The 57,671-nt window shown below is 45.9% G+C and carries 41 protein-coding genes (2 of these 41 cut by a window edge); 34 read left to right on the forward strand and 7 right to left on the reverse strand.

What is annotated here, in order from left to right:
* From atpD to FO447_RS02950, 9 genes are all read left to right on the forward strand, one after another.
* Positions 1-233, forward strand: partial view of a F0F1 ATP synthase subunit beta gene (atpD, locus tag FO447_RS02910; RefSeq protein ID WP_006846855.1) — the final stretch only. Its footprint begins 1,294 nt before the window's first position; the window shows 233 of its 1,527 coding nt (coding positions 1,295-1,527); the start codon falls outside the window, past its left edge; its stop codon occupies positions 231-233.
* A gap of 18 nt (positions 234-251) precedes the next feature.
* Positions 252-491 carry an ATP synthase F1 subunit epsilon gene (atpC, locus tag FO447_RS02915; protein ID WP_118151860.1) on the forward strand — a complete coding sequence of 80 codons (240 nt, stop codon included), beginning with the start codon at positions 252-254 and terminating at the stop codon, positions 489-491.
* A gap of 54 nt (positions 492-545) precedes the next feature.
* A complete protein-coding gene (locus FO447_RS02920) occupies positions 546-989 on the forward strand; it encodes a hypothetical protein (RefSeq protein ID WP_117692825.1) in 444 nt (147 codons plus the stop codon).
* A 48-nt stretch (positions 990-1,037) separates the two neighbouring features.
* Positions 1,038-2,147: a F0F1 ATP synthase subunit A gene (atpB, locus tag FO447_RS02925; protein WP_117692827.1), complete on the forward strand. Its 1,110-nt coding sequence runs from the start codon at positions 1,038-1,040 to the stop codon at positions 2,145-2,147.
* 100 nt (positions 2,148-2,247) lie between these two features.
* Positions 2,248-2,490: an ATP synthase F0 subunit C gene (gene atpE / locus FO447_RS02930; protein ID WP_022253225.1), complete on the forward strand. Its 243-nt coding sequence runs from the start codon at positions 2,248-2,250 to the stop codon at positions 2,488-2,490.
* A 133-nt stretch (positions 2,491-2,623) separates the two neighbouring features.
* On the forward strand, positions 2,624-3,124 hold the full coding sequence (gene atpF / locus FO447_RS02935) for a F0F1 ATP synthase subunit B (RefSeq protein ID WP_117692829.1): 501 nt from the start codon (positions 2,624-2,626) through the stop codon (positions 3,122-3,124).
* An 8-nt stretch (positions 3,125-3,132) separates the two neighbouring features.
* Positions 3,133-3,669 carry a F0F1 ATP synthase subunit delta gene (locus FO447_RS02940; RefSeq protein WP_022121944.1) on the forward strand — a complete coding sequence of 179 codons (537 nt, stop codon included), beginning with the start codon at positions 3,133-3,135 and terminating at the stop codon, positions 3,667-3,669.
* Between the two features lie 182 nt (positions 3,670-3,851).
* Positions 3,852-5,438, forward strand: a complete 1,587-nt coding sequence (gene atpA, locus FO447_RS02945; protein ID WP_117692831.1) for a F0F1 ATP synthase subunit alpha — start codon at positions 3,852-3,854, stop codon at positions 5,436-5,438.
* Positions 5,439-5,444: 6 nt separating this feature from the next.
* Positions 5,445-6,419 (forward strand): F0F1 ATP synthase subunit gamma, encoded by a 975-nt coding sequence (locus FO447_RS02950; RefSeq protein WP_022121946.1) that lies wholly within the window; start codon positions 5,445-5,447, stop codon positions 6,417-6,419.
* 249 nt (positions 6,420-6,668) lie between these two features.
* Here the strand turns inward: FO447_RS02950 and recQ are convergent, their stop codons facing one another.
* Positions 6,669-8,531, reverse strand: a complete 1,863-nt coding sequence (recQ, locus tag FO447_RS02955) for a DNA helicase RecQ (RefSeq protein WP_118066554.1) — start codon at positions 8,529-8,531, stop codon at positions 6,669-6,671.
* Between the two features lie 207 nt (positions 8,532-8,738).
* Between recQ and FO447_RS02960 the strand changes: the two genes are divergently transcribed.
* Positions 8,739-10,745, forward strand: a complete 2,007-nt coding sequence (locus FO447_RS02960) for a dipeptidyl-peptidase 3 family protein (RefSeq protein WP_200757565.1) — start codon at positions 8,739-8,741, stop codon at positions 10,743-10,745.
* A 108-nt stretch (positions 10,746-10,853) separates the two neighbouring features.
* Complete coding sequence (locus tag FO447_RS02965; RefSeq protein ID WP_200757566.1) at positions 10,854-11,354, forward strand: NUDIX hydrolase; 501 nt, start codon at positions 10,854-10,856, stop codon at positions 11,352-11,354.
* Between the two features lie 147 nt (positions 11,355-11,501).
* Here the strand turns inward: FO447_RS02965 and FO447_RS02970 are convergent, their stop codons facing one another.
* Positions 11,502-12,116, reverse strand: coding sequence for a DNA alkylation repair protein (locus FO447_RS02970; RefSeq protein ID WP_118141462.1), 615 nt, complete (start codon positions 12,114-12,116; stop codon positions 11,502-11,504).
* Between the two features lie 27 nt (positions 12,117-12,143).
* Positions 12,144-13,004 (reverse strand): 4-(cytidine 5'-diphospho)-2-C-methyl-D-erythritol kinase, encoded by an 861-nt coding sequence (gene ispE / locus FO447_RS02975; protein ID WP_200757567.1) that lies wholly within the window; start codon positions 13,002-13,004, stop codon positions 12,144-12,146.
* Positions 13,005-13,181: 177 nt separating this feature from the next.
* Here ispE and FO447_RS02980 point away from each other — a divergent pair, with 177 nt between their 5' ends.
* From FO447_RS02980 to FO447_RS03040, 13 genes are all read left to right on the forward strand, one after another.
* Positions 13,182-14,321, forward strand: coding sequence for a DUF2027 domain-containing protein (locus FO447_RS02980; RefSeq protein WP_200757568.1), 1,140 nt, complete (start codon positions 13,182-13,184; stop codon positions 14,319-14,321).
* Between the two features lie 6 nt (positions 14,322-14,327).
* On the forward strand, positions 14,328-16,322 hold the full coding sequence (locus FO447_RS02985; protein WP_118416174.1) for an NAD(+) synthase: 1,995 nt from the start codon (positions 14,328-14,330) through the stop codon (positions 16,320-16,322).
* A 298-nt stretch (positions 16,323-16,620) separates the two neighbouring features.
* Positions 16,621-19,965, forward strand: a complete 3,345-nt coding sequence (locus tag FO447_RS02990) for an alpha-amylase family glycosyl hydrolase (protein ID WP_234699051.1) — start codon at positions 16,621-16,623, stop codon at positions 19,963-19,965.
* A 222-nt stretch (positions 19,966-20,187) separates the two neighbouring features.
* On the forward strand, positions 20,188-23,541 hold the full coding sequence (locus FO447_RS02995) for an alpha-amylase family glycosyl hydrolase (protein ID WP_200757569.1): 3,354 nt from the start codon (positions 20,188-20,190) through the stop codon (positions 23,539-23,541).
* 291 nt (positions 23,542-23,832) lie between these two features.
* Positions 23,833-27,189, forward strand: a complete 3,357-nt coding sequence (locus FO447_RS03000; RefSeq protein WP_234699052.1) for an alpha-amylase family glycosyl hydrolase — start codon at positions 23,833-23,835, stop codon at positions 27,187-27,189.
* A 290-nt stretch (positions 27,190-27,479) separates the two neighbouring features.
* Complete coding sequence (locus FO447_RS03005) at positions 27,480-30,824, forward strand: alpha-amylase family glycosyl hydrolase (protein ID WP_234699053.1); 3,345 nt, start codon at positions 27,480-27,482, stop codon at positions 30,822-30,824.
* A gap of 224 nt (positions 30,825-31,048) precedes the next feature.
* Positions 31,049-34,660 carry an isoleucine--tRNA ligase gene (gene ileS / locus FO447_RS03010; RefSeq protein ID WP_200757570.1) on the forward strand — a complete coding sequence of 1,204 codons (3,612 nt, stop codon included), beginning with the start codon at positions 31,049-31,051 and terminating at the stop codon, positions 34,658-34,660.
* Positions 34,661-34,771: 111 nt separating this feature from the next.
* A complete protein-coding gene (locus FO447_RS03015; RefSeq protein ID WP_022120972.1) occupies positions 34,772-35,155 on the forward strand; it encodes a TraR/DksA family transcriptional regulator in 384 nt (127 codons plus the stop codon).
* A gap of 3 nt (positions 35,156-35,158) precedes the next feature.
* Positions 35,159-35,875 (forward strand): lipoprotein signal peptidase, encoded by a 717-nt coding sequence (locus tag FO447_RS03020; protein WP_118200619.1) that lies wholly within the window; start codon positions 35,159-35,161, stop codon positions 35,873-35,875.
* Between the two features lie 2 nt (positions 35,876-35,877).
* Positions 35,878-36,837, forward strand: a complete 960-nt coding sequence (locus FO447_RS03025; RefSeq protein WP_200757572.1) for a DUF4296 domain-containing protein — start codon at positions 35,878-35,880, stop codon at positions 36,835-36,837.
* A 16-nt stretch (positions 36,838-36,853) separates the two neighbouring features.
* Complete coding sequence (locus FO447_RS03030; RefSeq protein ID WP_117586629.1) at positions 36,854-37,078, forward strand: hypothetical protein; 225 nt, start codon at positions 36,854-36,856, stop codon at positions 37,076-37,078.
* Positions 37,079-37,095: 17 nt separating this feature from the next.
* On the forward strand, positions 37,096-37,947 hold the full coding sequence (gene nadC, locus FO447_RS03035) for a carboxylating nicotinate-nucleotide diphosphorylase (RefSeq protein ID WP_006846832.1): 852 nt from the start codon (positions 37,096-37,098) through the stop codon (positions 37,945-37,947).
* A gap of 117 nt (positions 37,948-38,064) precedes the next feature.
* Positions 38,065-39,699 carry a dipeptidase gene (locus FO447_RS03040; RefSeq protein ID WP_437182698.1) on the forward strand — a complete coding sequence of 545 codons (1,635 nt, stop codon included), beginning with the start codon at positions 38,065-38,067 and terminating at the stop codon, positions 39,697-39,699.
* Between the two features lie 128 nt (positions 39,700-39,827).
* On the opposite strand, the gene FO447_RS03045 is transcribed toward FO447_RS03040, so the two are convergent.
* From FO447_RS03045 to FO447_RS03060, 4 genes are all read right to left on the reverse strand, one after another.
* Entirely contained in the window at positions 39,828-40,388 is a 561-nt protein-coding gene (locus FO447_RS03045) for an NADH peroxidase (protein WP_117586627.1), read from the reverse strand.
* 44 nt (positions 40,389-40,432) lie between these two features.
* Positions 40,433-40,882: a Fur family transcriptional regulator gene (locus tag FO447_RS03050; protein WP_117586626.1), complete on the reverse strand. Its 450-nt coding sequence runs from the start codon at positions 40,880-40,882 to the stop codon at positions 40,433-40,435.
* A gap of 271 nt (positions 40,883-41,153) precedes the next feature.
* Positions 41,154-41,753, reverse strand: coding sequence for a LolA-like putative outer membrane lipoprotein chaperone (locus tag FO447_RS03055; protein WP_200757574.1), 600 nt, complete (start codon positions 41,751-41,753; stop codon positions 41,154-41,156).
* A gap of 173 nt (positions 41,754-41,926) precedes the next feature.
* Entirely contained in the window at positions 41,927-44,554 is a 2,628-nt protein-coding gene (locus FO447_RS03060) for an FtsK/SpoIIIE family DNA translocase (protein WP_118080496.1), read from the reverse strand.
* A gap of 110 nt (positions 44,555-44,664) precedes the next feature.
* On the opposite strand from FO447_RS03060, the gene FO447_RS03065 reads away from it, so the two are divergent.
* The 10 genes from FO447_RS03065 to leuB all read left to right on the forward strand — a co-directional run.
* Entirely contained in the window at positions 44,665-45,285 is a 621-nt protein-coding gene (locus FO447_RS03065) for a 3'-5' exonuclease (protein ID WP_117726944.1), read from the forward strand.
* Between the two features lie 54 nt (positions 45,286-45,339).
* Positions 45,340-46,521, forward strand: coding sequence for a class I SAM-dependent rRNA methyltransferase (locus FO447_RS03070; RefSeq protein ID WP_022120962.1), 1,182 nt, complete (start codon positions 45,340-45,342; stop codon positions 46,519-46,521).
* Between the two features lie 21 nt (positions 46,522-46,542).
* A complete protein-coding gene (locus FO447_RS03075; RefSeq protein ID WP_117727022.1) occupies positions 46,543-47,454 on the forward strand; it encodes an ABC transporter substrate-binding protein in 912 nt (303 codons plus the stop codon).
* A gap of 7 nt (positions 47,455-47,461) precedes the next feature.
* On the forward strand, positions 47,462-49,933 hold the full coding sequence (locus tag FO447_RS03080) for a hypothetical protein (protein WP_200757575.1): 2,472 nt from the start codon (positions 47,462-47,464) through the stop codon (positions 49,931-49,933).
* 2 nt (positions 49,934-49,935) lie between these two features.
* Entirely contained in the window at positions 49,936-51,435 is a 1,500-nt protein-coding gene (gene dnaB, locus FO447_RS03085) for a replicative DNA helicase (RefSeq protein WP_117693067.1), read from the forward strand.
* Positions 51,436-51,891: 456 nt separating this feature from the next.
* A complete protein-coding gene (locus tag FO447_RS03090) occupies positions 51,892-53,394 on the forward strand; it encodes a 2-isopropylmalate synthase (RefSeq protein WP_200757576.1) in 1,503 nt (500 codons plus the stop codon).
* Between the two features lie 25 nt (positions 53,395-53,419).
* Positions 53,420-54,814: a 3-isopropylmalate dehydratase large subunit gene (gene leuC, locus FO447_RS03095; RefSeq protein ID WP_117693069.1), complete on the forward strand. Its 1,395-nt coding sequence runs from the start codon at positions 53,420-53,422 to the stop codon at positions 54,812-54,814.
* 33 nt (positions 54,815-54,847) lie between these two features.
* On the forward strand, positions 54,848-55,438 hold the full coding sequence (leuD, locus tag FO447_RS03100; RefSeq protein WP_006846819.1) for a 3-isopropylmalate dehydratase small subunit: 591 nt from the start codon (positions 54,848-54,850) through the stop codon (positions 55,436-55,438).
* A 2-nt stretch (positions 55,439-55,440) separates the two neighbouring features.
* A complete protein-coding gene (locus tag FO447_RS03105; RefSeq protein ID WP_200757577.1) occupies positions 55,441-57,039 on the forward strand; it encodes an alpha-isopropylmalate synthase regulatory domain-containing protein in 1,599 nt (532 codons plus the stop codon).
* 240 nt (positions 57,040-57,279) lie between these two features.
* Positions 57,280-57,671: the 5' portion of a 3-isopropylmalate dehydrogenase gene (gene leuB, locus FO447_RS03110; RefSeq protein ID WP_200757578.1), read on the forward strand. Its footprint extends 670 nt past the window's final position; the window shows 392 of its 1,062 coding nt (coding positions 1-392); the start codon lies at positions 57,280-57,282; the stop codon falls past the right edge of the window.

The raw sequence follows: 57,671 nt of genomic DNA on the forward strand, positions 1-57,671 counted from the left end.
CCGTGAACCGTGCACGCCGTGTACAGCGTTTCCTGAGCCAGCCATTCACCGTAGCAGAGCAGTTTACCGGTTTGAAGGGTGTGATGGTTCCTATCGAAGAGACTATCAAGGGCTTCAATGCCATCCTCGACGGTGAGGTAGATGACCTGCCAGAGCAGGCATTCCTCAACGTAGGTACTATCGAGGATGCCAAGGAGAAGGCTAAGCAGTTGCTCGCAGCAGCACAGGCGTAATCTTTAAATCCACGGCTTATGTTACAGCTAAAGATAGTATCTCCTGAGAAAGTAGTCTTCCAGGGTGAGGTAGAGAGCGTACTGGTTCCGGGAACCCTCGGCTCGTTCGAGATTCTCAAGGATCACGCGCCTATCATCTCTTCGCTCGAAGTGGGCAAGGTGGAATACACCACCAGTGAAGGCAAGCAGGTAATGAACATCAAGGGCGGATTCGTGGAATGTAAGAAAAACGAAGTAAGCCTTTGTGTAGAAGTATAATTTAGTTAATAGTTGACAGTTAATAGTTGACAGCTATATTGATAAAATAGAATAATGGAAAAAGACGAAAAGTTGCGCTTGCAGACTATCAGACAGGCGAGCATCAGGTATAAGCAGATTTCTTTGTGGCTTACAGCAGCAGTGGCTCTTGCCGTGCTCTTTGCCTGCAGATTATCTGCTCAATGCGATGATATGATAGCCCAGGTTGTTAACCCGCTGGTAGTGAGTGCGATATTCTCACTCGTTGCAAGTACTGCTTATGGTGAAGCATGGAAGGCTGTTGCAAAGTCATCGCCAGCCAATCTCGCCAAGTTCTACATGGCGGCGCTGGTCATCAAGATGGTAGCCGGTACATTGGTATTTCTCATCTATGTGCTGGTATGCGACAAGCAGAATATTCTAGGCTTTACCGCCATCTTCGCCCTTTTCTATGTCGTACTTCTCGTGTTCGACTGCATCTACTTCGCTCGGGTAGAGAAAAAGAACCGTCTTTCATAAGCGGTTCTGAAACAAATAATTAATAAACAAAAGTAAGAATTAAAGAATATGAAACATCTCAAGCAATTCCTCTTGATGGCGATGCTGCTCTTCACGCTGGCACCTCTGCAGGTATCGGCTAAGGAGAACATCGATGTGAAAGAGATATTGTGGGGTCATATCAAGGATTCTTATGAATGGCATATCACCAAGGTGGGAGATCATCCCGTAGTGATTCATCTGCCAATCATCGTTAACACCACTTCGGGCTGGCACGTGTTCTGCAGCAGCGAATTCTCTGAAGAAAGAGACGCCAACGGCGACCGTCCCGGACCTTATAATCTGGTGATCAAGAACGGTGATGCACAGACGAATCCCAACAAGATAGTAGAGAAGGTAGGTGGCCAGGAGGTTCGTCCTCTCGACATCTCCATCACGAAGACCGTTTGCGTGCTCTTCATCGATGCTATCATCCTGTTGGTTTGTATTCTGATTCCAGCTCGCTGGTGCAAGAAGCACAAGATAGATGATCCGGCACCTAAGGGATTTGTAGGACTGATGCACATGTTCGTCATGTCGGTATATGAGGATGTGATCAAGGCTACGCTCGGTAAGGAGGCGCCAAAGTACGCACCATGGTTGCTTACTTGCTTCTTCTTCATCTTCGTTGCCAACATCATGGGTATCGTACCATTCCCTCCGGGTGGTGGTAACCTGACGGGTAATATCGCCTGCACCGCATTCTTCGGTGTAACGACATTCCTCATCACCAACTTTACCGGTACCAAAGAATACTGGAAGGAAATCTTCTGGCCAGAGGTACCAACCTGGTTGAAGGTCCCTGTGCCACTGATGCCATTCATCGAGCTTTTCGGTATCTTCACGAAACCGTTGGCTCTGATTATCCGACTCTTCGCCAACATGATGGCTGGTCACGCAATTGCTCTTGCCTTTGCAGCTATCATCTTCATTATGTTCAACATCAGTGAAGATGCCATCACCAACTATCTGGCGGGTACGGGTATGACAGTAGTAAGTGTTGCGATGAGTGTCTTCATGATGCTCCTCGAAGTTTTGGTAAGCTACATTCAGGCATTGGTATTCACCATGCTGAGTGCAGTATTCATCTCGCTGGCTCATGTAAAGCCTCATGAGGCAGAGCCAGAGGTAGTGAAGTAGTTTATAGTTTATAATTTATAGTTTATAGCTTATAGATTACGGATCTAATTTCATTCAGATAATAAACAAAGAAAATATTAACAACTTAAATTTTAAGATTATGTTATCACTTTTATTAGCAGCAGATGCTCTTGCAAAGTTAGGTGCCGCAATCGGCGCAAGTTTGGCCGCAATTGGCGCAGGTATTGGTATTGGTCGTATCGGTGGCCAGGCTATGGATGCTATGGCACGCCAGCCAGAGAAGATGGGCGACCTCCGTTCTTCTATGATTATCGCAGCTGCGTTGGTTGAGGGTGTTGCGTTCTTCGCTGTCATCATCGCCATCCTGGCAATCGTTATGTAATCATCTCATCTGTCACTATCATCTGCCCCAAAGGAAACCTCAGGCATCAGCCTGATGTCTTTCCGGGGCATGATAGAGATGATTATAGAGTTAGTTAAAATAAAACGTTTAAGTAAAACTTTAACCAGTATATATGGATTTATTAATTCCTGATAGCGGTTTGCTCTTCTGGATGACGCTGGTCTTCATCATCGTCTTTGTCATCCTTGCCAAGTTTGGCTTCCCAGCCATCATTGGCATGGTGATAGCGCGCAAGGCTTTCATTGATGATAGTCTGAAGAAGGCTCACGAAGCCAACGAGAAGCTTGCCAATATCCAAAAAGAAGGTGAATCCATCTTGCAGGAAGCTCGCGAGAAGCAGGCTGCCCTCCTCAAGGAGGCTGCCGAAACCCGCGATGCCATTGTAGAGAAAGCACAGGATAAAGCACGCGAAGAAGGCGCTCGTCTCCTCTCTGATGCCAAGAAGCAGATTGAGACCGAGAAGCAGAACGCCATTCGTGAAATCCGCGGCCAGGTAGCCGAACTCTCTGTTCAGATTGCAGAGAAGGTGCTCAAGGCTAAGCTCTCTGACGACAAGGCACAGATGGATATGATAAATCGACTGCTGGACGAGGTTTCTTCTGACAACAAATAGTAAAGCTTATGGATATAGGTGTAATATCGGTGCGTTATGCCCGTGCTCTCATCAAGGCTGCACTCGGCATGAAGCTCGAAGATCAGGTCTACCAGGAGATGCAGACGCTCTTTAAGAGCTACATCGACGTGCCTGAACTGAGATTTACGATAGACAACCCTATGCTTTCCAAAGACAAGAAAGAGGCACTTCTCATCACAGCCCTGGGCAAAGAGCCTACGGAACTGAGCAAGAAGTTTATCGCTCTCGTCTTGAAAGAGGATAGGGAGAGCACCCTGCAATTCATGGCTGCTTCGTATATCACTCTTTACAGGAAACAGAAGAACATCATCCGCGGTAAGCTGATCACCGCCACTGCCGTTGACGCCTCTACGGAGGATAAGATGCGCAAGATGGTGGAGCAGAGAACGAAAGGTACTGTGGAGTTCAAGACCGAGGTGAACCCTGAACTGATTGGCGGTTTCATCCTTGAGTATGATACTTACAGAATGGATGCGAGCGTAAAGACTAAGCTCAACAACATTCTGACACAGCTCAAAAAGTAATTTTTTTGAGTAGTTAAGAATTTAAGAAGTTAAAGGAGTTAAGACAACACCTTTATCCTGATAAAACAGGAGGACTTCTTGATAATGAGAGAAAACTGGATATAAGATAAGCTATTGTCTTAACTCCTTTAACTTCTTTCAACTCCTTAACTCCTCATTTAACAATTAAAGTAAATAACAAAATGTCAGATAAAATTAAACCAAGTGAGGTGTCTGAGGTTCTTCAGCAGCAGCTCCAGGAGGTTAATGGCTCTCAGCAGTTTGACGAGGTGGGTACCGTGCTTACCGTCAGCGATGGCGTGGCTCGTATCTATGGTCTGCGCAATGCCGAGGCTAATGAACTTCTTGAGTTTGAGAACGGAACCATGGCTATCGTCATGAACTTGGAGGAAGACAATGTAGGTTGTGTCCTCTTAGGTCCTACAGCTGGCATCAAGGAGGGACAGAGCGTGAAGCGTACACACCGTATCGCTTCTATCCGCGTAAACGACAACTTCCTCGGACGTGTCGTAAACCCTCTGGGTCAGGCTATTGATGGTCTGGGTGACATCGACCTCACCGATTCTTTCGAGATGCCTTTGGATCGCAAGGCACCTGGTGTAATCTATCGTCAGCCAGTAAAGGAACCTCTTCAGACTGGTTTGAAGGCGGTAGACTCTATGATTCCTATCGGTCGTGGACAGCGTGAGTTGATCATCGGTGACCGTCAGACCGGTAAGACTGCCATCGCAGTGGATACCATCATCAACCAGAAGAGTTTCTATGAGGCTGGCAAGCCAGTATATTGTATCTATGTAGCTATCGGTCAGAAAGCATCTACCGTTGCAGCATTGGTACAGAACCTCAAGGAGCATGGCGCCCTGCCATATACCATTATCGTAAGTGCTACCGCTGCCGATCCTGCAGCCATGCAGTATTACGCACCATTTGCCGGTGCAGCTATCGGTGAGTACTTCCGCGACCGCGGTTACTCAGCTCTCGTAGTATACGATGACTTGAGTAAGCAGGCTGTGGCTTACCGTGAGGTATCTCTGATCCTTCGCCGTCCATCTGGACGTGAGGCTTATCCTGGTGATGTCTTCTATCTCCACTCTCGTCTGTTGGAGCGTGCCGCTCGTATCAACGACCAGCAGGAGGTAGCCGAGCAGATGAACGACCTTCCAGAGTGCATGAAGGGTCACGTTAAGGGTGGTGGTTCTTTGACAGCCCTTCCTATCATCGAAACACAGGCTGGTGACGTATCAGCATACATCCCAACCAACGTGATTTCCATCACCGACGGTCAGATCTTCCTTGAGACCGACCTCTTCAACCAGGGCTTCCGTCCAGCTATCAACGTAGGTATCTCCGTATCTCGTGTAGGTGGTTCTGCCCAGATCAAGAGTATGAAAAAGGTGGCTGGTACACTGAAGATTGATATGGCTCAGTATCGTGAGCTGGAAGCCTTCTCTAAGTTCTCTAGCGATATGGATGCCGTAACAGCGATGACTCTGGACCGTGGCCGTAAGAACGACCAGTTGCTGGTTCAGCCTCAGTACCGCCCAATGCCGGTAGGCGAGCAGGTAGCTATTCTCTATTGTGGTGTTCACGGATTGATGCACGACGTGCCAATGGATAAGGTTCGCGACTGTCAGGATCAGTTCCTCGATGCAATGCGCAGCCAGCACGCTGATGTGATTGAGACTTTGGGCGATGGTAAACTCACCGACGATGCCATTAAGGCAGTCGAGGAGACCATGGCTAATGTTGCAGGACAATATAAAGCGTAATAGCCTATGCCGTCATTAAAAGAGATAAAAACTCGCATAGCCAGCGTTAACAGTACCCGTAAGATTACGAGTGCGATGAAGATGGTGGCTTCCAGTAAGTTGCATCATGCTCAGGTAGCTATCCAGAATATGCTGCCTTATGGAAATATGCTGGAACATATCCTCAAGAGTTTCCTGGTAAGTACTCCGAATGTCGACCATCCGTTGCAGTTGGAGCACAAGGAGACCAAGCGTGTAGCTCTTGTGGTATACAGTTCTAACAGCAGCTTGTGTGGTGGATTCAATTCCAACGTTATCAAGATGATGATGCATGCGGTGGACGAGTATAAGGCTCAAGGCATTGACGACATCACGGTATATCCTATCGGACGAAAAGTGGCAGAGAAGGCACAGAAACTGGGTTTGAAGATTGGCGGTAACTTTAATGATCTTGCCGATCATCCTCATGCCAGCGCCTGTGCAGATATCGCCCATTCACTTGCCAAGCAGTATGCTGCTGGTGAGCTCGATAAGGTGGAGATGATTTATCATCACTTTAAGAGTGCCGGTTCACAGATTCTGACCCGCAAGACTTTCTTGCCTATTGACCTCAGCACTGAGGCGATAGGAGTGGACAACGATCGTGACCTTACCTCTAATGTGGCTACGGCAAAGGCTCAGGAATATCTGCGCCAAAAGCAGGCTGAAGCTGACGGACGCCAGAGTTCTGAGGCAAAACCTCTGAATGATGACTTCATTGTAGAGCCAGACTTGGAGACTGTTTTGGGAGTCTTGATTCCTAAGCAGCTTCGTCTGATGATTTATACAGCGTTGCTGGATAGCCAGGCGAGTGAGCATGCTGCCAGAATGGTGGCCATGCAGACCGCTACGGATAATGCCGATGAACTCTTGCGCGAACTTAACTTGCAGTACAACAAGAGTCGTCAACAGGCCATTACTAATGAATTGCTTGATATAGTGGGAGGTAGCGTAAACAACTAAGTTGCGCATCTCTTCAATCTATAAAATTAAATCGGGATGTTTGCAGTTCTGAACTTGCAGACATCCCGATTTTTTTATCTCCCTTAGTTACGAATACTATCTCCCTTAGTTACGAATGCTATCTCCCTTAGTTACGAATGCTATCTCCCTTAGTTATGGGTATTATCTCCCTTAGTTACGAAAATATCTCCGAAGGTTATGAAATTATCTCCGAAGGTTATGAAAATATCTTTTGGAGATATTCTCCTGTTATAGTCCTGTATATTTCCTGATAGCCTTGATGAAGGTATCGCCATATTTATTGAGCTTGAATTCTCCGATACCACTGATCAGGCTCATGGCATTCTTGGTGGTAGGTTTCATTCTTGCGAGTTCATGAAGGCTCTTGTCGCTGAGTACGATATATGGAGGATAACCCTGTTCGTCGGCAAGGTTCTTGCGTATCTTTCTGAGGTGTTCAAAGAGCCCTTTGTCTTCCACGCCTTTCGAGTCTTCCTGGAAGATGACACGTTCGGCATGCACCTCAGGAATGAGATTTCCCGGCTGGGCGATAGCGCCCTTCCTGTTGCGTACCGTTTTCTGTGGGCGGGTGGCTTTATCATCTTCTTCGATATAAGCCAGTGAAACATGATGTTCTCCCTTCAGTACCTTCCAGCCTAAATCGGTAACCTTCATGTAGTTGTGGTTGTTGTAGGCAATCTCGAAGAATCCCATCTGCAGCATCTGCAGCAGATAAGCATTCCAGTCCTTAGATGTTGTATCCCTGCCCACACCGAAGGTTTTCATCTCGTTGTATTTGTTTTTCACAACGGCAGAAGAATGCATGCCTCTCAGAATCTCGATGCAGGTACCTACTGCAATATGCTCACCCGAACGGACCACGGCACTCAGGGCTTTCTGGGCTCTGATGGTGCCGTCGAAGGTGCGTGGAGGATTCTTGCAAACATCACAGTTGCCGCAGTTGCAGGATGATGTCTCGCCAAAATAATTCAGCAGAATGCGTCGTCGGCATACTCTCGATTCGGCATATTCCTCCATGCGGCGCAGTTTCTCCATATTCACATCACGCTGTCCGCTTTCTTCACAGAAAGAACGGAGGGTGATGATGTCGGCCATCGAATAGAACAGCACGGTATCTGATGGTGCTCCATCTCTTCCGGCTCTACCTATTTCCTGATAGAAACTCTCTATGCTTTTAGGCATATTATAGTGGATTACCCAGCGCACATTGCTCTTGTCGATGCCCATTCCGAAAGCGATGGTAGCACATACCACCTGAATCTGGTCCATCTTGAACCGCTCCTGTACTGATGCTCTGGTCTGGGCAGTCATTCCGGCGTGATAGGCTGCGGCATTGATCCCCAAATCGATAAGTTCCTGAGCTACCATTTCGGTGTTCTTGCGGGAGAGACAGTAGATGATGCCTGCTTCTTCCGGATGATTACTGATGAAGCGGGTGATGTATTGGAGCTTTGCCTTTTTGGTGCTCTCCTGTCTTACGGTGAGGGAGAGGTTGGGGCGGTCGAAACTGCTTACGAACGTCTGCCCATTGAGATGAAGCTGGCGTATGATATCTTCGCGTGTTATCTTGTCGGCTGTGGCTGTGAGCGCCATCACCGGGACATTGCGGAAATTCTCGTGCAGCATACCGAGTTGCGAATACTCCGGACGGAAATCGTGTCCCCACTGACTGATGCAGTGGGCCTCGTCAACGGCAAAGAGCGAAATCTTGATGTTGCTGAATAAATAAGGTATCTCGCTGATGAGTTTTTCGGGCGAAACATAAAGGAGTTTCAGTTCTCCCTTCTCGCATCGGCGGCGGATGATGAGTTCATCGGTCGTGTCGTTTCCGCTGTTCAGTGCCTCTGCCGGGATACCGTTTGCCTTGAGTGCCTCCACCTGGTCGTGCATCAGACTGATGAGCGGTGAAATGACCACAGCGGTACCTTCCATTGCTAATGCGGGAACCTGGTAGCACAGACTCTTTCCACCACCAGTCGGCATGAGAACCAGACAGTCGTGTCCCTGCATTACCTCTCTGATAATCGCCTCCTGGTTGGGGCGGAAGGAATCGTATCCAAAATAGCTTTTTAATATCTCGTTTATCTGCATGATTGCCGTTTTATGTTTTCTGCCTTTACCGGCATGTTTTTGTTTTGTTTTTCATGCAAAGGTAATGAATAATCTGCATAAATAAAAGTTTTCTCCAAGAAAAAGTGCATATTTCAAGTAAAAAACTTTGCAAAGAGCGAAAAACAGGAGGAAAAGTTTGGTATGTGGAAAAAATGTATTACTTTTGCATGGTAAAAACAGATAAAAATGGCAAAATGTAATGTAAACACTCAAGAGCGATTTGCCGATATCCAGATGCTCCGTTATGAGCTGAAGGGTTTCGAAAACCTGTCGCTCACACAGAAAATTTATATTTATTGCTTGTCGAAGGCAACCCTCTTGGGACGAGATATTACCTTCGACCAGCAGGGCAAATACAACCTGCGCATCCGTAAAACCCTGGAGGCTGTATACCGTCATTACGAGGGTAATCGAGAAAGCGAAGATTTCAAGGCTTTCGAAGTTTATCTGAAGCGTGTCTGGTTTGCCAGCGGCATTCATCATCACTATGGATGTGAAAAGTTTGTGCCAGGATTTTCAGAGGAATCTTTCTATGAGATGGTTGGGGCTGTAGCCGATGAATACCTGCCTCTTTCCAAGGGGCAGAGCAAGGAAGACCTGTTGGGCATTCTGGTGCCTGTCATCTTCAATCCGGAAGTCATGCCTAAGCGCGTGAATCAGACGGATGGCGAGGATCTGGTACAGACTTCAGCCTGCAATTTCTATGAGAATGTTTCTCAGACAGAAGTAGAACGTTTCTATGCCAGGATGAAGGAAGAGGGCAACGAACAGGCTCCTTCTTATGGTCTGAACTCTAAACTGACCAAGCGTAATGGTGAACTGGTGGAGCTGAAATGGACCGAAGACGGACTCTATGGCGCAGCTATCAAGGAGATTGTTTCCTGGTTGCTCCGTGCTCAGAAATATGCAGAAAATGAGGAACAGAAACATCTCATCGATCTCCTGGTGAAGTATTATCGTACAGGCGATCTCAAGGATTTCGACCGTTACAGCATTGCCTGGGTGCAGCAGCATGAGGGAATGATTGATTTCATCAACGGATTTATTGAAGTGTATGGCGATCCGCTCGGACTGAAAGGTACTTGGGAAGGCATCGTAGAATATAAGGATCTTGAAGCTACGAAGCGCACCCAGACCATCAGTCAGAATGCCCAGTGGTTTGAGGACCATTCACCTGTAGACCCACGTTTCCGCAAGCCGGAGGTGAAGGGTGTTACAGCCAATGTCATCTGTGCGGCGATGTTGGGTGGCGAAGAGTATCCAGCTTCTGCCATCGGCATCAATCTTCCGAATGCCAACTGGATCCGTCAGGAATATGGTTCTAAGAGTGTGACCATCGGTAATCTGACCGAGGCATATAACAAGGCAGCTCAAGGCAATGGTTTCCGCAATGAATTCGTTATCGACGAGGATACCATCAGTCTGATGAATCAGTACGAAGATATTACAGATGATCTGCATACCGACCTGCATGAGTGTCTGGGACATGGTAGCGGACAGCTTTTGCCTGGTACCGACCCTGATGCACTGAAGGCGTATGGCAGTACGATAGAAGAGGCGAGAGCCGATCTTTTCGGACTCTATTATGTAGCCGACCATAAATTGGTAGAACTGGGTCTGACTCCGAATGATGAGGCATACAAGGCTCAGTATTACGGTTATCTGATGAACGGTCTGCTCACCCAGACCATCCGCATCAAGGAAGGCGACAAGATAGAGGAAGCCCACATGCGCAACCGTGCGCTGATAGCCTGGTGGGTGATGGAACATGCCGAGGGTGCTGTGGAACTGGTGAAGATGGATATGAACTATGCTTCTGCCGAGGATGCTTTGAAGGACAGTGAGGGCAATATCATTACGACGAAGACTTATGTGAAGATTAATGATTATGCCAAGCTCCGCCATCTCTTCGGTGAGTTGCTTGCTGAAATTCAGCGCATCAAGAGCGAGGGCGATTTCGAGGCTGCCCGCCTGTTGGTTGAGAAGTATGCCGTGAATATTGATCCGGAATTGCACCGCGAGATACTGGCAAGATACAAGAAACTGAATCTCGCTCCATACAAGGGATTCATCAACCCGAAGATGACACTGGAGATGGATGAAGAAGGCGAAATTACAGACGTAGTATTGGATTACGAGGAGAGCTATGTCGACCAGATGTTGCGCTACTCTGATGAATACGGAACGCTTTAGAAAGTTAATAGTTAAGAGTTGATAGTTTATAGGGCAATCTTGCTATACGGCAACCATGCTATACGGCGAAGCCGCTATAAACTGTTAACTATAAACTTTAAAAAAACGATGATAGATAATAAGAACGAGGAATTTCCGATAGTAGATGAAATGGGCAACATCCTGGGCGCTGTTACCCGCGGCCATGCCCATGACGGAAGCAAGATATTGCATCCGGTTGTTCATCTGCATGTATTCAACAGCCGGGGTGATCTGTATCTGCAGCATCGTCCAGCCTGGAAGGATATCCAGCCGGATAAATGGGATACAGCCTGCGGCGGTCATGTAGATTTAGGCGAAAGTGTGAGTCAGGCATTGCATCGCGAGGTAAGGGAAGAATTGGGAATCACCGATTTTGAACCGGAATCTCTTGGACATTATGTCTTTGAGAGTCAGCGGGAAAAGGAACTGGTTTATGTACATCGCTGTGTATATGATGGCGAGGTGAATCCGAGCCAGGAAGAATTGGCCGGTGGTAGATTCTGGACCAAGGATGAAATCAGCGAAAACATCGGCAAGGGTGTTTTTACTCCGAACTTCGAAAACGAATACCAGAAGTATTTCATGTAATGACGAAAATAGCCATAAAAATACGTCCCGACGTAGCATTTGCTGCATCGGGACGTATTTTTTTGTATGTCGGGACGCAGCAAATGCTACGTCGGGACATATTTTCAGCAGGGTTGTGGCCTGTTTCTGACCGCGTCAGCAGAACCGTTAAATCTCGTAGATACCCTTGAGTGCGCCTCTTGCAATTTTCTCGAAATCTTCACCGAAGTCGCAGAAACGGAGAACCGCATTAGAGGCAGCATGTTTTATTCCCATGTTGTCACCCTGCAATGCTGCAGCAGCCTGATCCAGGAATTCGTTGATGCCACGCTCGTTAGGCTCTTTCCCATTGGCAAAAAGACGGGCAAGGAGCTGGAAACCGGCAATCTCATAGAGCGGCTTGTCACTTGCTATCCACTGGTAGGCGATGACAGGCGCATAATCTACGTGCTGCAAAAGGTTGAAGGCAAGCATCTCTGCCATCTCCTGACTCTGTACCTGTTCCATCCATAAATCTGTGATTTCAGGAAGCATCTTATCGGCAGGCATGATGAGTGTAGCCAGAATCTTGCACTCCCGGATATCTTCCTTCCACAGTTCGATGGCGAGGTCATAGTCTTTACCATATTCCTCAGCCATCTTTTTCAGTTCATAGAATGGTACTCCCCAATTCAGTTTATATCCCAGTCCCTTATCGCGCATAGATTGCGATCCCGGACCGTTCATCAGCAAGCGGAAGCTTCGCTTGATAGTCATCAGTTTCTGATGTGTTTCTTCGTTCATTATATTTAGAGTAAACTATTAACTAAATTAAAGTTTCATTATTTTACAGAACATTCCTTCGAACTGTTCCTCGATATTTGCAGGTTTATGCTTGAAGATACCGAAGATGGCACTTCCGCTACCACTCATCGCTGCATATAAGGCACCCAGGTTGTACAGCTTCTGTTTGATTTCTGCCAGTTCCGGGTGCATCTTGAAGATAGGTGCCTCAAAATCGTTGACAAGTTCCTCTTTCCAAGTCTCGATAGGCTGGCGTACAATGTCGCGGCAACATTTGGCTGGTGCCTGTGGGGTGATGGCTGCATAAGCCTCTTTGGTGCTGACGGCAATGTCATCGCGCTTCACCACAACCAGATGATAGCCCCTCAGATTATCGCCAGGACCACTTACCGGCATCAGTTCTTCTCCGATACCTTCTGCATAGCAAGCAGTATCGCCATCCTCGGGGTCAGCAGAAATGAAGTAGGCGCAGTCTGCGCCCAGCTTGGCAGCATATCTTTCCATCTCCGGATTACCGATGTTGAGACGGAAACGCTCGTCAAGCAAACGGATCATGAAGGCTGCATCGGCAGAACCGCCACCCAAACCTGCCTGCGAAGGAATACGCTTTACCAGGTGAGCATGGATGCGTGGAATCCTGAAGTCGGCAGCCAGGAGATTATAAGCCTTTACAACGAGATTGTTCTGTTCATCGCAATCCACTGCGTTACCTGTAATCTTCAGATCACAAGGAACATCGCTAGGGAATTCATCGCCCATGAGCTTGATTTCAAGTGCATCGGTCAGCGGAATAGGGTAGAACACCGTTTCAAGATTGTGGTATCCATCTTTCCGCTTGCTAACTATATTTAAACCAAGATTGATCTTGGCGCAAGGAAATGTAATCATAACTTTTCAGTTTAAAGGGTTCGTTACTATTTCTTTTTCTTTGCAAAGATACGGAAAAATATCTAACATGGTGCATCTTTTACTGGATTATTTTTATCAGTAGCATTAAAAATATTAAAATAAGCCCTGTTTTGCAATATCTTTTGTATCTTTGCAATTACAAATTATTAATAGATTATGAAAAAAGGAGATAAAGTCAGATTCTTGAGCGAAGTGGGTGGCGGAAAGGTTGCCGGCTTCCAAGGTAAAAATATTGTGCTCGTTGAGGATGAGGATGGTTTTGAGATTCCGATGCCTATCAACGAGGTGGTTGTGGTGGAGCAGGATGAATACTCCATGGGCAAGATGATTTCGGCTAAGATGGATGCGCAGCAGAAGGCTGAGGAGCATGCCAATACCGAACTGCATCAGGACAGCCGGAGTATCAAGGCCATCTTGAATGATCACGATGAAGTGGATATGGATGTAGAGGAATATGATGCTGCCGACCGTGAGATAACCTTTGTGAAACCGGTTGAGGAACGTACGGGTGGCAACAAACTCAGTGCTTATCTCGCCTTTGTACCTATCAACATCAAGGACGTAACCAATACCCGTTTCGAGACCTATATGGTGAATGACAGCAACTACTATCTCCACTATACCTATCTCGTGGCTGAGGGAAATGCATGGACTCTGAAAGCAGAGGGAGAAATAGAACCGAACACCAAACTCTTCATCGAGGAATTCGGTCGTGAGGCTCTGAACGAGATGGAGCATATCGCCATCCAGATGATAGCTTACAAGAAGGACAAGCCATTTCTCCTGAAGCCGGCAACAGATGTTCAGTTCCGTCTCGATCCCGTGAAATTCTACAAACTTCATCTTTTCGAGGAGAACGCTTTCTTCGAGACTCCAGCCTATCTCTTAACGATTGTAGAGAACGATGAAATAGCCCGTCCGCTGGTTATCGATTCCAAGCGTCTGAAAGAGCAGATGTATAAGGATGAGAAGGTTGTCGCCAACACCAGCAAGAAGAAGAGCAAGAAGGATGATGGTACCCTTGTGATAGATCTTCATGCGGATGAAGTGCTTGAAACAACTGCTGGAATGAATTCTGCCGATATTCTTCATTATCAGATGGATATCTTCAAGAAGACCATGGAGGAATATAAGAAAAAGAAGGGACAGAAAATTATCTTTATTCATGGAAAGGGCGAAGGTGTGTTGCGCCAGACGCTCATTCATGAGTTGAACTATCGCTATAAGAGTTGCACCTATCAGGATGCTTCTTTCCAGGAGTATGGCTATGGTGCTACACAGGTAACAATAAAGTAATTTATTATGAAGTACGGATTTATTAAGGTAGCTAGTGCCATCCCTGCCGTAAAGGTGGGTGATGTCATTTTCAATACCCAGCAGATAGAGGAACAGATAGCGCTGGCTGAGGGAAAGGGTGTAGAGATCATTACATTTCCGGAACTCTCTATTACGGGCTATTCCTGTCAGGATCTCTTCCGTCAGCAGATGCTTCTCGAATCATCTGAGCAGGCGGTGATGATGTTGCTTGATTTCACCCGCAAACTCGATGTCATCTCTATCGTAGGTGCGCCGGTGATAGCGGGCGACTTGTTGCTCAATTGTGGTATCGTTATCCAGCATGGACAGATTCTCGGTATTGTACCGAAGACATATCTTCCAAACTACAGCGAGTTTTATGAGAAACGCTGGTTTGCCTCGGCTCAGGACCTGAGAGATTGCGAAGTCCGTTATGCCGGACATAAGGTGAAACTGACGCCTGATGTTCAGATTTTTCAAACTTTCGATGGCGTACAGTTTGGTGTGGAAATCTGCGAAGATGTATGGGCTCCGGCTCCTCCTAGCAACAAACTGGCGCTAGCAGGAGCAGACTTGATTTTCAATCTTTCTGCAAGCGACGAACTCATCGGAAAACATCATTATCTGAAGAGTCTGCTCAGCCAGCAGAGTGCCCGTACCATGACCGGATATATCTACAGTTCCTGCGGTTTCGGTGAGAGTACGCAGGATGTGGTTTATGGTGGAAATGCCCTGATTTATGAGAATGGAGTTTTACTTTCACAGAGTGAACGTTTCTCTATTGAACCGCAGATGGTTATCTCACAGATAGATGTAGAGAAACTCCGCTCTGAGCGTCGTACGAATTCTACTTATGTTAATGCCCAGCGCAACATTAAATATTCTGTTCTCGGCGGTCAGTTCAATATCCGTAATATCGAAGCAGAACCAACCGAGAATGAACGCGATTTTGTGTTGGAGCGTGAGGTGAATCCTCATCCGTTTATTCCTACCAGCAGCGATATGAATGCCTCCTGCGAGGAAATTTTCAATATCCAACTCATGGGACTAGCCAAGCGTATCGTTCATACCCATGCCAAGACCGTTGTAATCGGTATTAGCGGCGGTTTGGATTCTACGTTGGCCTTACTCGTTTGTGTAAAAGCTTTTGATAAACTCAAAATGAACCGAAAGGGTATCGTAGGTGTCACTATGCCGGGATTCGGAACCACAGACAGAACCTACAATAATGCTATTTCGCTGATGCAGAGTCTTGGTATTACCATTAAGGAAATCAGCATCGCCAAGGCTGTAACCCAGCACTTTGAGGACATCGGTCAGGATGCCAGTGTGCATGATGTGACTTACGAGAATTCCCAGGCTCGTGAACGTACCCAGATCCTGATGGATTTAGCCAATAAGATGGGTGGTATGGTTATCGGTACCGGCGACCTTTCAGAGTTGGCATTAGGATGGGCTACCTATAATGGTGACCACATGAGCATGTATGGCGTGAATGCCAGCATTCCTAAAACCCTGATCCGACATCTCGTAAATCATGTAGCAGAGAGTGGGGTAGACGAACAGAGCCGCATCACTCTTCGTGATATCATCGATACGCCTATCAGTCCAGAGTTGATTCCGGCAGATGAGAATGGAAATATCAAGCAGAAGACGGAAGATTTGGTGGGACCATACGAACTGCATGATTTCTTCCTCTACTATTTCCTGCGTTTCGGTTTCCGTCCTTCCAAGATTTACATGTTGGCAAAGAAGGCATTTGTTGATTCCGAACTGGAGCGTGTAAAGATCAGTGATAATGATCCTGACAGCTATGATGAGGAAACCATTAAGAAGTGGCTGAAGACCTTCGTGCGCCGTTTCTTCAATCAGCAGTTCAAGCGCAGTTGTCTGCCAGATGGCCCGAAAGTAGGTAGCGTAAGCCTCAGCCCTCGTGGCGACTGGCGTATGCCTAGTGATGCAGCTTCAGCCATCTGGTTGCAAGAGGCTGAAAACCTCTGAATTTGATTTCGGACAAGCCAAAAATACAATATTCTTTACTATTTTCTGGCGCGCCCGTTATATTAATTATATACTCTTAAAGGGGCTGGATTTTGTAAATATTTGGTTTACAGAATCCAGCCTCTTTTTCTTAATATTTGTGAAATCGATTGCACAAAAATATCAGCAGAAAAGTGAAATATCTTGTTGGGCGGATAGAAATAGTTTGTAATTTTGCGGTGTAATTATTCAACTATTCAATTTTAAACTTAACAATTTCATTATGAAAAAACTTGCCGCAAAATTATGGGCGGTTTTAATGCTCATGTTAGTCTCCATGCAGACGATGGCTACAGACACGTTTACTAGCAATCGTACTGACTTCCGAGACGAAAGTATCTATTTTATGATGACCACGCGTTTCTACGATGGTGACACAGGAAACAATGTGCTCTGCTGGGACAACCAGTCAGAGCAGATCAAAACAAAAGACCCTTGCTGGCGAGGCGACTTCCAGGGTGTCATCGACAAACTCGACTACATCAAGGCGCTTGGTTTTACAGCCATCTGGATTACACCAGTAGTGCAGAACGCATCTGGTTATGATTACCACGGTTATCATGCCATGGATTTCCAGCATGTAGACTGCCGCTATCAGAGCAGCGATGGTAGCAAGGACGGTGACGCCATGTTCCAGGAACTCATTGACAAGGCTCACGAAAAGGGTATCAAGATCATCCTCGACATCGTGCTCAACCACACCGGTAACTTCGGTGAGCAGACACTCTGCAAGGAGTTTGACCGTAATACCGACTTGGAAACTCAGGCACTCATCAATGCTTGTATGATTCCTAACGAGGAGAAGTTGGGTTCCGACTACCTTACAAGTGTCCCTTATGAGCAGTATCAGCGTCGTCTTGGCTTGTTGAAGAACGTCCGTGGTAAGAACGAGGATGTTCACAACTACTGGCACCACTTTGGTGACTTCAACTGGGATTATCCTAACCGCTGGTGGGCTCAGATTGCAGGCGACTGCGTGGATCTGAATACCGAGAATGACTACGTAGCAGATTATCTTGTGAAGTGCTATGGCAGCTTTATCAAGATGGGTGTCGATGGATTCCGTATCGATACATCTGGTCACATCTCACGTCTTACCTTCTGCAAGCAGTTCATTCCTCAGTTTACAGCCCTCGGTAAGCAGTATGAGGACAAGCGATTGAACAAGGCACCTTTCTTTATGTATGGTGAGGTTTGTGCCCGTTACAGTGATGTCACATACCGTGGTCAGGAGAACCTCTCTTGCTATTATTACACATGGCAGGCTCCAAAGGACTTGCTCGACAAATGGGATGGCAGCCAGTCTTACTGGGATACACAGGTACTCTTTGATAAAGCCAATGGCGGTACAGGTGTAGATGACCATCAGATGGCTCTCTGTGAGTCAGACAATGCCCCAACACCAACAAGCGACAATACCTTTATGGTGAATGGTAAGTGGCATGAGCCAGACTATTCTCAGGCAAGCGGTTTCCATGTGATCGACTTCCCATTGCACTACAACTTCGGTAATGCTGCCGCCGCATACGGTTTGGCAAAGTCAGGTGACAAGAAATATAATGATGCTACTTATAATGTAGTATATGTAGATAGCCACGACTACGGTCCTCAGCAAACCAACGACCAATTCCGTTTCTCTGGTGATGATGCTCAGTGGGCAGAGAATCTCTCTCTGATGTTTACCTTCCGTGGTATTCCATGTCTCTATTATGGTTCTGAGGTAGGTTTCCGTCGCGGTGCTCCGATTGACAGAGGTCCTCACGGTCCTCTTTCTGAAACTGGTCGTGCTTACTTCGGTGGTTACCTCACTGGTGATGTAGAAGCATCTGATTTCGGTGACTACAAGGCAACAGGTAATGTGGCTGCAACTTTGAATCATGATGTAGCTCAGCACCTCATCCGTCTGAACAAGATTCGTCAGGCTGTTCCTGCTTTGCGTAAGGGTCAGTGGACCGACGAGGGTTGTACTCCTGCTGATGGCGGTATCGCCTTCAAGCGTGCTTACAAGAATGACAGCTATGCACTCGTAGCCATCAATGGTGGTGCAACATTCACAGATTGCCCTGATGGTACTTATACCGACGTGGTAACAGGCAAAACATACACTGGTTCTACTATCACCGTTGACGCTCCTGCTACTCAGGGTCAGCTCCGTGTTCTCGTGAAGGACTGGAAGGGCGGTCAGATAGGTGAGGATGGTCCTTTCATCTATAATGAGGCTCCTAAGTCTAAGTCAGAGGCTGATCAGGCTTATGATGGTCATGAGGAAGATGGTACAACATGGGTTGAGCCACAGACTAATGAGTTTGGTTTGAAGTTCTCTCAGAATGGTGGTACTTTCCGCACCAATACTGTTACTGTAGAGGTAAGCCTTAGCGGTAAGGCTACTGAAGGCTGGTTCCAGGTAGAAGGTCAGGACAAGGTTGAGTTGGCTCCTGGCGAGACCAAGACATTCACTATCGGTGAAGGTATGAACTTCAAGCAGACCAAGACTGTAACATGGTATGCTAAGAACGACAAGAGTGAGAAGAATGGTTCTGTATCCTTCACCAAGGTGGATCCTAACGCATCTATCACCGTATATGTAAAGGCAGACAATGCTCCAACTATCTATGCTTGGGTTCCTGGCACTCCAAAAAAGGAGTTGACAGGTGCATGGCACGGTAAGACCATGGATGGTCCTGAAGAGATTGGTGGTGTCAACTACTGGTACAAGACTTTCGATGGAGTAGAGAGCTTCAATGTGGTTCTGAATAATGGTAATGACAAGCAGTCAAGTGACATCACTGGTATCACAGGCGATATCTACTTGGAGTATGACGGTGGTTCAAATGTCAAGACGCTCGATGCTCCTGTCAACACAACAGCCAAGGTTACTTTGAGTCCTAACGGTGGTGACTTCCAGAAGACCATCTCTGTAACAGCAACCCTCAGCGACAATGCTAAGAGCGGCTGGTACAAGATTGGTAATGGTGAGCAGGTAGCTCTTACTCCTGGTAAGCCAGTTACCTTCACTCTCGGTGCTGACATGATGGAAGGCGAGAGCAAGACTGTAACTTGGAGCGCAACTAATGCAGAGGATAAGGCTAAGACAGGTACTGCTACCTTCAACAAGAAGGCTGAGGTGGTTATTCCTACTCCAACAGGTATCTTCGCTTACTTCCTCGCTCCTTCAGACTGGAGTCAGGTAGATTGCTGGGCTTGGAATGATACAGATAACTTTACCGGTGGCAAAGATAAATGGCCAGGTGTAGCTTGTACAAAGACTGGTGAGAAGAAGAATGGTAAGGATGTCTGGATGTGGAAGTATGATGGTGACTTGACAGGACTTCCTGCTAATATTATCTTCAATAACGGTGGTAATGGTCAGCAGACAGAAGATTTGGTTTTCGTCAATGGTGCTGTATATGACCGCAACGGTAAGACCAATGAGTCTGTCTCAACAGGCATCAACCAGGTAGGTAGCAAAAAGGCTCCTGCTAAGTTGAAGATTTACTCTATCAATGGTGTGAAGGTAGCTGAGGTAGGCAGCATGGCAGATGCTGAGTACATCCTCGCTCCTGGTGTCTATATTTGCAGTGGCAAGAAGTACGTTATCAAGTAATAAATTTCTTTTCTCTTTTAGATACGCAAGTTTTCAGATGAAAACTTGCGTATTTTTTTCGTATAATCGTTTGTGTTTGTTTATTTTACTTATTAATGCAATCGGTTGCACGAAAAAATGAGCAGAAGTTGCTTTATTTATTTGTTATCATCATTTATTATGATTAAATTTGTAAGTGGAATAAAATTTGACTAAATATCTTAACTTAATTCAAAAAAAATTATGAGAAAGTTCAAGAAGAAGCTCTTTGCAGCGATGCTGCTGCTTGCCTCGTCTAATGCGATGGCGACTGACAGCTTCACGGTTAATCGTACAGATTTCCGAGATGAAAGTATTTACTTCATGATCACCACGCGTTTCTACGATGGAGATCCTAAAAACAATGTGCTCTGCTGGGACAACCAGGAAGCACAGAAGAGTACCAAGGACCCTTGTTGGCGAGGTGACTTCCAGGGTGTCATCGACAAGCTCGACTACATCAAGGCGTTAGGTTTCACTGCCATCTGGATTACTCCTGTCGTACAGAATGCGTCTGGTTATGACTACCACGGCTATCATGCTTCGGATTTCTCCAAGGTAGATTGCCGTTATCAGAGCGGTGACGGCAAAAAGAGTGGTGACGTGATGTTCCAGGAACTCATCGACAAGGCTCACGAAAAGGGTATCAAGATTATCCTCGATATCGTGCTCAACCACTCCGGTAACTTCGGTGAGGAGCATTTTTGCAAGGAGTTCGACCGTGATACCCGTCTTCGTAATCAGGCAGACATCAATGCTTGTATGATTCCTAATCCAGAAATATTGGGTAGTGACTATCCAAGTCTTTTGCCTGCGGCACAGTATCAGCGTCGTCTTGCCCTGATGAAGAATACAGATGGTCAGAATCATGATTCACACAACTACTGGCACCATTTGGGTAGCTTCAACTGGGACTTTCCTAATCGTTGGTGGGCTCAGATTGCAGGTGACTGTGTGGACTTCAATACTGAGAATAATACAGTGGCTGAATATCTTGTCAAATGCTATGGCAATTTCATCAAGATGGGTGTCGATGGTTTCCGTATTGATACATCCGGTCACATCTCACGTCTTACCTTCTGCAAGCAGTTCATTCCTCAGTTTGCTGCCCTCGGTAAGCAGTACGAGGACAAGCGATTGAACAAGGCTCCATTCTTCATGTATGGTGAGGTTTGTTCCCGTTACAGTGGTGTGCAGTACCGTGGTCAGGACAACCTTTCACCTTTTTATTATACATGGAAGGCTCCACAGAACTTGATGGATCAGTTTGATGGCAGCCAGGCATACTGGGATACTCAGGAAATTTATGACACAGGTTCTGGTTATGATGATAAGCTGATGCCTCTCTGCGAGAAGGATAATGCGAATTCTCCTGAAAGCAACAATACCTTTATGCTGAATGGCGCATGGCATGAGCCAGATTATTCTCAGTCAAGCGGTTTCAATGTGATCGACTTCCCATTGCACTACAACTTCGGTAATGCTGCCACCGCATACCGTTTGGCTAAGACTGGTGATATGAAATATAATGATGCTACCTATAATGTGGTATATGTTGACAGTCACGACTATGGTCCTGGGTCAGGGTCTCGTTTTGGCGGCTCAGACGCTCAGTGGGCAGAGAATCTCTCTCTGATGTTCACCTTCCGTGGAATCCCATGTCTCTATTATGGTTCTGAGGTAGGTTTCCGTCGCGATGTTGTGATTGACAGAGGTCCTAATGGTCCTCTTTCTGAAACTGGTCGTGCTTACTTCGGTGGTTATATCACAGGTGATGTAGAAGCATCAGACTTCGGTGAATACAAGGCTTCTGGTAATGTGGCTGCCTCATTGAATCATGATGTCGCTCAGCACCTCATCCGTCTGAACAAGATTCGTCAGGCTGTTCCTGCTCTCCGTAAGGGTCAGTGGACTGACGATGGTTGTACTCCTGCCAAGGGTGGTATCGCCTTCAAGCGTGCTTATAAGGACAGTTATGCACTCGTAGCCCTCAATGGTGGTGCTACTTTCACAGATTGCCCAGCTGGTACTTATACAGACTTGGTAACAGGCAAGACTTACACAGGTTCTACTATCACTGTTGATGCTCCTAATACTCAGGGTCAGGTTCGCGTACTCGTGAAAGACTGGACTGGTGGCAAGCTCATTGATGATGGTGCTTTCATCTACGATACTGCTGCTCAGCATAAGGGTGGTCAGACCTATGATGGTAATGAAGAGGCTGGTACAACTTGGGTTGACGAGGCTCCTCTTCCGCCTGTAAGCGTTTCTCTTTCTCCAGCTGGCGGAAATTTCCGCACCAATACGGTAACTGTTACCGCTGAGGCCTCAGAAGATGCTACGTCTGCTTGGTATCAGATAGAGGGACAGGACAAGGTAGATTTGACCCCTGGTAAGCCTGTTACCTTCACTATCGGTGAAGACATGAACTTCAAGGATACCAAGACAGTGACTTGGAGTGTAACAAGCTCTGAAGGCAAGGAGAAGACTGGTAAGGTAACATATACTAAGGTTGATCCTAACGCATCTATCGTGGTCATGGTGAAGGCTGACAAGGCTCCTTACATCCACGCTTGGACAACAGGTGTTGACGGTAAGAATTTGACAGGTGCATGGCCTGGTAAGGTGATGAAAGGTCCTGAGGAGATTGATGGTGCTAAATACTGGACTTATGATTTCGATAACGTTGAGAGCTTCAATGTAATATTGAATAATGGTAGCGGTGATCAGTCTGGTAACATCACTGGTATTACAAGTGATACCTACTTGGAATATGACGGTCGTAAAAATGCCAAGAAGATTTCTGCTCCAGCAAATTTGACAACTGCTGCTAAGGTGGCTTTCAGCCCTAACGGTGGTGAATTTGACAAGTCAATCACTGTAACTGCAACGCTGAGCAGCAATGCTAAGAGCGGTTGGTATAAGATTGGTGATGGTGCGCAGGTAAATCTTACTCCTGGTAAGGCTGCTACATTCACACTCGGTGCTGACATGATGGAAGGCGAGAGCAAGACTGTAACTTGGAGTGCAACCAATGCTGATGGTACAACCAAGACAGGTTCTTCAACCTTCAACAAGATTAAAGAGGTAGTTATTCCTACTCCAACAGGTATCTTCGCTTACTTCCTCGCTCCTTCAGACTGGAGTCAGGTAGACAGCTGGGCTTGGAATAATACAGACAACTTTACCGGTGGTAACTGGCCAGGTGTAGCATGTACCAAGACCGGTGTGAAGAAGAATGGTCTGGATGTCTGGATGTGGAAGTATGATGGCGATTTGACAACTGCTCCTACTATGATCATCTTCAACAACGGCGGTGGTCAGCAGACAAAGGATTTGAAATTCGAAAACGGTGCAGTTTATAACCTTGCCGGTAAGACCAATGAGTCTGTCTCAACAGGTATCAACCAGGTAGGTAGCAAGAAGGTTCCTGCTAAGTTGAAGATTTACTCTATCAATGGTGTGAAGGTAGCCGAAGTAAACAAGGTTTCTGATGCAGAATACGTTCTGGCTCCAGGTATGTATATCTGCAATGGCAAAAAGTTTGTTATCAAATAAACTTACCGCTACTTTGGGACTTAAACAAGCACTTCGCCTGCTTTGTAAGCGGGTAGTGTGAGTTTGTCCCCGTGCGGTTAGCAGTTTATGTACATGATATCCTCTGAATGGGGCTGATTTTTGCAAATATCCGTTTTGCGAAATTCAGCCTCTTTTTTCTTTGTTATTGCGAAAACGATTGCACAGAAAAAACAATAGAAAAGTGAATTGTTTTATAGTATTTATAAAAAGAATTCGTAATTTTGCGGTGTAATTATTCAACTATTCAATTTTAAACTTAACAATTTCATTATGAAAAAACTTGCCGCAAAATTATGGGCGGTTCTTATGCTCATGTTGGTCTCTATGCAGACGATGGCGACGGATGTCTTCACATCTAATCGTACTGACTTTCGAGACGAAAGTATCTATTTCATGATGACCACTCGTTTTTACGATGGTGATCCCTCTAATAACGTGCTCTGCTGGGACAACCAGGAAGCACAGAAGAGTACCAAGGACCCTTGTTGGCGAGGTGACTTCCAGGGTGTCATTGACAAGCTTGACTATATCAAGGCGCTTGGTTTCACTGCCATCTGGATTACTCCTGTCGTACAGAATGCATCCGGTTATGACTACCACGGCTATCATGCTTCGGATTTCTCCAAGGTAGACTGCCGCTATCAGAGTGGTGACGGCAAAAAGAGTGGTGACGTGATGTTCCAGGAGCTCATCGACAAGGCTCACGCCAAGGGTATCAAGATTATCCTCGATATCGTGCTCAACCACACCGGTAACTTCGGTGAGGAGCATTTTTGCAAGGAGTTCGACCGTGATACTCGTCTTCGTAACCAGGCAGACATCAATGCTTGTATGATTCCTAATTTGGAAACATTGGGTAGTGACTATCCAGGTCTTCTGCCTGGTTATCAGTATCAGCGTCGTCTTGCCATGATGAAGAATACCGATGGCCAGAATCATGATACTCACAACTACTGGCACCATTTCGGTAACTTCAACTGGGACTTACCTAATCGTTGGTGGGCTCAGATTGCAGGCGACTGTGTGGACCTCAATACTGAGAATAATACAGTGGCTGATTATCTTGTCAAATGCTATGGTAATTTCATCAAGATGGGTGTCGATGGTTTCCGTATTGATACATCCGGTCACATCTCACGTCTTACCTTCTGCAAGCAGTTTATTCCTCAGTTTGCTGCCCTCGGTAAGAAGTACGAGGACAAGCGCATCAACAAGGCTCCATTCTTCATGTATGGTGAGGTTTGTGCCCGTTTCGGTGGTGTGCAGTATCGTGGTCAGGACAACCTTTCACCTTATTATTATACATGGAAGGCTCCACAGAACTTGATGGATAGCTTTGATGGCAGCCAGTCATACTGGGACACTCAGGAAATCTATGACAGTGGTACAGGTTATGATGCTAAGCTGATGCCTCTCTGCGAGAAAGATAATGCTGATTCTCCTGAAAGCAATAATACCTTTATGCTGAATGGTGCATGGCATGAGCCAGACTATTCTCAGTCAAGCGGTTTCAATGTAATCGACTTCCCATTGCACTACAACTTCTCTAATGCAGGAAGTGCATACGGCTTGGCTAAGTCTGGTGATATGAAATACAATGATGCTACTTTCAATGTGGTATATGTAGACAGTCATGACTATGGTCCTCAGCCAAGTGATGGTATCCGTTTCTCTGGTAGTGATGCTCAGTGGGCTGAGAATCTCTCTCTGATGTTTACCTTCCGTGGAATCCCATGTCTCTATTATGGTTCTGAGGTAGGTTTCCGTCGTGGTTCTGTGATTGACAAAGGTCCTAATGGTCCTCTTTCTAACACAGGTCGTGCTTACTTCGGTGGTTATATCACAGGTGATGTAGAAGCATCAGACTTCGGTGAATACAAGGCTTCTGGTAATGTGGAAGCTACATTGAATCATGATTTGGCTCAGCACCTCATCCGTCTGAACAAGATTCGTCAGGCTGTTCCTGCTCTCCGTAAGGGTCAGTGGACAGACGATGGCTGTACTCCTGCCAAGGGCGGTATCGCCTTCAAGCGTGCTTATAAGGACAGTTATGCACTCGTAGCCCTCAATGGTGGTGCTACTTTCACAGATTGCCCAGCTGGTACTTATACAGACTTGGTAACAGGCAAGACTTACACAGGTTCTACTATCACCGTTGATGCTCCTGCTACTCAGGGTCAGGTTCGCGTACTCGTGAAAGACTGGAAGGGTGGCAAGCTCATTGATGATGGTGCTTTTATCTATGCTTCTACTGCTCAGCATAAGAGTGGTCAGGACTATGATGGTAATGAAGAGGCTGGTACAACTTGGGTTGACGAGACTCCTCTTCAGCCAGTAAGCGTTTCTCTTTCTCCAGCTGGTGGAAGTTTCCGCACCAATACGGTAACAGTTACTGCTGAACTCTCAGAAGATGCTTTGTCTGGTTGGTACCAGATTGAGGGACAGGACAAGGTAGCTTTGACCCCTGGTAAGCCTGCTACCTTCACTATCGGTGACGACATGAACTTCAATCAGACCAAGACTGTGACTTGGAGCGCTACAAGCTCTGAAGGCGAGAAGACTGGTAAGGTTACTTATACCAAGGTAGATCCTAACGCAGCTATCACCGTATATGTAAAGGCAGACAAGGCTCCTTACATCCACGCTTGGATAACTGGCGGCAAAAATCTGACAGGTGAATGGCCTGGTAAGGTAATGGATGGTCCTGTGGAGATTGATGGTGCTAAATACTGGACTTATGATTTCGATAACGTTGAGAGCTTCAATGTAATATTGAATAATGGTAGCGGTGCTCAGTCTGGTGAAATCTCTGGTATTACAGGTGATACCTACTTGGAGTATGATGGTAGTAGAAGTGCCAAGAAGATTGACGCTCCTGTCAATACAGTTGCTACTGCCAAGGTTACTTTGAGTCCTAACGGTGGTGACTTCCAGAAGACTATCTCCGTAACTGCCACATTGAGCAACAATGCCAAGAGCGGTTGGTATAAGATTGGCGATGGCGAGCAGGTAGCTCTTACTCCTGGTAAGGCTACTACCTTCACTCTCGGTGACGATATACTGGAAGGCGAGAGCAAGACTGTAACTTGGAGTGCAACTAATGCTGACAATGAAACCAAGACAGGTTCTGCTACCTTCAACAAGCAGAAAGAGGTTGTAATTCCTACTCCAACAGGTATCTTCGCTTACTTCCTCGCTCCTTCAGACTGGACTGATGTTCACGCTTATGTTTGGACTGATGGTGACAAATATGCTGGTGAATGGCCTGGTGTAGCTTGTACCAAGACTGGTGAGAAGAAGAATGGTTTGGATATCTGGATGTGGAAGTATGATGGTGATAAGACTGAACTTCCTGCTAAGATTATCTTCAACAATAATGGTAATGGTAACAACCAGACTGGTAATTTCGATTTCGTAAACGGTGCAGTCTATGACCGCAACGGTAAGACCAATGAGTCTGTCTCAACAGGTATCAACCAGGTAGGTAGCAAGAAGGCTCCTGCTAAGTTGAAGATTTACTCTATCAATGGTGTGAAGGTAGCCGAAGTAAACAAGGTTTCTGATGCAGAATACGTTCTGGCTCCAGGTATGTATATCTGCAATGGCAAGAAGTTTGTTATCAAATAAACTTACCGCTACTTTGGGACTTAAACAAGCACTTCGCCTGCTCTGTAAGCGGGTAGTGTGAGTTTGTCCCCGTGCGGTTAGCAGTTTATGTACATAATATCCTCTGAATGAGGCTGAATTTTGCAAATATCCGTATTGCGAAATTCAGCCTCTTTTTCTTTGTTGCTGCGAAATCGATTGCACAGAAGAAACAATAGAAAAGTGAATTATCTTATAGTATTTATAAAAAGAATTCGTAATTTTGCGGTGTAATTATTCAACTATTCAATTTTAAACTTAACAATTTCATTATGAAAAAACTTGCCGCAAAATTATGGGCGGTTCTTATGCTCATGTTGGTCTCTATGCAGACGATGGCTACGGACACGTTTACCAGCGATCGTACTGACTTCCGAGACGAAAGTATCTATTTCATGATCACCACCCGTTTCTACGATGGAGATCCTAAAAACAATGTGCTCTGCTGGGACAACCAGGCAGCGCAGATTGAAACAAAAGACCCTTGCTGGCGAGGCGACTTCCAGGGTGTCATTGATAAGCTCGACTATATCAAGGCTCTTGGTTTCACAGCCATCTGGATTACTCCTGTCGTACAGAACGCATCCGGTTATGACTACCACGGCTATCATGCCATGGATTTCCAGCATGTTGACTGCCGCTATCAGAGCAGTGATGGTAAGAGTGGTGACGTGATGTTCCAGGAACTCATCGACAAGGCTCACAAAAAGGGTATCAAGATTATCCTCGATATCGTGCTCAACCACACTGGTAACTTCGGTGAGGAGAAGCTCTGCAAGCTGTTCGATCGTAACACACAACTTCGCAACCAAGCTTACATCGATGCTTGTATGACCCCTACAGAAACTTTGGGTAGTGACTACCTGACCATCCTTCCAAAAGATCAATACCAGCGTCGTCTTACCATGATGAAGAATATGAATGGTCAGAACCAGGATATTCACAACTACTGGCATCATTTCGGTATGTTCGGTTGGGATGATCCATCCCGTTGGTGGGGGCAGATTGCCGGTGACTGCGTAGACCTGAATACAGAGAACGACGCGGTGGCAGATTATCTCGTGAAGTGCTATGGTCAGTTCATCAAGATGGGTGTGGATGGTTTCCGTATCGATACATCTGGTCACATCTCACGACTCACTTTCAACCATCAGTTCATTCCTCAGTTTGCTGCCCTCGGTAAGCAGTACGAGAATAAGCGATTGAACAAGGCTCCTTTCTTTATGTATGGTGAGGTTTGTACCCGTGGTCACGAAGCAACCTACAGAGGTCAGGCTAATCTTTCTTGCTACTTCTATACATGGAAGTCTGATGAGTCTTTGATGAACCAGTGGGATGGAAGCCAAAGCTTCTGGGACAGTCAGGTATTGCCAGAGGGTTCTGGTCCTGTCGGTCCTCAGGCACTCTGCGGTAAGGAAACATTTGGTGACAAGAAGAGCGAAAATGCCAAGATGATCAATGGTGCATGGCATGAGCCAGACTATTCTGAGGCAAGTGGTTTTAATGTCATCGACTTCCCAATGCACTATAGCTACAATACAGCTAAAGATGCATTCCGTCTTTCAAAGGAAGACGAACTCTATAATGACGCTACATACAATGTAGTATATATTGACAGCCATGACTACAGTCCAGGCCCTAACGATCTCAACCGTTTCGGTGGTACAGATGCTCAGTGGGCTGAGAACCTCTCTCTCTTGTTTACCTTCCGTGGTATTCCATGTATCTACTATGGTTCTGAGGTTGGTTTCCGTCGTGGTGTAAGAATCGACCCAGGTCCTAACGGTCCTCTTTCTGAAACTGGTCGTGCTTACTTCGGTGGTTATATCACAGGTGATGTAACAGCAACAGACTTCGGTGAGTATAAGGCTACAGGTAACGTAGCAGCTACTTTGAATCACGATGTAGCTCAGCACCTCATCCGTTTGAACAAGATCCGTCAGGCTGTTCCTGCTCTCCGTAAGGGTCAGTGGACAACAGATGGTTGTAAGGCAACAGGTAAGAATGGTATCGCTTTCAAGCGTGCTTACAAGGATTGCTATGCGCTCGTAGCCCTCAATGGTGGTGCTACCTTCACAGATTGCCCAGCTGGTACTTATACCGACGTGGTAACTGGTAAGACATATACAGGTTCTACTATTGAAGTAGAAGCTCCTGCTACTCAGGGTCAGCTCCGTGTTCTCGTAAAGGACTGGAAGGATGGCAAGATCGGTGAGGATGGTGCTTTCATCTACGATACTACAGCTAAGTCTTTGGACGGTCAAGACTATGATGGTAATGAGGAGGCTGGTACAATTTGGAACGAGCAGGGTCCTATTCAGCCAGCAAGCGTTTCATTCTCACAGGCAGGTGGATCATTCCGTACTGAGACTATTAACCTGACAGTTACTCTCTCTGAAGACGCTAAGTCTGGTTGGTATCAGATAAAAGGTCAGGATAAGGTGAACTTGACTCCTGGTGTGAGTGAGAACCTTACCATTGGCGACGGTATGAACTTTGGCGACACCAAGACTATTGAGTGGAGCGCAGAGGCCCAGGACGGTAAAGTAAAGAGCGGTAGCTTGACCTTCAAGAAGGTGGACCCTAACGCATCTATCACCGTATATGTACAGGCAGAAAATGCTCCTTTTATCTATGCTTGGTCAAAAGGTTCTTCTGTTAAGAAATTGACAGGCGATTGGCCTGGTACAAAGATGACAGAGTCTGAAGAAATCAATGGCGAAAAGTACTGGACTTGCGCTTTTGATGGCGTAGATAACTTCAATGTCATCTTGAATAATAATAGCGGTGCACAGTCTGGTGACATCACTGGTATCACAGGTGATATCTACCTGAAGTATGACGGCGGTGCAAATGCTCAGAAGATTGACGCTCCTGTCAATACTGCAGCCAAGGTTACTTTGAGTCCTAATGGTGGTGACTTCGAGAAGACTGTTACCGTAGCAGCCACACTGAGCAGCAATGCCAAGAGCGGTTGGTATAAGATTGGTAATGGCGAGCAGGTAGCTCTTACTCCTGGTAAGGCTGCTACATTCACTCTCGGTGAAGATATGCAGGAAGGCGAAAGCAAGACTGTAACTTGGAGCGCAACTAATGCAGAAGGTGTAACCAAGACAGGTTCTGCAACCTTCAACAAGATTAAAGAGGTAGTTATTCCTACTCCAACAGGTATCTTCGCTTACTTCCTCGCTCCTTCAGATTGGAGTCAGGTAGATTGCTGGGCTTGGAATAATACAGACAACTTTACCGGTGGTAACTGGCCAGGTGTAAGCTGTACCAAGACTAACATGAAGAAGAATGGTTTGGATGTTTGGATGTGGAAGTATGATGGCGATTTGACAACTGCTCCTACCATGATCATCTTCAGCAACGGCAGTGGTCAGCAGACAAAGGATTTGAAATTCGAAAACGGTGCAGTTTATAACTTTGACGGTAAGACCAATGAGTCTGTCTCAACAGGTATCAACCAGGTAGGTAGCAAGAAGGCTCCTGCTAAGTTGAAGATTTACTCTATCAATGGTGTGAAGGTAGCTGAAGTAAACAAGGTTTCTGATGCAGAATACGTTCTGGCTCCAGGTATGTATATCTGCAATGGCAAGAAGTTTGTTATCAAGTAGTCAATGGTTAGCCGCCATTACTTTTAGAAACATTTAGTTTATCATATTTCATTTATTTTAGGTTTAAGTACTCCTAAATGACTTGGAAAGAGCAATTTTTCAGTCATTTAGGAGTCTTTTTTGTATATATAAGTAGAAAATATATTAAAGATTTTGGGTAAACCCTTTTTTTTTTGTAACTTTGCGCCCAAAAGTAAAAACAATATAAAAATAAAATAGATAATATGGCTAAGAAATTTGCCGAGCACAACGGTCTGAATTTGACTCAGACAAACAATGACGTACTAGCAGCGTGGGAGAAAAATGATATCTTCCACAAGTCTATCGACGAGCGTGAAGGCTGCCCTCAGTTTATCTTCTTCGAGGGACCTCCATCAGCTAATGGCCACCCGGGTATTCACCACGTGTTGGCACGTAGTATCAAGGATACATTCAACAGATACAAGACCATGAAGGGCTTCCAGGTTCACCGCAAGGCGGGATGGGATACCCACGGACTCCCTGTTGAACTCGGTGTCGAGAAGGAACTCGGCATCACCAAGAAGGATATCGACAACAAGGCTTCCGAGAAGTATATCTCTACCGAGGATTACAACCACAAGTGCCGCGAGAACGTGATGAAGTTCACCGCCGAGTGGCGCGAGTTGACCGAGAAGATGGGTTACTTCGTAGATCTCGATCATCCTTATATCACCTACGATAACAAGTATATCGAGACTCTCTGGTGGCTCCTCAAGCAGCTCTACAACAAGGGTCTGCTCTACAAGGGTTACACCATCCAGCCATATTCTCCAGGTGCGGGTACAGGTTTGAGCTCTCACGAGTTGAACCAGCCTGGATGCTACCGCGATGTTAAGGACCTCACCACCACAGCCCAGTTCCTCATCAAGGATCCTAAGGCAGAGTGGACCAAGTGGGGCAAGCCATACTTCATCGCATGGACCACTACACCTTGGACTCTGCCATCAAACGTGGCTCTCTGTGTAGGTCCTAAGATTGACTATGTAGCCATCGAGACCTACAACCTCTACAATGGCGAGCCTATGACACTCGTGATGGCTGAGGCGCTGGTAGGTTCATATCTGAAGTCTGACCAGGAGTGCAAGGAGGGTGATCTCCTGCCATTCGACAAGGAGAAGAAGCAGTGCCCATGGCGCATTATCGACCACATGAAGGGTACCGACCTCGAAGGCATGCACTACGAGCAGCTCCTGCCATGGGTAAAGCCATGCGAGAAGGTTGATCTCTTCGCACCGGCTTTCGTAACAGAATATGCTGCTGCTCATCCTGAGAAGGTGTTCGCTTCTGAGGATGGTCGCGATCAGTTCGTAGAGATGGATAGCGAGGCTTTCCGCGTAATCCTCGGCGACTACGTTACTACCGATGACGGTACAGGTATCGTGCACATCGCACCTACATTCGGTGCCGATGATGCCAAGGTGGCTAAGGATGCCAACATCCCAGCCCTCTACCTTATTAATAAGAAGGGTGAGACACGCCCAATGGTTGACCTGCAGGGTAAGTTCTATCTCATCGAAGACCTCGATGACAACTTCGTAAGCGCTTGCGTCAACAAGGAGGCATACGCTCATCACGCAGGCGACTACGTGAAGAATGCCTACGACCCACAGTTTAATGTGGATGGTGTTTGGGACAAGAAGGCTTCTGATAAGGCTGAAGACCTGAACATCGTACTCTGCTACGAGTTGAAGCAGGAGGGCAAGGCTTTCAAGAGCGAGAAGCACGTGCACAACTATCCTCACTGCTGGCGTACCGACAAGCCTATCCTCTATTACCCATTGGATAGCTGGTTTATCAAGGATACAGCCCGCAAGGAGCGCATGGTAGAACTCAACAAGACCATCAACTGGCAGCCTGAGAGCACCGGTACTGGCCGTTTCGGCAACTGGCTCGAGAACCTGAACGACTGGAACCTTTCACGTTCCCGCTTCTGGGGTACTCCATTGCCAATCTGGCGTGATGAGAACCGTGGCGAGAAGTGCATCGGCAGCCTCGAGGAACTCTATGCTGAAATCGAGAAGTCAGTGGCTGCAGGCATCATGCAGAGCAACCCATTGAAGGAGAATGGTTTCGTTCCTGGCGACTACAGTCAGGAGAACTATGATAAGATTGACCTCCACCGTCCATACGTTGACAAGATTGTATTGGTTAACGAGGAGGGCAAGCCAATGTATCGTGAGAGCGACCTCATCGACGTTTGGTTCGATTCAGGTTCAATGCCTTACGCCCAGCTCCACTACCCATTTGAGGGTGAGATGGCACGTGGCACAGAGGCAGACCGCGATGCACTCATCCACAGCACCTACGAGGGATATGCTATTCCTCCTAAGTTCTATCCAGCCGACTTCATCAATGAGGGCGTGGATCAGACCCGTGGATGGTTCTTCACCCTGCACGCCATCGCTACCATGGTATTCGATAGCGTAGCCTTCAAGAACGTAATCTCTTCTGGTCTCGTTCTCGATGCCAAGGGTAACAAGATGAGTAAGCACGTGGGTAACGTGACTAACCCATTCGAGATGATTGACAAGTATGGTGCCGACCCAGTTCGTTTCTATATGATGACCAACAGCGAGCCTTGGGACAACCTCAAGTTCGACCCTAACGGTGTGGACGAGACCCGTCGTAAGTTCTTCGGTACCTTATATAATACCTACAGTTTCTTCGCCCTCTATGCTAATGTAGATGGTTTCGATGCAGAGGCTGCTCAGGTGCCATTCGAGAAGCGCCCAGAGATCGACCGCTGGATTCTCTCTTCACTCAATACCCTCATCAAGGGCGTTGACAGAGAGTTGGCTGGCTATGATCCAACCCGCGCAGGCCGTCTCATCGATGCATTCGTCAACGATGACCTCTCTAACTGGTACGTTCGTCTGAACCGTAAACGTTTCTGGGGTAAGGAGATGAGCGAGGATAAGCTGAGTGCTTACCAGACTCTCTATACCTGCCTGATGACAGTGGCTAAGCTGCTGGCACCATTCGCTCCATTCTATGCAGACGAGTTGTATCACGACTTGGGCGGCGAGTTGGAGAGCGTACATCTCGATAAGTTCCCTGTAGCAGATGAAACTGCTATCGATGCCGACCTGGAGGAGCGTATGGCCATCGCCCAGAAGATTACTTCTATGGTATTGGCATTGCGCCGCAAGGTGAACATCAAGGTTCGTCAGCCACTGCAGCAGATCATGATTCCTGCAGTAGATGATGTACAGAAGGCACACATCGAGGCAGTAGCCGGACTGTTGAAGAACGAGGTGAACGTGAAGGAGGTTAACTTCATTGAGGGTCAGGGCATTCTCGTAAAGAAGGTGAAGTGTAACTTTAGAGTGATGGGTAAGAAGTTCGGCAAGCTGATGAAGGGTGTTGCTGCCCAGATGTCAGCGCTCGATCAGGACCAGATTGCAGCCTTCGAGAAGGCAGGCAACATCACATTGAATATCGACGGACAGGAAGCCGTGGTAGAGGTAGCCGACGTGGAGATTATCTCTGAGGATATTCCAGGATGGCTCGTATCTAACGAGGGCAATCTGACCGTAGCGCTTGAGGTAGAGTTGACCCCAGAATTGAAGAAGGAGGGTATGGCTCGTGAGTTGATCAACCGTATCCAGAACCTCCGCAAGGAGACAGGTCTGGAGATTACCGACCGCATCAACGTAACTGTGGCTCCTAATGAGGAGACTGACGCAGCCATCGAGGCATTCGCCGACTACATCAAGGGTCAGGTATTGGCAGACAGCATCGAAATCGGCGACAACGCAGGTGTTGAGACCGAGTTTGATGACTTTAAGTTGAACATTCTCGTAGAGAAGAATTAAATAGTTAGGAGTTAGGAGTTAGAAGTTAGGAGCATTTCCAAACTGCTTACTTCTAACTTTCTAGCCCTTATTTCCTAAAAACATTAATAAATAACATAATAGATAACATCTATGGCTAACGAAAAACTGCGTTATAGCGATCAGGAGCTCGAGGAGTTCCGCGCTATCATTGATGAGAAATTGAAGGTGGCAAAGCAGACTTATCATGATTGTATGGCTCAGCTGAACCACTCAGACAGTAATGATGTGGTAGATACATCACCAACCTACAAGGCTCTTGAAGAGGGTAGTGAAGCACAAAGCAAGGAAGAAATCATCCAGATGGCTCAGCGTCAGCAGAAGTTCATCAAGGGATTGGAAGCAGCTTTGGTTCGTATCCAGAACAAGACCTATGGTATTGACCGCGAAACAGGCGAGTTGATTCCTAAGGAGCGTTTGCGTGCTGTACCTCATGCCACTTTGAGTGTAGCTTCTAAGGAGGCTAGAAAGAAGTAATAAATGGAGAAAACAAGTAAAATTAAATACGGATGGCTCGTCACGGCAATGGTGGTTGTGCTTCTTGTTATCGATCAGATTATCAAGGTGTACATCAAGACCCATTTTTGCCTTGGCGAGTCTGTTCGTGTTACTGATTGGTTTTATATCGAATTTGTTGAGAACAACGGAATGGCTTGGGGTATGTCGTTTATCGGCAAGTTCTGGCTAAGTCTGTTGCGCCTGGTAGCCATCTGTGCGTTGAGCATTTATCTGTATCGCATCATTAAGCGTGGTACCTATCGCCTGTTATACATCATTCTGGTGGCGCTGGTTCTGACGGGTGCAATCGGCAATATGATTGATTCCATCTTCTACGGACTTATCTTCACCGGTGCTTCACCTTATTATGTATCTTATCTTGTGCCTTTCGGCGAGGGGTATGCACCCGTGCTCATGGGCAAGGTGGTTGATATGTTCCGCTTTCCGTTCTTCACCTATACATGGCCTGAATGGTTCCCTTTCTGGGGTGGACAGCATGGTACATTCTTCGATCCTGTATTCAATTTTGCAGATTCCTGTGTATCAGTCGGCATCATTTCTCTCTTGCTTTTCTGTAGAAAAGAACTGGAAGCTCTCGGAGGTGGTGATAAGGAGAAGAAGGTTAAAGATTCTTCTTTTATTGAAACTGCTGAAGAAAAGATAAAGTCTCAATCTCAAGAAAATAAGGAGGACAAGTAATCATGAAGAAAGCTTTTCTTTATCTCTGTTGGATAGTAACCTTTTGTGCAGTCTTCGCTTCTTGCAAGCCTTCGCTGCCAAGAGATGTGCTCTCTAAAGGAAAGATGACGGATATTCTCTTCGATTATCACATCGCTCTTGCTATGGCTCAGAGTGAAGACGGTGGTAGTGAGAAGAATAGTCTGGCTTATCGCGAGGCTGTACTGAAGAAACATGATGTCACCTCGGCAGACTTCGACAGTTCGATGGTTTATTATATGCGCCATACTGAATTGCTGCATGATGTGTATAAGGATTTGGCTGAAAGATTGGATAAAGAGGCTGTTGCATTGGGTGGAAACAGTGCAGGAAATAGTGATTTTGACAATCTTACTGCTGTTGGTGATACTGCCAATATCTGGAAGGATGCTACTTCGATGGTATTCTCGCCTGATGAGGGCTTCAACAGTCGCAGTTTTAAAATTGAAGCTGATACTGCTTTCCATAAGGGTGACCGGTTCCGTCTTGATTTCGAATCGCAGTTTATCTTCCAGGATGGTATGCGTGATGGTATCGCTTTGCTGGCTGTTCAGTTCAAGAACGATAGTGTGGCACAGACTGTAATTCATATTCAGAGTGCTCAGCACTATAGTGTAGAACTCGCTGATAATGATAGCCTTGGAGTCAAATGTATAAAGGGGTACTTTATGTTGAGTGAGGGTGGCTTCAGTTCTGATGTCGGTTCTTTGACGACTCTTAAACTGATGTTTGTCAATAAGATTCGTCTCATCCGTATGCATCCTAAAAAGGTGGCACCGGTTTCTTCTTCTGCAGCATCTTCTGATTCGGCAAAAGTAGATACTGCTCGTAAGACCCGTATACCAGGTCCGAGTGTTCCAGCACGTCCGGATGGAGCTTTGGCGCCTCCGACCAGTGCACCGGTTCCTATGCCTGATAAACCTATTCAGATGACGAGTCATTAGTCTGGATGTTTAAGATATGGCAGAAATGAGAAGATGCGGAGCCCATCAGGTGATATTGCCGGATGGCTCGATATTGCAGCAGGCTGTGGTAGAAATACAAGAGGGCAGGGTGGTGAACTACTTCGAGTTTCGCGAGGAGTTGCCGATGACCGAATGGTTAGGCGGCGAAATCCGGGTGGAACGCGATGAGGAAGGCATCCTCCGTGCCCTGTGGAACGGAAAAGTAATCAATAAACATTAAACATAAACATTAATAATATGTTAAGCGTAGATCAATTAGAAGACAAGTTGATAGACTTGGCATTTGCTGAGGATATCGGTGATGGCGACCACACAACTTTGTGTTGTATCCCAGAAGACGCCATGGGTAAGAGCCACTTGCTTATCAAGGAAGATGGCGTGTTGGCAGGTGTTGAAATGGCAAAGAAGGTATTTGCCCGTTTCGATCCTACCATGAAGGTAGAAGTGTTGCTTCAGGATGGAACCCATGTTAAGAAGGGTGACATTGCAATGATTGTAGAGGGCAAGACCCGTTCTTTGCTCCAGACAGAGCGCTTGATGCTCAATATCATGCAGCGTATGAGTGGCATTGCTACCATGACTGCTAAGTATGTAAAGCGTCTTGAGGGTACCAAGACTCATATCCTTGATACCCGTAAGACAACTCCAGGTCTTCGCATGTTGGAGAAGCAGGCTGTTAAGATTGGTGGTGGTATGAACCATCGCATTGGTCTTTTTGATATGATTCTCTTGAAAGATAACCATATCGATTTCGCCGGTGGCATCGACAATGCCATCGACCGTTGCCATGCTTATCTGAAGGAGAAGGGCCTCGACCTGAAGATTGAAATCGAGGTTCGCAGTTTCGATGAACTTGACCAGGTATTGAAACATGGTGGTGTAAATCGTATCATGCTAGATAACTTCTCTGTGCCTGATACTAAGAAGGCTGTAGACATCATCGCAGGTAAGTATGAGACTGAGTCTTCTGGCGGTATCACTTACGATACCATCCGCGATTATGCAGAGCAGGGAGTTGATTTCATCTCTGTTGGTGCCTTGACACATAGTGTGAAGGGCTTGGATATGAGTTTCAAGGCTTGCGAATAAGTAAAGAATGAAGAGGGAAGAGTGAAGAATTCAAATGCTCTTCTCTTTTTGTATATATAAACTTTGTATATATAAATTAAGGTATATTTTATGAATAAGATTTTTGCTTCAGCCATAATGGCTGTGGCTATGTTGGGCAGTGTCTCTGAGGCTGAGGCATGTACCAACTTTATAGTAGGAAAAAAAGCATCGGTTGATGGATCTGTGATGTGTTCATATAGTGCCGATGACTATGGTATGTTCCAAAATCTCTGTCATTTTCCTGCCGGTAAGCATGCTAAGGGCGAGATGCGTAAGATTTGCGATTGGGATACCAATAAATATCATGGTGAGATTCCGGAGGCTGCCGAGACTTATAATGTGATTGGCAATATCAATGAATGGCAGGTCACCATCGGTGAAACTACTTATGGTGGACGTGAGGAGATGGCTGATTCTACAGGTATCATGGACTATGGTTCACTCATCTATGTAGCTCTGCAGCGTAGTAAGACTGCCCGTGAGGCTATCAAGGTGATGACCACCCTCGCCAATACCTATGGTTATAATTCAGAAGGCGAGACCTTTACCATCTGTGATCCGAACGAAGCTTGGATTATGGAGATGATGGGCAAGGGACCAGGCTCAAAGGGCGTGGTTTGGGTAGCTCTCCGTATTCCTGATAATGCAGTTTGTGCACATGCTAACCAGAGTCGTATCGGCAAGTTCAATATGAAGGATAAGAAAAACGTGATGTATGCCAAGGATGTCGTTTCTTTTGCTCGCAGTAAGGGTTGGTATCAGGGCAAGGATGCTGATTTCTCATGGAAAATGGCATATGCTAAGCCTGATTTCTCAGGACGTCGTTTCTGCGATGCTCGTGCTTGGGCTCTCTTGAATCATTTCTATGATATGAGTCCTTATCTTGATTGGGCTTTGGGTAAGGATTCTAATGCGAAGGATATGCCTCTCTGGGTGGTTCCAAACAAGAAGGTGAGTGTTGCTGATGTTGAGGCTTGCATGCGTGACCATTATGAGGGTACACCTCTTTCTGTTGCTGATGGCACTGATATCGGAGGTGGTATCTGGCAGATGCCTTACAGGCCAACTCCATTGATGTTTAAGGTGGATGGAAAGCAGTGCTTCAACGAACGACCGGTCAGCACCCAGCAGAGTGGTTTTGTTTTTGTTAGCCAGATGCGTTCATGGATGCCTAGAGAGATTGGCGGTGTTCTTTGGTTTGGTAATGATGATGCCAATATGGTAGCGTTCACACCAATCTACTGTTCTTCTACAGTTCGTCCTGAGTGTTATAACACACCGGGAGCAGATGCAGTGAATTTCAGTTTCAAGAATGCTTACTGGGTGTGCAATATGACCAGCAATATGGTTTATCCTCGTTACAGCCAGATGTTCCCAACTTTGAAGGAGGTTCGTGATAGTCTGGATAACAGCTATTTTGCTGCACAGCCAGGTGTTGAGGCTAAGGCTCAGGAACTGTATGCACAGGATCCACAGGCTGCTGTCAAGTATCTCAATAATTATGGTATTGAGAAGGCACAGCAGATGTTGGCGCGTTGGCAACAGCTCTTCCAGTTTATGGTAGTGAAGTATAATGACATGATTATCAAGCCAACCAAAAAAGATGGCAGTTTCGAGAAGACTCCTTATGGATTAGGTGCAACCCCAGTTCGTCCTGGGTATCCTGAGAAATATGCCAAGGAACTTATTAAGCAAACAGGAGACAAGTTCCTGGTTCCTGAAACAAAGTAACAATATTTATCATCACATAAAGAAAGCCGATTCAAGTATATTACTATACAAGAATCGGCTTTCCTGTTTTCTTGACTTACAATACTAAATAGTATTATAATTTTTAAAGTTACGTCTTTTAAAATCTATTACTTGAAGTATCTCTTGTAGAGACCTGCAAAACCTGCACAGTGGCGGGCTTCATCCTTAGCCATCTCATGAACGGTATCGTGGATAGCATCTGAACCCTGCTCCTTAGCAAGCTTGGCAATGCGGAACTTATCCTCACAAGCACCCTTCTCTGCTGCAATACGAGCCTCGAGATTGCTCTTGGTATCACCCAAAACCTCACCGAGAAGTTCTGCAAAACGAGAAGCGTGATCAGCCTCCTCATAGGCATAACGTTTGTAAGCCTCTGCAATTTCAGGATAGCCTTCACGATCTGCCTGGCGTGCCATAGCAAGATACATACCTACCTCGCCACACTCACCATTGAAATGGTCCTTCAAACCCTTGATAACGTCTTCATTAACGCTATCCTTAAATGCCTGACCGAGAACGTGAACGGTAGCAAATGTCATATCGTCATCTACTGCATCTTCCATCTCTTTGAACTTGCTGGCTGGAGCCTTGCAGATAGGGCACTTCTCAGGTGCTTCTGTACCTTCGTAAATGTAACCGCAAACGGTGCAAATAAACTTTTTCTTCATAATGCTTTTGTTTTAAAGTTGTTGTATAATTATTGTCTTTTGAATTAATGAACAGTCTCTGTGAGAGGTGACTTTACGCCTTTTTTAGCGCATTCTGTACAGATTCCTCTGTAGTAGAGCTGTTCTTCCAATACGATGTTTCCTTCAATTTCCTTTCCTGGTTCCACTGTTGGAGCAGGTTCGCCGAAAAAGTCAATTACCTTGCCACAATTTCTGCAATAGAAGTGAACGTGGCTTTTAATATTTCCATCATAACACACGCGATGTTCATCGATTGTGATCATTTGAGCCGCATTGTGCTCACTCAACATTCTGAGTGTATTGTAAACGGTTGTCTTGCTCAATGTTGGGATACTTTCAGCTAATCCTTTGTACACATCCTCGATAGTTGGATGAGTGGGATGATTAATAAGCCAATCCATGATGGCAATACGCTGGAGTGATGGTCGGATACCTTTCTCCACGAGTCTTTGATAGGCTTCTGTCTGCTTCATAATTACTTGTTGTTATAATTTGTTGCTGCAAAGATAAGCAATTCTTTTGTATCCGCCAAATATTTTTGCAAAAATTCCAAAGTATTTTGAATATTTTACAATTGCATAGTTGTTTTAAGATTTGTTGTGCAAAAAGGTAGATCCTATGATTCGCTTTTGGAAATTATTGATACTAAAACCCTTTTGGAAAAAGTAATTCCCCGTCACGCTACCGGAGGGTTGTGGCGGGGAATCTTATTTGAAAATAAACTTTATACGATATTTCAGACGATTATCTCAGGTCGATGACTTCAGCTCCTGGACATTCCTTGCTGTTGAAATTGAATGTGCTGTTAGAAACGCTCTTGGCTCTGAAGTTACTTACCGTAATGGTACTCCAGGTATTGCCCTGTCGCATCTTGACAACTGATGGAATATGTGTCTTTTTGTTGATGGTGATATACATTTCGGCTACAGAACGTTTCTGGTTATTGGCAACGAGATGTACTACATAGTTACTGCCTGCTGTCTTGAGCGTTGACTTATAACCAGTCTTATATATATTAATAAAGGTATAAGGGTTCATGGACATCTGCTGAGCCTGTGTAGGGTTGCTGACATTCACCTCGTTGGTTTTCTTTAGATAAGTCCACTGGGTCTTGCCGTTGAACCAGACGATGGCTTGCGGGGTACGGGCGTTAAACTTGTTGCCTTTGATGGCAATACTGCCGCTTGCTGATCCATACTTAGAGCTGCTCATCTTGAAGTTGGCGCTAGCTCCACCTTTGTTGCCAATAACGGCAGCGGTCTTATCAAGTACCTGTTGCGCAGTCTGCGCCATGGCTCCGATGCTCATCATTGCAACGAAAGTCAATGCTAAAATCTTTTTCATTTTTATCTTTTCCTTTCTTTTAAAATTCTATGTTATATCTTCTAAAATTTCATACTCTATCATAAAGCCGTAAAAACGTCTTTTCTCTCTTAGACGTTTTCACGGCTTCAGGGTTTAATAATTTAACCTTTTCCAATATTATCTTCTTTCATACCCTTAGTTATTTACTAAAATTAAGAGTTTCGAAGTGCCATTAACAGATTATTAAGCTGGTTTTCATCCTGTATCAGTACCTCACGAGGCTTGCTGCCCTGTGCTGCACCTACGATGCCTGCAGCTTCCATCTGGTCCATTAATCGTCCTGCACGGTTATAGCCGATACTGAACCGGCGCTGGATCATGCTGGTAGAACCCTGCTGTGAAAGAACAATCGCATGGGCTGCCTCTTCGAAGAACGGATCCAGTTCGCGGGCACTGATGCTGCCGCTTCCACCTGCGCTTCCTTCATCATTAGCTGGTTCTGGCAACTCCATAGGTTCGATAGGGCCAGGCTGTTCGCAGATATACTCGTTGATGCGCTCGATTTCAGGTGTATCAACAAAGGCACACTGTACACGTACAGGTTCGTTGCCGCAGAGATAGAGCATATCACCACGACCAATCAGCTGGTTGGCTCCTGTACGGTCAAGAATGGTCTTTGAGTCGATGGCAGATGTAACCTTAAAGGCGATACGGCCAGGGAAGTTAGCCTTGATATTACCCGTGATGATGCTGGTTGTAGGACGCTGGGTGGCAATAATCATGTGGATACCCACGGCACGTGCCAGCTGGGCGATACGGGCAATAGGAAGTTCTACTTCTTTGCCGGCTGTCATGATCAGATCACCGAACTCATCTATAATCACCACGATGTATGGCATATACTCATGTCCATCTGTCAACTTCAACTTGTGGTTGATATACTTCTGGTTGTATTCTTTGATGTTGCGTGCTCCTGCCTTTTTGAGCAAGTCGTAACGGCTATCCATCAGTACACACAGACTGTTCAGGGTTCTAACCACCTTGGTTACGTCGGTTATGATAGGTTCTTCCTCATCAGGAACCGCAGCCATAAACTTATTGGCAATACGGGAGTAGACGCTAAACTCCACCTTCTTAGGGTCGATGAGAACCAGTTTGAGTTCGTTTGGATGTTTCTTGTATAATAAAGAGGTGATGATGGCATTCAAACCTACAGATTTACCCTGTCCGGTAGCACCCGCAACAAGCAGGTGAGGAATCTTTGCCAAATCAACCATAAACACTTCGTTGGTAATGGTCTTACCCAAAGCGATAGGTAACTCCATCTTGGTTTCCTGGAATTTCTTTGAGTTTAAAGTACTTTCCATACTAACGATGTTCGCCTTTGCGTTAGGTACCTCAATACCGATGGTTCCCTTACCTGGGATAGGAGCGATGATACGGATGCCGAGAGCTGCCAGACTCAAGGCGATGTCATCTTCCAGATTCTTGATCTTAGAGATACGTACGCCTTCTGCAGGCTGGATTTCGTAGAGTGTGATGGTAGGACCAACCGTAGCACGGATGGTTTTGATCTGTACGCCAAAGTTGCCCAGCACCTCGATGATGCGGTTTTTGTTGGCGCGCTGCTCTTCCTCATCGATGGATACGCCGTCATCCTCATACTTCTTCAGAAGGTTGAGTACCGGATATTTATATCTGGTGAACGGCTCCTTCGGATTGATCGGAGTATTCAGTACTTCTGCATTGCTCAAGGTGTTGCCTGTAGCCTTCTCGTCGGCTGTGGCTACAGAGATGTCCATACCTATATGCTCAGAAGCTGCAGCAGCCTCGGCAGCTTGCTTTTCCAATGCTTCCTGTTCAGCCCGTTTTGTACGGAGTTCGCGCTGACGTGCAATGAATGACATATTCTCGTTCTGCGTGCCGTTGGCTATAGCGATGGTTTCATCTTTGTCTGTATCACCTTCTGTTCCTGTAGCTTCCTGTCCGTCTGCCTCTGACTCAACAGACGTAGAAGGTGTGTCCGGGTTTGCGAAAGTCTGGTCCGGATCCAGATTCAGGTCGATGACTTTGGCAGGTTCTTCTTCCTTATATTCTTCTTTCTCATCCTCTGTGCCAGGACCATATGCTGCGTTGGCGTATACCTCGTCGATAGCTTCCGTATCTTTCCTGTTCTTTCCATGGTTAGTAATCTCAAATTTCACCTTATTTGATATATAACCGATAGGGTTGAGTGCTTTTCTGATAACCGTAATAGTTTCAGTGGTGAGATAGGTGAGGAATGCTACCGCCACGAAGAAAAGAATGGCAGTAAGTCCTGGAGGACCCATGATGTTCTCCAGATTCTGCACGACAAAGAGTCCGTGCTTTCCGCCCGGATTGAAGATGAGGCTTGGCATGATAGGTGCGATGAATTTGGCAAAGGTTACCGACATCCATAGTATGATCACAATCATGCAGAAGAACCATTTCCACAGGTTCAGCTTGTAGGCATGCATCATCTGCAATCCCACCATGATGACAAAGAATGGGAGCAAGAAGGCTGGAAATCCGAAATTGATGACAATGAGCCAATAGGATACAATGGCTCCCCAGGATCCGCAGTAGTTCTGAAACTGTTTTTCCGTGTTGGTCCATTCGCCCGGCTTCAGATTTTCGAGCAAACTCTGGTCATTGGCTCCTGTGTTGAGAAAGGAGATCATAGCGATGATGATAACCACAGCAATGACTACCAAGGCTAATCCTATGAAAAAGTCAGTGATAGTATTGTTGAAAATATACTGTAAACCAATAGCTTCGCTAAAGGTTTTGGTCTTTTTTTCAGTTCTTTTTTTAGCCATTTTATATATTTTTGAATAATTTATCTGCAAAATTAGCGAAAATAATTGAGAAAACAATTCTTTTTCTCATCTTTTTTTTCTAATTTTGCAACTTGTAAAGAATAAAAAGCATAATGAAGATTATTTTCACTAGTTTCGACAAGGCGGCAATCACGAATTTGCCAAGAGCTTTGTTTCCTGGCAAAATCGTAGTCGTTGACAAGCCTGAAGATACAGAAGCGGCTGTTAATGACCTACTTAGCCATTATATACTGGGTGTGGATACAGAAACGCGCCCATCATTCAAGCGTGGTCAGGCTTACCATGTTTCGTTGTTGCAGGTGAGTACACATGATACTTGTTATCTCTTCCGCCTGCATCATACGGGCATGACTCCTGCCATCATTCGCTTGCTCGAAGATACCACCGTGCCAAAAGTAGGACTTTCCTGGCACGATGACTTGCTGCAGCTCCATAAGCGAGCTGCTTTTAAGGTTGGCTACTTTATCGAGTTGCAGGATGTTGCTAAGAACTTTGGTATCGCAGACATGAGTCTGCAGAAACTGTATGCTAACCTGTTTCACCAGAAAATCAGCAAGGCGCAACGGTTGAGCAATTGGGAGGCTAGCGATTTGAAGGAATCGCAGGCTCTCTATGCAGCTACAGATGCCTGGTGCTGCATTAATCTGTATGAGGAATTCAAGCGTTTGTCTGCTACAGGCGATTACGAGCTCGATGAACTCAGGGCATGATATAAGGTGGTAAGGAATAGAAATTGATAATCGTAAGAAACTTCATATATAAATATGTATAAAAGCGTATATTTAAAGAAAGGTAAGGAAGAATCGCTCAAGCGTTTTCATCCATGGATCTTCTCGGGTGCTATCCAGGCAATGGATGAGGGCATAGAGGAGGGCGACATTGTGAGAGTGTTTACCCGTAGTGGTGAATTCATTGCTATAGGTCATTATCAGATCGGTTCTATCGCTGTACGTGTTCTTTCTTTTAGAGATATTGAGATTGATGAGGAGTACTGGTGTGCCAGATTGGATTCGGCATATAAGATGAGACTCGCTTTGGGTATTGCCGGTAATTCATCCAATACTACTTATCGCTTGGTTCATGGTGAGGGTGATAACTTGCCGGGACTTGTTATCGACTGCTATGGTCCTACTGCTGTCATGCAGGCTCACAGTGTGGGTATGCATGTTTGCCGCATGGAGATAGCCAAAGCCTTGAAGAAGGTGATGGGCGAAGCACTGGAGAATATCTACTATAAGAGTGAGACAACCTTACCGTATAAGGCTGACCTCAGACAGGAAAATGGCTTTATACTGGGAGGTGATGCTGACGATGTTGCTGTAGAGAATGGACTGAAATTCCATATCGACTGGTTGCGTGGTCAGAAAACGGGTTTCTTCGTAGATCAGCGTGAGAACCGTTCGCTGCTCGAGCATTATGCCAAGGGTAAGAGCGTGCTCAACATGTTCTGCTATACCGGCGGTTTTTCAGTTTATGCGATGAGAGGCGAGGCTAAGGCTGTTCACTCCGTAGACAGCAGTGCCAAGGCGATAGAATTGACCAATGAGAATATTGCGCTCAATTTCCCTGGAGATGCACGCCATGAGGCTATCTGCGAAGATGCCTTCAAGTATCTTGATGAACATGACCAGCAGTATGATCTGATTGTTCTTGATCCTCCTGCTTTTGCCAAGCACCGTGCGGCTTTGCGCAATGCGCTGAAGGGCTATACCCGCCTGAACGTAAAGGGCTTGCAGCGTATTAAGAAGGGCGGCATCCTTTTTACCTTCAGTTGCTCTCAGGTGGTTACGAAGGATCAGTTCCGCAATGCTGTGTTTACTGCTGCAGCGCAGGCTGGAAGAAAGGTTCGCATCTTGCACCAGTTGCACCAGCCTGCCGACCATCCTATCAATATTTATCATCCGGAAGGTGAATATTTGAAGGGATTGGTTCTCTATGTAGAATAACAAATGATTAAAGGATTGATAATGAATAAGTTCAAAACGTTTGCAGCCTTGATGCTCTTGCTGGCTATAGGATTTGCAGGATGTGGCAAGTCGGAAGCAGAACGTCATCGCTTGAGCAAGAAGGAAAAGGCTAGATTGGATAGCCTAGACCGTGCTGCGCTGAAGATAGCGGTGATGCCAACAATGGACTGCCTGCCAATCTTTCTGGCATGTGATGACAGTATATTCCAGCAGCAAGGTGTAGACGTACATTTGCGTAGATATACTGCACAAATGGATTGTGATACTGCTATCGAGCGCAAGCGCGTAGAGGGAGCCGTGACCGATCTGATTCGTGCACATCATATAGAGAAACGGGGTACTGCTTTGACGTACCCTATTTCTACCAATCTTTATTGGCAGTTTATTACCAATAAGCGTTCGCGTATATCCGAACTGAAACAACTGTCAGATAAGATGGTGGCTATGACCCGCTACTCTGCAACAGATTATCTGGCTACTTTAGCAATCGATAGCGGTAAGCCTAAATATGATGCTTATAAGGTTCAAATCAACGATTTGAACATCCGTCTGCGTATGTTGCTTAACAACGAGATGGATGCCATGTTGCTGCCAGAACCTCAAGCTACCAAAGCCCGACTTGAACAGCATGTAAAACTCTTTGACAGCAGAGATAAGAACTTGCAGTTAGGTGTTGTGGCTTTCCGCAAGAAAATACTTTCAGAGCCGCGCCGTAAAGACCAAGTTGCCAAGTTTATCAAGGCGTATAATATTGCTGTTGATAGCATAAACAGTCGTGGGGTACAGCATTATGCAAGTATCATCACAAAATATACGGGTGCCGATGCTAAAACCATCAGTAATCTTCCAAAACTTAAATATGAACACGCTATGGAACCAAGACGTCGTGACCTGGCTGTAGCACAAAAATAAGCGGCTTATGAAAAGAGAAGATTTTAGCTGGACAAAGTTTTCGCATGAAAATGTCACTACTATATCCAGAATTGAAGCTATTCGCAAGATAATTGACCAGGAAGTGGGGCTCGAATCGTGTCAGCCTGAAATTGCGGAAATTGAAAAAAGATATGATGCTTTATATCATGATTATATAGATGGCAAGCTTAAACACCGAGAGCTTTATAATCTTGCTCAAACTTTAGATCTTGATACTGATAAGTTCTTTGGTAAAGTGCGTCACGCTTGGATTTTGGCAAATGAGCCTACGTTTGTTGCACTTAACAAAAGAGCTCAGAATCTGAAAAGTTTTGATGAGGTACAGGAAACCTTTGAGAAATTTGCTACAGATGAAGCTATGCTAAATTTGAAGGTAGACTTGTCTGAAGAACAGATAGACGAGGAAAGACAAAAGATACAAGAGCAGCTTAATGCCTATCGCAATATGGTGTTTTCTTATATTTTGACAACTGAAGACTGGAATGATGATTTTGTCAAGAATATACTTGATATCATCGCTTCCGATTTGGTAGATCCATACACCATCAATATGATAGTTTCGGCTGTTTCATTGTCATGCTCTGTATTCATGGATGCCCCTAGACTTGCAGTCTTGATGCGCTTAATCAAGTCTGACGACTGTACTTGCAGTGTTCGCCAGCGAGCTTTGGTGGGTTTCGTTTTCTGTGCAATAACCAATTCGGGTGAAAAACAGAAATATTGGGATTCTGCTGCTGGCTTGATCATGGATGATGAATTTTTGGCAGCCTGTGTTGATCTCCAACGCCAGATGCGTCTATGTCTTACAAGTAAAAAGGATAGCAAGGAGATGATGCATTCCGTGGTGAAGACCATGTTCACTTCTTTTACTCAGGATTTGGCCGAAAAGATAGACCAAACGGGTGAATTGGGACTTAATTGCTTCTCAGCAGATGGGGGGAATCCTGATGATGCCCTTAAGGGAGCCTTCGACTATATGTTGAATTCAGAAGATATAGGAGTTGATGTCTATTATCATCAGTTTGCCAACCAGAAGAGCTTCGGTCATTTCCATTCACTCTATAATTGGTTTGTTCCTTTCTATGTCCGTAATTCTACGCTCAAGAATGTTCGGGCTACGATGAAACAGCATCGCAATTTCATCAACAATCTCTTGAGAGGCGCCTCTATGTGTGATACCGATCTGTATAGCATCATTCTTTCATTGAATAATACATCTAAGGAATTTATTGAATCATTGGATGTTACCCCGGAAAATATGGTGTCTGGTCCTGTTTTTTATGACGAAGAAGATGAGGTGGAAAAAGAGCAGAATACCGAAGAGCCAGTAGAGGATGAGACTGATTCTACAGAAGCAAAGGATTCTGAAAATGTCACACTGCTTGATTCGGTAATGGAACATGAAGAGAATCTCTCTGAAGAGGAAAAGAAGAAACGTGCAGTTAGGGTTCGTCATCGCTATGTGCAGGACCTCTACCGATTCTATACTCTCTCTCCGATGAGGAAGGCATTTGATAATCCTTTCGAAGTGCAGAAGGAAATTCCTTTCTTTACTACAGGACTGTTTGCTAAACCGGAATATGATAAGTATCGCCTGTCGCTGGCCCGTTTCTCTGCTAAAAGAGGTGACTATGCCTTTGTTAGCAAGATTTTGCGTAATCTGGAAAAATATACCGACGAAGAGCATATGATGCTTGCATTGGCATACAAATCGGAGGAAAAATATGATGAAGCGCTTGAACATCTCTATGTGATTAAGAATACAAGCCCAACTTATAAGGCTGCCACGGAGTTGAAATTAGAAATAGAAGAGGAGATAAAAGACCCGGCGGCTTTAATAACATTGAATTGCTTGATAAAAGAAGAATCAGATGAGAGTAAGCAGTTTAAGCTCAAGCTGAAAAAGACCGATCTCTTATTGAAACTCCATCATTATAAAGAGGCTTTGGAATGGGCTTTCCAGATGGATGAACAGTATCCTAAGGAAGAACAGGTTGAATGCAGACTGGCTTTCTCTTTGCTCTTTTCTGAATCGGAAGGCGATAAAAACATTGACCATGCAATGGCTTTAATAGAACCTTATCTGCAAAATAGTGATGATAATGAGATTAGGGAAATATTGAATTCTGACATGACAGATATGGATAAGGATGATAAGGAACGCATGTTCATGAAAATGTTATCTGCGATGGTGAGCAAAGTTTCCAAGCCACAAGACCACAGATGGGAGTCTATGAAATTTTTCTATTATGGACTCTGCGTTCTCGTGAAAAAGGGAGGATCTGCAGCTATCAGATTTTTGGATGAAGCATCTGGTCATGCAGCTTTTTCCCCTAAGGAAGATATAGATGCATTCGGCCTGCTCGAGATGGGAGATTGGCTCGATAATCGTGGTATTGCGCCTATAGAATTGGAATTTATAACAAAAAAAGTTTTCGAGGAAAGGAAAAAACAATAAAGATGGCGGAGAATAATAAAAATAAGAATAAGGTACAGATAGATCCAACCTATGCCCATTTGCAGCCGCAGGCTGTGAATGTGGAGCAGGCGGTACTGGGTGCCTTGATGATAGATTCTGATGCCTTTTCGGTGGTGTCGGAGTTGCTCAAGCCGGATACTTTTTATGACCCGCGTCATAAGAGAATATATCAGGCTATCCAGGTGATGAACATGGAGGAACGGCCTGTGGATATCATGACTCTTGCCGATCAGTTAGCCAAGACTGGCGAACTGGATAAGGTGGGAGGAGCACAATATCTCATGGATATTTCTGCAGGCATGGCTTCGGCTGCCCATGTAGAGTCGCATGCCCGTATCCTGGCGCAGAAATATATGCAGCGCCAGCTGATTCATTATGCCGGCGACATCGAGACGATGGCGTATGAAGAAGGTGTGGATGTGGATGAACTGATGCAGAAAGCTGAAGGTGAACTCTTCCAGCTTTCGCAGAACAATATGAAGCAGGATTATACACAGATTGATCCGGTTGTAAAGGAGGCCGTTGCCATCTTGCAGCGCGCCGCTCAGAACTCGGGTGGTCTTACCGGTATTCCTACGGGTTATCGTGGGTTGGATGATATAACATCAGGTTGGCAACCGTCCGACCTTGTGATTATCGCCGGTCGTCCTGCCATGGGTAAGACTTCCTTTGCATTGAGTATTGCTAAGAATGTGGCGGTAGATTATGATGTGCCTATCGGATTCTTCTCTCTGGAAATGAATAACGTTCAGTTGGTGAACCGACTCATCTCGAATGTTTGCGAGATTTCGGGTAAAAAAATACTGAACGGACAATTGGAACAGCCAGAATGGGAACGGTTGGATAAAAAACTGAGAAAACTGACAGGTGCACCTATTTATATTGATGATACGCCTGGTCTTTCTGTTTTTGAACTCCGTACCAAGGCGCGCCGACTGGTAAGGGAAAAGGGTGTTAAACTGTTGATGATCGACTATCTCCAGCTGATGAATGCCAATGGTATGAAGTTTGGTAGCCGTCAGGAGGAGGTATCTACCATCTCCCGTTCGCTCAAAGGTATTGCCAAAGAGCTGAATATTCCTGTGCTTGCTCTTTCGCAGCTCTCCCGTAATGTAGAGAACCGTGAGGGATTGGAAGGAAAACGACCTCAGTTGAGTGACCTCCGTGAATCCGGTGCCATAGAGCAGGATGCCGATATGGTGCTTTTCGTTCACCGCCCGGAATATTATCACATCTATCAGGATGAAAAGGGTAATGACCTTCATGGTATGGCACAGATTATCATTGCCAAGCACCGTAAGGGCTCTGTTGGAGATGTTCTCCTGAACTTCCGTGGAGAATTTACCCGATTCCAGGATCCGCAGGATGCTGCAGCAGCACCTGTCGAGGAAGGTGGTGAGATTGTAGGCTCTAGGATGAATGGCGGAGGGCAGGATGGTAGTCCGCTACCACCGCCGCCTGCAGAGAATCTGCCTTTCTAAGGTTAGAGTTTGTCAATTTTTTCACTCAAAAACTGGCTTTTTCGCCAAATTCTAGCACAGAATTAACGTTTTTGGGTGAAAAAACCATAAGGTTATAGGAATTTGTTATCATTTCTATTAAAAAAGTTATAAATTGTTTGCTAGTATCAAATAAAAGTGTTATCTTTGCATGCGAATTTAAGAATATAACATAATAAGATAGATATGAGAACAACATTGTTGAACATTACAAGCATTATTATTCGACTTCGACTGCAGTTTGTGGGCGGAAGTGATAAGGTGTGCGTATAGTTCATCGCATAAGATATTAAAAGCCTTTCTACACTTCCGTCTATGGAGTGGGGAAAGGCTTTTTACTTTATCTGATGCTTCTGCACGGATTGCTATATAAACGTAGTGCGTTCTGAATGTGTAGCTCTTATATATAATAAGGTGTAAATTTAAAATTTTAAAGATATGAGTGACAGATTATACATTTTCGACACGACCCTCCGCGATGGCGAACAGGTTCCGGGATGTCAGTTGAACACAGTTGAGAAGATTCAGGTGGCAAAGCAACTGGAGCAGTTGGGCGTGGATGTAATTGAGGCTGGATTTCCAATATCAAGTCCGGGCGACTTCAATTCAGTGGTAGAAATCTCTAAGGCTGTAACCTGGCCTACTATTTGTGCACTTACCCGTGCCGTAGAAAAAGATATTGATTGTGCTGCTGAGGCTTTGCAGTATGCCAAGCATAAGAGAATCCATACCGGTATCGGTACCAGCGACAGTCATATCAAGTATAAGTTCAATTCTACCCGCGAGGAAATCATCGAACGTGCTGTAGCTGCTGTCAAGTATGCTAAAAAGTATGTTGAGGACGTAGAGTTCTATGCTGAGGATGCAGGCCGTACTGATAATGAGTATCTGGCTCGTGTCGTAGAGGCTGTTGTCAAGGCGGGTGCTACTGTAGTGAACATTCCTGATACTACAGGTTATTGTCTGCCTGATGAATATGGTGACAAAATCAAGTATCTCATGGAGCATGTTGATGGCATTGACAAGGCACGCCTTTCTACCCACTGTCATAACGACCTCGGTATGGCTACTGCCAATACCCTGCAGGGTGTTTTGAATGGTGCACGCCAGGTTGAGGTTACCATCAATGGTATCGGTGAGCGTGCAGGTAATACTTCGCTCGAAGAGATTGCCATGATTCTGAAGTGTCACAAGCATATCAATATTGATACCAACATCAATACCACCAAGATTATTCCTACCTCACGCATGGTGAGCAGTCTGATGAATATGCCTGTTCAGCCAAACAAGGCTATCGTGGGTCGCAATGCATTTGCTCATTCTTCTGGTATCCATCAGGATGGTGTCTTGAAGAATGTTCAGACTTACGAAATCATTGATCCTAAGGAAGTGGGATTGGATGACAATGCTATCGTTCTGACAGCCCGTTCTGGTCGTGCTGCATTGAAGTATCGTCTCCATGTCAATGGTGTAGAGATTAATGATGAGGAGAAGCTCGACAAAATTTACAAGAAGTTCCTCCAACTGGCTGATAAGAAGAAGGAAGTTACCGATGAGGATGTTTTGATGCTTGCCGGTGCTGATTCTGCTGATAAGCATGGTGTTCAGCTCGACTGGTTGCAGGTTACTACAGGTAAGGGCGTGAAGAGCGTGGCAAGTATCGGTCTTGATATTGCAGGTCAGAAGTTTGAGGCTGCATCATCTGGTAACGGTCCGGTAGATGCTGCTATCAATGCTCTCAAGAAGGTCATCACCAAGGAGATGAACCTCAAGGAGTTCACCATCCAGGCTATCGATAAGGGCTCTGATGATGTGGGCAAGGTTCACATGCAGGTGGAATACGATGGTCATGTATATTATGGCTTCGGTGCAGATACCGACATCGTTACGGCTTCTGTTGAGGCTTACATTGATTGTATTAACAAGTTTAAGATTAGATAAACATATATATATAACAAGAGATATTATGAATACATTATTCGACAAGATTTGGGACAAGCACGTTGTCCAGATTGTTCCGGACGGTCCTACACAGCTTTACATCGACCGTCTCTACTGTCACGAAGTAACATCACCTCAGGCATTCGCTGGTATGCGAGCACGCGGACTCAAGATGTTCCGTCCAGACCAGATTTTCTGTATGCCTGACCACAATACACCAACCCATGATCAGGATAAACCAATTGAGGATCCTATCTCAAAGAAGCAGGTAGATACCTTGGCAAAGAACACCGCTGATTTTGGTGTTACTCACTTTGCCATGAACACAAAGGATAATGGTATCATCCACGTAGTAGGTCCAGAGAAGGGTCTTTCTCTTCCTGGTATGACCATCGTCTGTGGCGACTCTCATACTTCTACCCATGGTGCCATGGGTGCCGTAGCTTTCGGTATCGGTACTTCTGAGGTGGAGATGGTGATGGCTTCACAATGTATTCTCCAGAGCAAGCCAAAGTCTATGCGTATCAGCATCAACGGTAAGCTCAGCAAGGGCGTTACTGCCAAGGACGTTGCTCTCTATCTGATGAGCCAGCTCACTACTTCAGGTGCTACCGGTTACTTCGTTGAGTACAGTGGCGATGTAGTGAAGGATATGTCTATGGAAGGTCGTCTTACCCTCTGTAACCTCTCTATCGAGATGGGTGCCCGTGGTGGTTTTGTAGCTCCTGATGAGACAACATTCGAGTACATCAAGGGTCGTGAATATGCACCTAAGGGTGAAGAGTGGGACAAGGCTGTGGCTTACTGGAAGACCTTGAAGAGTGGCGATGATGCAGTCTTCGACAAGGAGTTGACTTTCGACGCCAAGGATATCGAACCACGTATCACCTATGGTACCAACCCAGGTATGGGTATCGGCATTACCGAGAATATCCCAACTCTCGATGAGATTCCTGAGGAAGAGCAGGCTGGTTTCAAGAAGAGCCTCAACTACATGGGTTTCCAGCCAGGCGAGAAACTCGAGGGTCATCCTATCGATTATGTATTCTTGGGCGCATGTACCAATGGTCGTATTGAAGACTTCCGTGCTTTCGCTTCTCTTGTTAAAGGAAAGAAGAAGGCAGATGGTGTAACTGCTTGGCTTGTACCAGGTTCATGGTTGGTTGATAAACAAATACGTGAAGAGGGAATAGATAAGATTGTTGAGGCTGCCGGCTTCGAAATCCGTCAGCCTGGATGCTCTGCCTGCCTGGCAATGAACGATGATAAGATTCCGGCAGGCAAGTACTCTGTAAGTACATCCAACCGTAACTTCGAGGGTCGTCAGGGACCAGGTTCCCGCACCATCCTTGCCAGCCCATACGTAGCAGCAGCTGCCGCTATCACTGGTAAGATTACCGACCCAAGAGAGTTTATGTAATGTTAAGTGTTCAATGTTAAATGTTAAATTGAAATGAAACAGAAATTCAATGTAATTACATCAAGCTGCATTCCTCTTCCTTTGGAGAATGTAGATACAGACCAGATCATCCCAGCCCGTTTCCTCAAGGCTATCGATAAAGAGGGTATGGGCGACAACCTCTTCCGCGACTGGCGCTACAATGCCGACGGAACTCCAAAGCCAGACTTCGTGATGAACGACCCTTCTTACAGTGGCGTCATCCTCGTAGCTGGCAAGAACTTCGGCTCCGGTTCTTCCCGTGAGCACGCTGCCTGGGCTATCGCAGGTGCAGGCTTCCGTGTAGTCATCAGCTCTTTCTTTGCTGATATCCACAAGAACAACGAGTTGAACAACCTCGTATTGCCAGTAGTAGTAAGCGAGGAATTCCTGAAGGAACTCTTCGAGAGCATCGACAAGGATCACAAGACAGAGGTGAAGGTAGATCTTCCTAACCAGACCGTGACCAATCTTGCTACTGGAAAGAGCGAGCACTTCGAAATCAACGGCTACAAGAAACACTGTTTGGAGAATGGTTTGGACGATGTAGACTTCCTCGTTCAGAACCGCGACAAGGTTGAGGCTTGGGAAGCTAAAAACAAGTAATTATGAACGTTAACGCAAAGAGAGATAATTCCCGTATCAAGGAGATTGAGATCATGGACTGCACGCTGCGCGACGGCGAGCAGACCAATGGTGTCAGTTTCCTTCCTCACGAGAAGTTGATGATAGCAAGAATGCTGTTGCACGACATCAATGTAGATCGCATTGAGGTGGCTTCAGCGCGTGTGTCGGAAGGCGAAAAGGATGCTGTCGCTCGCATTTGCCGTTATGCCAAGACCATTGGTAAGCTGGATTCCGTTGAGGTATTGGGATTCGTGGATAACAACAAGAGTGTGGATTGGATTGCCGAATGCGGCGGTCATGTCATCAACCTTTTGGCGAAGGGCAGCTACAAGCATTGCACCCAGCAGCTCAAGATGTCGCCTGAGGAGCATCTCGCTCATATCAAGCAGACCATCGACTATGCCCTGAGCAAGGATTTCACTGTAAATCTCTATCTGGAGGACTGGTCGAGCGGTATGCGCGACAGTCGTGACTATCTTTTCACGATGATGGACGAGCTGGTGAAGTTGCCTATCAAGCGCTTCCTGCTTCCTGATACTTTGGGTATCCTGAACCCATTGCAGTGTGTGGAGTACATGCGCCAGATGGTTCGCCGTTATCCGAACTCTCACTTCGACTTCCATGCCCACAACGACTACGATTTGGCGGTGAGCAACTCGCTGGCTGCCGTATTAAGCGGCGCCAAGGGTCTTCACGTTACCGTGAATGGTTTGGGCGAACGCTGTGGCAATGCACCATTGGCAAGTGTTCAGGTGATTCTGAAGGATATGTTCGAGGCAAAGACCAATATCAAGGAAGACCGTCTGAACGATATTTCCCGATTGGTTGAAGGTTACAGCGGCATTGCCGTGGCTCCGAATACACCGGTAGTAGGAGACAATGTCTTCACCCAGGTGGCTGGTGTGCATGCCGATGGTGACAACAAGGACAAGCTTTATTGCAACAACCTGGTACCTGAGCGTTTCGGCAGACATCGTGAGTATGCGTTAGGTAAGAACTCTGGCAAGGCGAATATCGTGCAGAACCTCAATGAACTGGGATTGGAACTTACGCCTGAGCAGACCAAGGCTGTGACCAAGCGAATCACCGAACTCGGCGACCGCAAGGAGCTGGTAACCCAGGACGACCTGCCATACATCGTGAGTGATGTATTGAAGCATGGAGCTCCAGAGGATAAGGTGAAACTGGTAAGTTACATGGTATCAACCTCATACGGTTTGAAGCCTATCGCCAGTGTAAAGGTAGAAATCGATGGCAAGGAGTATGAAGACCGTAGCTCCGGTGATGGTCAGTATGATGCTTTCGTGAAAGCCCTCCGCAACATCTACAAGGTGAAGCTCGGCAAGACCTTCCCTAAGCTCGACAACTATCAGGTAACCATCCCACCTGGTGGCCGTACCGATGCCCTCGTTCAGACTGTCATCACCTGGCGTGAAGGTGATCGTATCTGGCGCACCCGAGGCTTGGATGCCGACCAGACAGAAGCTGCTATCAAGGCAACGCTGAAAATGATTAATATGTACGAGGCAGATAAGAGCGATGATCAGGCTGTTTCGCCTCGAAATCTGGATATGGAATAATATCTCCGAAGATTACGAAATTATCTCCGAAGGTTACGAAAATATCTCCGAAGGTTATGAAAATATCTCCGAAGGTTACGAAAACATCTCCGAAGGTTTCTATTCAGCAGCACGCCCTGAAGGGGCAGAAGCTCCTAGCCCAGGGTAATACCCTGGGTATAGGGTAGCATTTAGCAATGCGCCCTGTAAGGGCAAAAGCTTTAATCATTCAAAAAATAAACAATTAAAAAATCAAATAAGATGAAATTAAACATTGCAGTTCTCGCCGGTGATGGTATCGGACCAGAGATTATGAAGCAGGGCGTAGCAGTTATGCAGGCCATTGCAGAGAAGTTCAACCACGAGTTTACTTACAACGAGGCTATCTGCGGCGCTCACGCTATCGACGAGGTAGGTAATCCATTCCCAGAGGAGACCTTCAAGACTTGTATGGATGCTGATGCTGTACTCTTCGCAGCCGTTGGTGACCCACGTTTCGACAACAACCCTACAGCCAAGGTTCGTCCTGAGCAGGGCTTGCTCGCTATGCGTAAGAAGTTGGGTCTCTTCGCCAATGTTCGCCCAGTAGCCACATTCGATTGCCTGCTCCACAAGTCACCATTGAAGGATGAACTTCTGAAAGGTGCTGACTT

This window comes from Segatella copri, from assembly GCF_015074785.1.
Classification (GTDB): Bacteria; Bacteroidota; Bacteroidia; order Bacteroidales; family Bacteroidaceae; genus Prevotella.

Coding starts and splice junctions, on each gene's coding strand:
- FO447_RS03000 (WP_234699052.1), top strand. CDS start 23,833: ATGAAAAAACTTGCCGCAAAATTATGGGCGGTTCTTATGCTCATGTTG.
- FO447_RS03020 (WP_118200619.1), top strand. CDS start 35,159: ATGGAGAAAACAAGTAAAATTAAATACGGATGGCTCGTCACGGCAATG.
- FO447_RS03015 (WP_022120972.1), top strand. CDS start 34,772: ATGGCTAACGAAAAACTGCGTTATAGCGATCAGGAGCTCGAGGAGTTC.
- leuC (WP_117693069.1), top strand. CDS start 53,420: ATGAATACATTATTCGACAAGATTTGGGACAAGCACGTTGTCCAGATT.
- FO447_RS03090 (WP_200757576.1), top strand. CDS start 51,892: ATGAGTGACAGATTATACATTTTCGACACGACCCTCCGCGATGGCGAA.
- FO447_RS03105 (WP_200757577.1), top strand. CDS start 55,441: ATGAACGTTAACGCAAAGAGAGATAATTCCCGTATCAAGGAGATTGAG.
- FO447_RS02965 (WP_200757566.1), top strand. CDS start 10,854: ATGATAGATAATAAGAACGAGGAATTTCCGATAGTAGATGAAATGGGC.
- FO447_RS03075 (WP_117727022.1), top strand. CDS start 46,543: ATGAATAAGTTCAAAACGTTTGCAGCCTTGATGCTCTTGCTGGCTATA.
- atpB (WP_117692827.1), top strand. CDS start 1,038: ATGAAACATCTCAAGCAATTCCTCTTGATGGCGATGCTGCTCTTCACG.
- FO447_RS03045 (WP_117586627.1), bottom strand. CDS start 40,388: ATGAAGAAAAAGTTTATTTGCACCGTTTGCGGTTACATTTACGAAGGT.
- FO447_RS03025 (WP_200757572.1), top strand. CDS start 35,878: ATGAAGAAAGCTTTTCTTTATCTCTGTTGGATAGTAACCTTTTGTGCA.
- FO447_RS02990 (WP_234699051.1), top strand. CDS start 16,621: ATGCTCATGTTAGTCTCCATGCAGACGATGGCTACAGACACGTTTACT.
- atpC (WP_118151860.1), top strand. CDS start 252: ATGTTACAGCTAAAGATAGTATCTCCTGAGAAAGTAGTCTTCCAGGGT.
- FO447_RS02940 (WP_022121944.1), top strand. CDS start 3,133: ATGGATATAGGTGTAATATCGGTGCGTTATGCCCGTGCTCTCATCAAG.
- FO447_RS02950 (WP_022121946.1), top strand. CDS start 5,445: ATGCCGTCATTAAAAGAGATAAAAACTCGCATAGCCAGCGTTAACAGT.
- FO447_RS03060 (WP_118080496.1), bottom strand. CDS start 44,554: ATGGCTAAAAAAAGAACTGAAAAAAAGACCAAAACCTTTAGCGAAGCT.
- atpA (WP_117692831.1), top strand. CDS start 3,852: ATGTCAGATAAAATTAAACCAAGTGAGGTGTCTGAGGTTCTTCAGCAG.
- FO447_RS02920 (WP_117692825.1), top strand. CDS start 546: ATGGAAAAAGACGAAAAGTTGCGCTTGCAGACTATCAGACAGGCGAGC.
- FO447_RS02960 (WP_200757565.1), top strand. CDS start 8,739: ATGGCAAAATGTAATGTAAACACTCAAGAGCGATTTGCCGATATCCAG.
- atpE (WP_022253225.1), top strand. CDS start 2,248: ATGTTATCACTTTTATTAGCAGCAGATGCTCTTGCAAAGTTAGGTGCC.
- recQ (WP_118066554.1), bottom strand. CDS start 8,531: ATGCAGATAAACGAGATATTAAAAAGCTATTTTGGATACGATTCCTTC.
- FO447_RS03055 (WP_200757574.1), bottom strand. CDS start 41,753: ATGAAAAAGATTTTAGCATTGACTTTCGTTGCAATGATGAGCATCGGA.
- FO447_RS03070 (WP_022120962.1), top strand. CDS start 45,340: ATGTATAAAAGCGTATATTTAAAGAAAGGTAAGGAAGAATCGCTCAAG.
- atpF (WP_117692829.1), top strand. CDS start 2,624: ATGGATTTATTAATTCCTGATAGCGGTTTGCTCTTCTGGATGACGCTG.
- FO447_RS02970 (WP_118141462.1), bottom strand. CDS start 12,116: ATGAACGAAGAAACACATCAGAAACTGATGACTATCAAGCGAAGCTTC.
- FO447_RS03030 (WP_117586629.1), top strand. CDS start 36,854: ATGGCAGAAATGAGAAGATGCGGAGCCCATCAGGTGATATTGCCGGAT.
- ileS (WP_200757570.1), top strand. CDS start 31,049: ATGGCTAAGAAATTTGCCGAGCACAACGGTCTGAATTTGACTCAGACA.
- FO447_RS03040 (WP_437182698.1), top strand. CDS start 38,065: ATGGCTGTGGCTATGTTGGGCAGTGTCTCTGAGGCTGAGGCATGTACC.
- FO447_RS03080 (WP_200757575.1), top strand. CDS start 47,462: ATGAAAAGAGAAGATTTTAGCTGGACAAAGTTTTCGCATGAAAATGTC.
- nadC (WP_006846832.1), top strand. CDS start 37,096: ATGTTAAGCGTAGATCAATTAGAAGACAAGTTGATAGACTTGGCATTT.
- leuD (WP_006846819.1), top strand. CDS start 54,848: ATGAAACAGAAATTCAATGTAATTACATCAAGCTGCATTCCTCTTCCT.
- FO447_RS02980 (WP_200757568.1), top strand. CDS start 13,182: ATGAAAAAAGGAGATAAAGTCAGATTCTTGAGCGAAGTGGGTGGCGGA.
- ispE (WP_200757567.1), bottom strand. CDS start 13,004: ATGATTACATTTCCTTGCGCCAAGATCAATCTTGGTTTAAATATAGTT.
- FO447_RS02995 (WP_200757569.1), top strand. CDS start 20,188: ATGAGAAAGTTCAAGAAGAAGCTCTTTGCAGCGATGCTGCTGCTTGCC.
- FO447_RS03005 (WP_234699053.1), top strand. CDS start 27,480: ATGAAAAAACTTGCCGCAAAATTATGGGCGGTTCTTATGCTCATGTTG.
- dnaB (WP_117693067.1), top strand. CDS start 49,936: ATGGCGGAGAATAATAAAAATAAGAATAAGGTACAGATAGATCCAACC.
- FO447_RS03050 (WP_117586626.1), bottom strand. CDS start 40,882: ATGAAGCAGACAGAAGCCTATCAAAGACTCGTGGAGAAAGGTATCCGA.
- FO447_RS02985 (WP_118416174.1), top strand. CDS start 14,328: ATGAAGTACGGATTTATTAAGGTAGCTAGTGCCATCCCTGCCGTAAAG.